This is a genomic window from Sporolactobacillus sp. THM19-2 (assembly GCF_004153195.1).
Taxonomy (GTDB): domain Bacteria; phylum Bacillota; class Bacilli; order Bacillales; family Sporolactobacillaceae; genus Sporolactobacillus.
On record NZ_SEMC01000002.1, the window covers coordinates 115344 to 173014 of the forward strand.

At 50.7% G+C, this 57671-nt stretch carries 56 protein-coding genes and 1 riboswitch (2 of these 57 cut by a window edge); of the genes, 21 read left to right on the forward strand and 35 right to left on the reverse strand.

Features of this window, described 5'->3' with window-relative positions; genetic code table 11:
* A protein-coding gene (argS, locus tag EWH91_RS02410; RefSeq protein WP_129928426.1) for an arginine--tRNA ligase crosses the window boundary here: on the reverse strand, positions 1 to 1180 show its 5' portion. 491 nt of this gene lie to the left of the window's left edge; 1180 of the gene's 1671 nt are visible here — the first part of the coding sequence; the start codon lies at positions 1178 to 1180; its stop codon lies off the left edge, out of view.
* 184 nt (positions 1181 to 1364) lie between these two features.
* Complete coding sequence (locus EWH91_RS02415) at positions 1365 to 1772, reverse strand: YwiB family protein (protein ID WP_129928427.1); 408 nt, start codon at positions 1770 to 1772, stop codon at positions 1365 to 1367.
* Positions 1773 to 2004: 232 nt separating this feature from the next.
* Between EWH91_RS02415 and EWH91_RS02420 the strand changes: the two genes are divergently transcribed.
* Complete coding sequence (locus tag EWH91_RS02420; RefSeq protein ID WP_129928428.1) at positions 2005 to 4050, forward strand: transglycosylase domain-containing protein; 2046 nt, start codon at positions 2005 to 2007, stop codon at positions 4048 to 4050.
* An 837-nt stretch (positions 4051 to 4887) separates the two neighbouring features.
* On the opposite strand, the gene EWH91_RS02425 is transcribed toward EWH91_RS02420, so the two are convergent.
* Positions 4888 to 5406: a YwhD family protein gene (locus tag EWH91_RS02425; RefSeq protein WP_483315814.1), complete on the reverse strand. Its 519-nt coding sequence runs from the start codon at positions 5404 to 5406 to the stop codon at positions 4888 to 4890.
* A 160-nt stretch (positions 5407 to 5566) separates the two neighbouring features.
* On the reverse strand, positions 5567 to 6145 hold the full coding sequence (locus tag EWH91_RS02430) for a DUF4878 domain-containing protein (protein WP_129928429.1): 579 nt from the start codon (positions 6143 to 6145) through the stop codon (positions 5567 to 5569).
* Between the two features lie 526 nt (positions 6146 to 6671).
* Here EWH91_RS02430 and EWH91_RS02435 point away from each other — a divergent pair.
* The 4 genes from EWH91_RS02435 (at position 6672) to EWH91_RS02450 (ending at position 8790) form a co-directional block, all read left to right on the forward strand.
* The gene (locus EWH91_RS02435) at positions 6672 to 6848 is read left to right on the forward strand and encodes a hypothetical protein (RefSeq protein ID WP_240697234.1); all 177 of its coding nucleotides are present in this window, start codon (positions 6672 to 6674) and stop codon (positions 6846 to 6848) included.
* Between the two features lie 36 nt (positions 6849 to 6884).
* Positions 6885 to 7115, forward strand: a complete 231-nt coding sequence (locus EWH91_RS02440; protein WP_129928431.1) for a YdbC family protein — start codon at positions 6885 to 6887, stop codon at positions 7113 to 7115.
* 159 nt (positions 7116 to 7274) lie between these two features.
* Complete coding sequence (locus EWH91_RS02445) at positions 7275 to 8471, forward strand: glutathione synthase (RefSeq protein WP_129928432.1); 1197 nt, start codon at positions 7275 to 7277, stop codon at positions 8469 to 8471.
* 13 nt (positions 8472 to 8484) lie between these two features.
* On the forward strand, positions 8485 to 8790 hold the full coding sequence (locus EWH91_RS02450; RefSeq protein ID WP_165364217.1) for a DUF3784 domain-containing protein: 306 nt from the start codon (positions 8485 to 8487) through the stop codon (positions 8788 to 8790).
* Positions 8791 to 8921: 131 nt separating this feature from the next.
* On the opposite strand, the gene EWH91_RS02455 is transcribed toward EWH91_RS02450, so the two are convergent.
* From EWH91_RS02455 to EWH91_RS02490, 8 genes are all read right to left on the reverse strand, one after another.
* Positions 8922 to 9455 (reverse strand): YwgA family protein, encoded by a 534-nt coding sequence (locus tag EWH91_RS02455; protein WP_129928434.1) that lies wholly within the window; start codon positions 9453 to 9455, stop codon positions 8922 to 8924.
* A 69-nt stretch (positions 9456 to 9524) separates the two neighbouring features.
* On the reverse strand, positions 9525 to 10811 hold the full coding sequence (locus tag EWH91_RS02460; protein ID WP_240697235.1) for an HD domain-containing protein: 1287 nt from the start codon (positions 10809 to 10811) through the stop codon (positions 9525 to 9527).
* A gap of 84 nt (positions 10812 to 10895) precedes the next feature.
* On the reverse strand, positions 10896 to 11678 hold the full coding sequence (locus tag EWH91_RS02465; RefSeq protein ID WP_129928436.1) for a PHP domain-containing protein: 783 nt from the start codon (positions 11676 to 11678) through the stop codon (positions 10896 to 10898).
* Positions 11679 to 12003: 325 nt separating this feature from the next.
* Complete coding sequence (locus tag EWH91_RS02470) at positions 12004 to 12447, reverse strand: OsmC family protein (RefSeq protein ID WP_129928437.1); 444 nt, start codon at positions 12445 to 12447, stop codon at positions 12004 to 12006.
* A 353-nt stretch (positions 12448 to 12800) separates the two neighbouring features.
* The gene (gene leuD, locus EWH91_RS02475; RefSeq protein WP_129928438.1) at positions 12801 to 13382 is read right to left on the reverse strand and encodes a 3-isopropylmalate dehydratase small subunit; all 582 of its coding nucleotides are present in this window, start codon (positions 13380 to 13382) and stop codon (positions 12801 to 12803) included.
* A 15-nt stretch (positions 13383 to 13397) separates the two neighbouring features.
* Positions 13398 to 14807: a 3-isopropylmalate dehydratase large subunit gene (leuC, locus tag EWH91_RS02480; protein ID WP_129928439.1), complete on the reverse strand. Its 1410-nt coding sequence runs from the start codon at positions 14805 to 14807 to the stop codon at positions 13398 to 13400.
* Entirely contained in the window at positions 14804 to 15907 is a 1104-nt protein-coding gene (gene leuB / locus EWH91_RS02485) for a 3-isopropylmalate dehydrogenase (protein ID WP_129928440.1), read from the reverse strand. Before leuB ends, leuC begins: the two co-directional genes overlap by 4 nt.
* Positions 15908 to 15927: 20 nt before the next feature.
* Positions 15928 to 17091, reverse strand: a complete 1164-nt coding sequence (locus EWH91_RS02490) for a 2-isopropylmalate synthase (RefSeq protein WP_129928441.1) — start codon at positions 17089 to 17091, stop codon at positions 15928 to 15930.
* 466 nt (positions 17092 to 17557) lie between these two features.
* On the opposite strand from EWH91_RS02490, the gene EWH91_RS02495 reads away from it, so the two are divergent.
* The 3 genes from EWH91_RS02495 to EWH91_RS02505 all read left to right on the forward strand — a co-directional run bounded on the left by EWH91_RS02495 (position 17558) and on the right by EWH91_RS02505 (position 20693).
* Positions 17558 to 17743: a hypothetical protein gene (locus EWH91_RS02495; protein ID WP_129928442.1), complete on the forward strand. Its 186-nt coding sequence runs from the start codon at positions 17558 to 17560 to the stop codon at positions 17741 to 17743.
* A 125-nt stretch (positions 17744 to 17868) separates the two neighbouring features.
* A complete protein-coding gene (gene ilvD, locus EWH91_RS02500) occupies positions 17869 to 19587 on the forward strand; it encodes a dihydroxy-acid dehydratase (protein ID WP_129928443.1) in 1719 nt (572 codons plus the stop codon).
* 128 nt (positions 19588 to 19715) lie between these two features.
* Positions 19716 to 20693: a bile acid:sodium symporter family protein gene (locus tag EWH91_RS02505; protein ID WP_129928444.1), complete on the forward strand. Its 978-nt coding sequence runs from the start codon at positions 19716 to 19718 to the stop codon at positions 20691 to 20693.
* 174 nt (positions 20694 to 20867) lie between these two features.
* Here EWH91_RS02505 and EWH91_RS02510 read toward each other — a convergent pair whose 3' ends face one another.
* The 7 genes from EWH91_RS02510 to EWH91_RS02540 all read right to left on the reverse strand — a co-directional run bounded on the left by EWH91_RS02510 (position 20868) and on the right by EWH91_RS02540 (position 28237).
* The gene (locus tag EWH91_RS02510) at positions 20868 to 22862 is read right to left on the reverse strand and encodes a beta-glucoside-specific PTS transporter subunit IIABC (protein WP_129928445.1); all 1995 of its coding nucleotides are present in this window, start codon (positions 22860 to 22862) and stop codon (positions 20868 to 20870) included.
* A 240-nt stretch (positions 22863 to 23102) separates the two neighbouring features.
* Positions 23103 to 23903, reverse strand: coding sequence for a GNAT family N-acetyltransferase (locus EWH91_RS02515; RefSeq protein WP_129928446.1), 801 nt, complete (start codon positions 23901 to 23903; stop codon positions 23103 to 23105).
* Positions 23904 to 24045: 142 nt separating this feature from the next.
* Positions 24046 to 24435 carry a tautomerase family protein gene (locus EWH91_RS02520; protein WP_129928447.1) on the reverse strand — a complete coding sequence of 130 codons (390 nt, stop codon included), beginning with the start codon at positions 24433 to 24435 and terminating at the stop codon, positions 24046 to 24048.
* A gap of 190 nt (positions 24436 to 24625) precedes the next feature.
* Positions 24626 to 25567 carry a siderophore ABC transporter substrate-binding protein gene (locus tag EWH91_RS02525; protein WP_129928448.1) on the reverse strand — a complete coding sequence of 314 codons (942 nt, stop codon included), beginning with the start codon at positions 25565 to 25567 and terminating at the stop codon, positions 24626 to 24628.
* A gap of 16 nt (positions 25568 to 25583) precedes the next feature.
* Positions 25584 to 26342 carry an iron ABC transporter ATP-binding protein gene (locus tag EWH91_RS02530; protein ID WP_129928449.1) on the reverse strand — a complete coding sequence of 253 codons (759 nt, stop codon included), beginning with the start codon at positions 26340 to 26342 and terminating at the stop codon, positions 25584 to 25586.
* On the reverse strand, positions 26335 to 27285 hold the full coding sequence (locus EWH91_RS02535) for an iron chelate uptake ABC transporter family permease subunit (RefSeq protein ID WP_129928618.1): 951 nt from the start codon (positions 27283 to 27285) through the stop codon (positions 26335 to 26337). Before EWH91_RS02535 ends, EWH91_RS02530 begins: the two co-directional genes overlap by 8 nt.
* Positions 27278 to 28237 (reverse strand): ABC transporter permease, encoded by a 960-nt coding sequence (locus tag EWH91_RS02540; protein ID WP_129928450.1) that lies wholly within the window; start codon positions 28235 to 28237, stop codon positions 27278 to 27280. Before EWH91_RS02540 ends, EWH91_RS02535 begins: the two co-directional genes overlap by 8 nt.
* Positions 28238 to 28641: 404 nt before the next feature.
* Here EWH91_RS02540 and EWH91_RS02545 point away from each other — a divergent pair, with 404 nt between their 5' ends.
* A complete protein-coding gene (locus EWH91_RS02545; RefSeq protein ID WP_129928451.1) occupies positions 28642 to 29475 on the forward strand; it encodes a lipoate--protein ligase family protein in 834 nt (277 codons plus the stop codon).
* 557 nt (positions 29476 to 30032) lie between these two features.
* Entirely contained in the window at positions 30033 to 31388 is a 1356-nt protein-coding gene (locus EWH91_RS02550; RefSeq protein ID WP_129928452.1) for an amino acid permease, read from the forward strand.
* 59 nt (positions 31389 to 31447) lie between these two features.
* Here EWH91_RS02550 and EWH91_RS02555 read toward each other — a convergent pair whose 3' ends face one another.
* From EWH91_RS02555 to EWH91_RS02580, 6 genes are all read right to left on the reverse strand, one after another.
* Positions 31448 to 32404, reverse strand: coding sequence for an ABC transporter permease (locus tag EWH91_RS02555; protein WP_129928453.1), 957 nt, complete (start codon positions 32402 to 32404; stop codon positions 31448 to 31450).
* A complete protein-coding gene (locus EWH91_RS02560; RefSeq protein WP_129928454.1) occupies positions 32401 to 33339 on the reverse strand; it encodes an ABC transporter ATP-binding protein in 939 nt (312 codons plus the stop codon). Before EWH91_RS02560 ends, EWH91_RS02555 begins: the two co-directional genes overlap by 4 nt.
* Positions 33329 to 34021, reverse strand: coding sequence for an ABC transporter ATP-binding protein (locus EWH91_RS02565; RefSeq protein ID WP_129928455.1), 693 nt, complete (start codon positions 34019 to 34021; stop codon positions 33329 to 33331). The genes EWH91_RS02560 and EWH91_RS02565 overlap by 11 nt, the downstream gene beginning before the upstream one ends.
* The gene (locus EWH91_RS02570) at positions 34018 to 34395 is read right to left on the reverse strand and encodes a GntR family transcriptional regulator (RefSeq protein ID WP_129928456.1); all 378 of its coding nucleotides are present in this window, start codon (positions 34393 to 34395) and stop codon (positions 34018 to 34020) included. Before EWH91_RS02570 ends, EWH91_RS02565 begins: the two co-directional genes overlap by 4 nt.
* Before the next feature lie 39 nt (positions 34396 to 34434).
* Entirely contained in the window at positions 34435 to 35211 is a 777-nt protein-coding gene (locus EWH91_RS02575; protein ID WP_129928457.1) for an ABC transporter permease subunit, read from the reverse strand.
* Positions 35212 to 35302: 91 nt separating this feature from the next.
* Positions 35303 to 36262, reverse strand: a complete 960-nt coding sequence (locus EWH91_RS02580; protein WP_129928458.1) for a CPBP family intramembrane glutamic endopeptidase — start codon at positions 36260 to 36262, stop codon at positions 35303 to 35305.
* Positions 36263 to 36908: 646 nt separating this feature from the next.
* On the opposite strand from EWH91_RS02580, the gene EWH91_RS02585 reads away from it, so the two are divergent.
* Complete coding sequence (locus EWH91_RS02585) at positions 36909 to 37385, forward strand: hypothetical protein (protein WP_129928619.1); 477 nt, start codon at positions 36909 to 36911, stop codon at positions 37383 to 37385.
* Between the two features lie 247 nt (positions 37386 to 37632).
* Here EWH91_RS02585 and pta read toward each other — a convergent pair whose 3' ends face one another.
* Entirely contained in the window at positions 37633 to 38625 is a 993-nt protein-coding gene (pta, locus tag EWH91_RS02590; protein ID WP_129928459.1) for a phosphate acetyltransferase, read from the reverse strand.
* Between the two features lie 230 nt (positions 38626 to 38855).
* Here pta and hemQ point away from each other — a divergent pair, with 230 nt between their 5' ends.
* The 3 genes from hemQ (at position 38856) to gerQ (ending at position 41039) form a co-directional block, all read left to right on the forward strand.
* Positions 38856 to 39602, forward strand: coding sequence for a hydrogen peroxide-dependent heme synthase (gene hemQ, locus EWH91_RS02595; protein WP_129928460.1), 747 nt, complete (start codon positions 38856 to 38858; stop codon positions 39600 to 39602).
* 432 nt (positions 39603 to 40034) lie between these two features.
* Positions 40035 to 40457 carry a cell wall hydrolase gene (locus EWH91_RS02600; RefSeq protein ID WP_129928461.1) on the forward strand — a complete coding sequence of 141 codons (423 nt, stop codon included), beginning with the start codon at positions 40035 to 40037 and terminating at the stop codon, positions 40455 to 40457.
* 42 nt (positions 40458 to 40499) lie between these two features.
* Entirely contained in the window at positions 40500 to 41039 is a 540-nt protein-coding gene (gerQ, locus tag EWH91_RS14695; RefSeq protein ID WP_129928462.1) for a spore coat protein GerQ, read from the forward strand.
* Positions 41040 to 41087: 48 nt separating this feature from the next.
* On the opposite strand, the gene EWH91_RS02610 is transcribed toward gerQ, so the two are convergent.
* The 3 genes from EWH91_RS02610 to EWH91_RS02620 form a co-directional block, all read right to left on the reverse strand.
* Positions 41088 to 41462: a DUF423 domain-containing protein gene (locus EWH91_RS02610; protein WP_129928463.1), complete on the reverse strand. Its 375-nt coding sequence runs from the start codon at positions 41460 to 41462 to the stop codon at positions 41088 to 41090.
* Between the two features lie 116 nt (positions 41463 to 41578).
* Positions 41579 to 42448 carry an NAD(P)-dependent oxidoreductase gene (locus EWH91_RS02615; protein ID WP_129928464.1) on the reverse strand — a complete coding sequence of 290 codons (870 nt, stop codon included), beginning with the start codon at positions 42446 to 42448 and terminating at the stop codon, positions 41579 to 41581.
* Between the two features lie 88 nt (positions 42449 to 42536).
* Entirely contained in the window at positions 42537 to 43796 is a 1260-nt protein-coding gene (locus EWH91_RS02620) for a glycosyl hydrolase family 18 protein (RefSeq protein ID WP_129928465.1), read from the reverse strand.
* Between the two features lie 225 nt (positions 43797 to 44021).
* On the opposite strand from EWH91_RS02620, the gene EWH91_RS02625 reads away from it, so the two are divergent.
* Positions 44022 to 45209, forward strand: coding sequence for an aminotransferase class I/II-fold pyridoxal phosphate-dependent enzyme (locus EWH91_RS02625; RefSeq protein ID WP_129928466.1), 1188 nt, complete (start codon positions 44022 to 44024; stop codon positions 45207 to 45209).
* A gap of 502 nt (positions 45210 to 45711) precedes the next feature.
* Here EWH91_RS02625 and EWH91_RS02630 read toward each other — a convergent pair.
* The 4 genes from EWH91_RS02630 to EWH91_RS02645 form a co-directional block, all read right to left on the reverse strand.
* Positions 45712 to 46041, reverse strand: coding sequence for a DUF1516 family protein (locus EWH91_RS02630; protein WP_129928467.1), 330 nt, complete (start codon positions 46039 to 46041; stop codon positions 45712 to 45714).
* A gap of 147 nt (positions 46042 to 46188) precedes the next feature.
* The gene (locus EWH91_RS02635; RefSeq protein ID WP_129928468.1) at positions 46189 to 47655 is read right to left on the reverse strand and encodes an amino acid permease; all 1467 of its coding nucleotides are present in this window, start codon (positions 47653 to 47655) and stop codon (positions 46189 to 46191) included.
* A gap of 159 nt (positions 47656 to 47814) precedes the next feature.
* Positions 47815 to 47998, reverse strand: a riboswitch (Lysine riboswitch).
* Positions 47999 to 48084: 86 nt separating this feature from the next.
* Entirely contained in the window at positions 48085 to 49878 is a 1794-nt protein-coding gene (recQ, locus tag EWH91_RS02640; RefSeq protein WP_129928469.1) for a DNA helicase RecQ, read from the reverse strand.
* A 77-nt stretch (positions 49879 to 49955) separates the two neighbouring features.
* Entirely contained in the window at positions 49956 to 50534 is a 579-nt protein-coding gene (locus tag EWH91_RS02645) for a cysteine hydrolase family protein (RefSeq protein WP_129928470.1), read from the reverse strand.
* A 181-nt stretch (positions 50535 to 50715) separates the two neighbouring features.
* On the opposite strand from EWH91_RS02645, the gene EWH91_RS02650 reads away from it, so the two are divergent.
* A complete protein-coding gene (locus EWH91_RS02650; protein ID WP_129928471.1) occupies positions 50716 to 51183 on the forward strand; it encodes an Hsp20/alpha crystallin family protein in 468 nt (155 codons plus the stop codon).
* Between the two features lie 61 nt (positions 51184 to 51244).
* Here EWH91_RS02650 and EWH91_RS02655 read toward each other — a convergent pair whose 3' ends face one another.
* Both EWH91_RS02655 and EWH91_RS02660 read right to left on the reverse strand, forming a co-directional pair.
* Positions 51245 to 52405 carry an aminotransferase A gene (locus tag EWH91_RS02655; protein ID WP_129928472.1) on the reverse strand — a complete coding sequence of 387 codons (1161 nt, stop codon included), beginning with the start codon at positions 52403 to 52405 and terminating at the stop codon, positions 51245 to 51247.
* Positions 52406 to 52460: 55 nt separating this feature from the next.
* Positions 52461 to 53585: a branched-chain amino acid aminotransferase gene (locus EWH91_RS02660; protein ID WP_129928473.1), complete on the reverse strand. Its 1125-nt coding sequence runs from the start codon at positions 53583 to 53585 to the stop codon at positions 52461 to 52463.
* 348 nt (positions 53586 to 53933) lie between these two features.
* Between EWH91_RS02660 and EWH91_RS02665 the strand changes: the two genes are divergently transcribed.
* The 5 genes from EWH91_RS02665 to EWH91_RS02685 all read left to right on the forward strand — a co-directional run.
* Positions 53934 to 55175: an MFS transporter gene (locus tag EWH91_RS02665; protein WP_129928474.1), complete on the forward strand. Its 1242-nt coding sequence runs from the start codon at positions 53934 to 53936 to the stop codon at positions 55173 to 55175.
* A gap of 222 nt (positions 55176 to 55397) precedes the next feature.
* Positions 55398 to 55877, forward strand: a complete 480-nt coding sequence (locus EWH91_RS02670) for a DUF2975 domain-containing protein (protein ID WP_129928475.1) — start codon at positions 55398 to 55400, stop codon at positions 55875 to 55877.
* A gap of 10 nt (positions 55878 to 55887) precedes the next feature.
* The gene (locus EWH91_RS02675; protein WP_129928476.1) at positions 55888 to 56142 is read left to right on the forward strand and encodes a helix-turn-helix domain-containing protein; all 255 of its coding nucleotides are present in this window, start codon (positions 55888 to 55890) and stop codon (positions 56140 to 56142) included.
* A 145-nt stretch (positions 56143 to 56287) separates the two neighbouring features.
* Positions 56288 to 56770, forward strand: coding sequence for a PH domain-containing protein (locus EWH91_RS02680; protein WP_129928477.1), 483 nt, complete (start codon positions 56288 to 56290; stop codon positions 56768 to 56770).
* Positions 56760 to 57671 carry the 5' portion of a PH domain-containing protein gene (locus EWH91_RS02685; protein WP_165364218.1) on the forward strand. It continues 528 nt past the right edge of the window, so the window shows 912 of its 1440 coding nt (coding positions 1-912); it begins with the start codon at positions 56760 to 56762; the stop codon falls past the right edge of the window. Before EWH91_RS02680 ends, EWH91_RS02685 begins: the two co-directional genes overlap by 11 nt.

Here is a 57671-nt window from a genome sequence, read left to right on the forward strand (position 1 = left end):
GCATCGTTACCGCTTTACCGGTTCGCTTGCTCATCTTAACCTTTTCCCCGTTCTTAAACAGGTTGACGAGCTGAATAATCTGTACATTCAGCTTATCGGGATCATAGCCAAGTTCGGCCAGCGCGGCCTTCATTCTCGGGACATACCCGTGGTGATCGGCACCGAGTACGTCGATCAGGCGGTCAAACCCGCGGTCAAACTTATCTTTATGATAGGAAATATCCGGGGTAAAGTAGGTATAGGTACCGTCTGATTTAATCAGCACGCGGTCTTTGTCGTCTCCGTGTTCCGAGGTCTTCAGCCAGACGGCGTTGTCCTTTTCAAATGTTTCCCCTTTATCCTTCAGCATGTCCAGTGCCGCTTCAACTTTGTGTGTTTCATACAGTGAACGCTCCGAATACCAGCGATCGAACGTCACCCGGAAGTCGGCCAGATCCTTCCTGATGCCCCGCATCAGATGATCCACACCAAAGTTGCGGAAGAAACGCAGGCGTTCTTCTTTCGGTTTTGCTTCAAGCGTGCCGCCATATTTCTCCACGAGCTGATCGGCGAGTTCGATTATATCCTTGCCATGGTAGCCGTTTTCAGGAATTTCGGCATTTTTCCCAAGCGCCTGCAGGTAGCGTGCCTCAAGAGAAACAGCGAGATTCGTGATCTGATTGCCACCATCATTAATATAGTATTCCGCACTGGCCCTGTAGCCGGCTTTGTTCAGCAGTTTACAGAGCGTATCACCGACCGCCGCGCCGCGCGCATGACCGAGATGCAGGCTGCCGGTCGGGTTCGCCGAAACAAACTCAACAAGCACTTTCTCACCGCCACCGCTGCCCGAAGCGCCGTAGGCATCCCCCGCTTTGATAATCGCCGGAATCAGATCCGTCAGATACTGATTATCAAGGAAAAAGTTGATAAAGCCCGGCCCTGCCACCTCAATTTTGCGGATATGACCCTTCTTCCTGTCAAAATGGGCGACCAGTTCTTCAGCTATTTTTCGTGGTGCCATCTTGGCGATCCGGGCCAGCTGCATCGCCATATTCGTCGCAAAATCGCCGTGTGCTTTATCCTTCGGCACTTCCAGCACAATGTCCGGAATCTGCTCTTCAGATGCAAGTCCTGCTTTCAGCACGGCCTGTTTTATTTCTTCTTTCAATTGTTCTTTGACCTGTTCGACAATTGCCATGTTTTACCCTCCAAAAAATACATACAGAACCACCTCAGACTGCGGGCTGTCTTTATCACTTCTGCTGCTTTTCATTGCCTATTTTCCGCGGAACGATTCGTAGGCTTCCAATATATGGATTCCAGAGCCCCGGCTCGCTGCCTGCAGGCGTCCCGCGCCCTTCCGCTCCAGTCAGCCTGAAACATTATAATCGCTTAAAGCTCCATGTGATCCGGAAGGTCCCGGCATCTTCTCCCTGAATGTTCAGCCGGTAGACCAGACCGGCTGCGCCGGATCCGGACTCCGGACTCCAGGTCGCCGTGATGCTTTCAGCAGCCGCTTCCGTAGCCAGGTTGCCAGACGGTGTCCCAAGCTCCCCGTGCAGGCTTTTCCCAAGTTTCAGCGGCTGCCTCAGCGGATACTGACCTCTGCGCCTGATCAGTGCTTCACCCTTCGTAAACTTAATGATATATTGTGAAGTGCCTTCTGCACGGTATGTCAGATAAAAGCCATCCGTTCCCTCTTTCAGCCGGCCACGAAGCGACATGCGAAGCGGGCTGCGGCTGCCGGGTATCCGGCTGACCCATTCAATTTCAATCTCTTGAGACGTCACGCTCTGGCCTCCTGCGAAATAAAACCGCACTTTTCCATACTCATATAACTATAAAATATTGGACAGCTCCGGGCAAGGCTAATCCGCCTTTTTTCGCATAAATCCGTTAAAAAGACCTGTGGCCGGCCGCCTTCATCATTTTTACCTGCTGATGCGTTTTCCAGACCATGTTTATAAAAAGGGGGACTGAACCATACTGGATAGCAGAATAGTCCATGAGGAGGTGCTGCCGATGCGTTTTATCTCCTGGGTACGGAAAAGAAGTCCGGCGTTTCGCCTGGCGCAGCTTGGCGGTGCAGTGATCTGCGCCACACTTGCTGCGGCCGGTCTCCTTGTTCTTGCTGCGAAACTGGCAGGGCCGATGGATTTTCCCGCCTCGGCTCCGGCGACATTTTATGACAATCGCGGCAAACTGATTGGCAAATGGGAGAGCGCTAACCGGCAATGGGTAGCAATCGACCGTATGTCGCCATCGGTGAAACTGGCGACTCTGGCCATTGAAGACCGGCACTTTTTTCACCATAACGGGTTCGATCTGAAGCGTATTGCCGCCTCGGCACTGATCGATCTGCGTACCCTGTCCAAGAAACAGGGAGCGAGCACCATTACGATGCAATATGCGAAGAACCTGTTCCTGACGAATGAAAAAACGTGGCTGCGCAAAGTCGCTGAAGTTTTTTACACCCTCCGTCTTGAAATGAATGAGCCGAAAAAGAAAATTCTCGAAGGGTACCTGAACACAATCTATTATGGGCACGGGGCCTATGGCATCGAAGCCGCTGCGAAAATCTATTTTAATAAAAAAGCGGGGGATCTCTCGCTTGCCGAATCCAGTATGATCGCCGGAATTCCGAACGGGCCGGGCGTCTTTTCCCCTTTTCTCAATTATCACAAAGCAAAAGAACGGCAGCGCGTAGTGCTGAAGACGATGGTCGACAGCGGATTCCTCTCTAAAGAACGGGCAGATGCCGCCTATCGGGCGGATCTGCATCTGGCGGATGGTGAACGGAAACCGGCTGATCGACCAGCCCCTTATTTCCAGGATGCCGTACGTAAAGAGTTGACTGAGAAACTGCATTTTACGACGAAAGAACTCGATTCAGGCGGGCTGAACGTCTATACGACGCTCGATGCAGAGACGCAGCAATCGGCCGAATACTGGGTTAAGAAAACCATTCCGGAGCAATCGGCGATCCAGACGGCACTCATTGCCATGGATCCGAAAACAGGCGGGGTCGTGGCCATGGTAGGAGGGCGTCACTATAAAGAGAGTCCATTTAACCGCGCGGTAACCGCCAGACGGACACCAGGGTCTGCAATGAAACCGTTTCTCTATTATGCGGCACTGCGGAACGGGTTTACTCCGGCTACACTGCTGAAGAGTGAGCCGACATCCTTTACATACGATGACGGGCGGAGAACGTATGCGCCGGACAACTTTGGCGGGTATTATGCGAATGGGCCGATCACGATGGCTCAGGCCCTCGCGCTGTCCGATAATGTTTTCGCTGTAAAAACGCACCTTGCGATCGGTATGGAAAAAATGATTGCCGCCGCCCGGCGTGCGGGTATCACCAGTCCGCTCGCCGCCATCCCGTCACTTGCACTCGGATCCCGGCCGGTCAGTGTCATCGAGATGGCACGGTCCTATGCCACTCTGGCAAATGAAGGAGCGCGGATCCGGCCGGCACTTGTGACCAAAGTGACCGACCGGGAAGGAAAGGTGCTCTATGCCTGGCTGCCGGAACACAGGCAGGTACTGAACCGTCAGACTTCTTTTGTTCTGTCACAGATGATGACCGGAATTTTCGATAAGCGGCTCAACGGCTATACGAAAGTGACCGGCGCGCAGGTGGCCGGGCAGCTGACACATAAAATCGCCGCAAAAACCGGGTCGACCTCTTCCGACAGCTGGATGGCCGGATTCACGCCGGAGCTGGTCAGTGCGGTCTGGGTCGGCTATGACAAGGGGAAAACGATCAGCACCTATCCGGAAACCGGTTATGCCAAAGACATCTGGTCGCATTTCATGCAGAGCGCGCTGGATGGCCAGCCGCGGAACAGTTTCGATCCGCCCAAGGGCGTCGTCAGCGTCAGCATCGATCCAAAAACCGGATTACGTGCCGGCGGGACATGCCCCGGCCGGCCTACCTGGTTTGTCAAAGGTACAGAACCGACAACCTATTGCGACGGCAAGGAGCGCCACAAAGAACAGGGAAAGAAGAAAAAAGTGGAGAAAAAAAGCTTATTTGAGCATCTGTTCCAGTGGTGGCGCTGAACAGGCATGCGCGATGCGCCGGAATAACAGAATACTGGCCCGGTGCAGAGGCGCGCTGCGTTTTGGGGCGTTGGGGCGTTGGGGCGTTGGGCGTTGGGGCGGTTGGGCGGGATTCAGCCGATTTGTCCGGTTTTTCAGCCGATATGCTCATGAATTCAGCCGGATCACGCGATGATTCAGCCGACTACCGTGGTTTTTCAGCCAGTACGCTAATGGATTCAGCCGGTCCTCACAGTTTTTCAGCCACGCAGGTTTTTAGCCGGTATACTCATGATGATTCAGCCAGTTCACACGGTTTTTCAGCCGATCCATGCAGTGATTCAGCCGGTGTGCTCATGAATTCAGCCGGTCCTCACAGTTTTTCAGCCGGTTCACCTGGCTTTTCAACCACGCACACACTGCGCGCCGCGGTCACCGGTTGAGGGGCATCCTAACTTGATTGAGGCTTTCCGAACAGGAAAGCCTCCTTTTTAGATCGATTAATGCGGTTAATCAGCCCGTATGCTCATGAATTCAGCCGACTACCGTAGCTTTTCAGCCGGTACGCTCATGAATTCAGCCGGATCACGCAGGTTTTTAGCCGGTATACTCATGATGATTCAGCCAGTTCACACGGTTTTTCAGCCAGTGTGCTGATGGATTCAGCCGGATCACGCACGTTTTCAGCCGATCCATGCAATGATTCAGCCAGTGTGCTCATGAATTCAGCCGGTCCTCACAGCTTTTCAGCCACGCACGCACACACTGCGCGCTGCGGTCACCAGATGGGGGGGCAACTACCTTTGATTGAGGCTTTCCGGACAGGAAAGCCTCTTTTTCAGGAAGAGTCCTGCATTTTTAATTGCCCAGATGCGCTTTCAGTTCGGGGTTGGCACGTGCCCATTGTCCGGGATCAATCTTCTCGAGGAAGGTTCGCAGTACTTTTTTTGAAGGGGTATCCATTTCATCCAGGACGACTTTTCCTTTCAACGCCTGGCCCATTTTGTTCACATGGTCAGCGAGGAGCTTATAGCCGCGTCTGATCTCGCGGTTAATGATCATTTCTGCTGCAGCGGCACCCTCGTAGTGCGGGCCGTCTTTTGTCACTTCTGTATTGACCCAGATCAGCCAGTATTTTTTCCCGCCGCCCTGCAGATCGGCCTTATCGCCCGTGAAACGGATTCTTCGCTCGACATCACTGCGGGCGTGCAGTGCGCCCATATCAACCTGCGCCGTCCCCGCTTCAACATCGATAATCACCGGCGACATATTATCGAGATTGACCAGTCCCGCACCGAACCCGCCATGACCCTTTGTCGCGTCGCCTTTTATAATATTAAATCCCGATTTTTTCGGATCCTGACTGAAAATATCCACTCCGTTCACCCTCTCAAAAGTGATATAGCTCACGCTTTAATCAGTCTCATTTTATCATATTTACCGGCTCAACCGCATTAGAGATACCCTCGAGATACTTTCGGGTAACAGCAAAAAAAGCCGGCACAGGCTGCCGGCAGCATGACGATCCTTCTTTTTCTCATCTGCTGATACTAAAATGATCGATCTTCCACTTTCCTTTTTCTTTTATCAATTCAAAGCCCAGCTGCCTTTTTGTCCCATCATCAAAGGTGAGGGCAGCCAGGACACCGGCATATTTCGTATCAGATGATTTCTGCTCGCGGACAATACGGATATTTTTGATCTCGGCTGTCCCCTCATGAACGAGTTCGTACAGTGTCGCAGTCATTTTTTCTCTACTGTATTGATTGTTATCCTTAAGATCAAGAATCGTTATTTCCGCAATCTGCTTTTCTGCATCATTATATTTACCGGCTCTGGCATATTCAAGAAATTGTCCGGTCACACCGGACGGACTGTTATCCGGCATCTGGCGGAAGAAGAAAAAGGCGACTACCGCAAGAATGACGCAGGGGATGATCCATTTCCGGTTTCTCTTCACAAATTCTGTAACAGAACGACTCTGATCTTCTGAGCGGGCAGCCCGACCGGTTGTCACTGTTTCAGCCGGTTCAGCGAGTCTTTGTCCGCAACGGGTACAGAACTTCTGACCCGGTTCACATTTTGAGCCGCAGTTACGGCAAAAATTTTCAGCCATTGTTCTTACCTCTTTTCTGTTTTAACGTACAATGATCAACGTACTTATTCAGCTGAGTCTTCTTTAATCAGCCTTCAGACTTTCCTGAATGATCCTCCAGAAATCGGCACCGCCATTTTCCATCAACCGGATCACCGCATTTTGGACAAAGAGAGATCACCTGCCTTCCCCTTGCGAATATCGATGGCCAGATATTCATTATGTATTTACCGGATATTCCTTTTATGTAAAAATAAACCATCACCAGCATTAATCATCATTATATCGATAATCCCGGTTCTTTTGAACCCTTTTCAGCAGATTCTGAGATTTATTCCTGGCGCGTGGCGTATGCCTGACCGGGGTCTGTTTTATGGCTGCCGGCAAACGGCCTGTCCGGTCACATTCGCAAAAAAGCCTGAACCATTGCCAAACAGCCCGTCAACGCTTATTCTTGTATTAGCAATCAATCTGTCTGGGGGATTCACTGAAGATGATTTTGATCCGATGCATTAAAAATGTTTACGGGGAAACAGGAAGCCCTGCCATGGATCTGCTCGAGGAAAGGCTCCTGTTCAGAAAAGATCATTTTTATATGGCAGATCAGGACGGCGAAGGGCATCTGCTGACTCAGGACGAGGAAGGCGAGCCGCACGTGATCGCCGACGGCACAGATATTCTGACCGGAGATTCCTGGTTCCATGAGCATTTCGTCGTCGCCTGAGCGGCACGCAGTCAGACATCAGCAGGAGGGAAATGTATGGCAGGTATTGACTATAACATTGTAAAAAATATCGGGACCGTATCTCAGTCACCGAAAGGCTGGGAAAAGCAGCTGAATGTGATCAGCTGGAACGGACGCCCGCCGAAATATGATCTTCGCGACTGGGCACCGGACGGGCAGAAGATGGGTAAAGGCATCACCCTGACGCTTGATGAACTGAAGGCGTTGAAGCGGCTCCTGAATCATATGGAAGAACTGGATCAATGAAAAGGATGAACGCTCTGTCATAAAGACGAAGCGTTCATTTTTTTGCCCGGGGCGCTGCTGTTCCGTGAAAACGAGCCAACCCGAATCACGATCATTGAATTCCGGCAGACATTCCGATACACTCAGATTAACAAACGATAAGTTAAGGGGTGATGACGCATGTCCGCTGATTGTCAGACCGATTGTATTGCGCCATGGCAGGGACATTTTGGACTGGAACGGGAAAATCTGAGGATCAATCCCGACGGAACACTGGCACTGACTCCGCATCCCCGTGCGTTTGGTAATAAACTGACCCATCCCCAAATTACGACCGATTTTTCCGAGAGCCAGCTGGAACTGGTGACACCCGTCACCTCTTCCCTGCATGAGGCCCAGTCGCAGCTGGACTGCCTCACGCAGAAGGTCTGTCGCGGTCTCGGCCCGGAACTGCTCTGGCCGCTCAGTAACCCGCCTGCCGAACTCCCACCGGAAAATCAGATTCCTGTGGCCAACTTCGGACCGGAAGGACGGGATAAAACCGACTACCGGTATTACCTGGCAAAAAAATACGGGCGCTACAAACAATTATACTGCGGTCTGCATTTTAACTGCTCCTTTGACGGACTTTCCGGTAAAACAGCCGGTGAGAAAAACCATTTCTATCTGCATCTGGCCGCGCAGGCGATGCGTTACCGGTTCTTTCTCATCCATCTGCTGGCGGCAAGTCCCGGGCGGAAGCCTGACGCGATGTACCGGTCTGTCCGCCTGAGCGTGCACGGGTATCGAAATACTGAAGTGATCCATCCCGATTACAGCGATGCCAAAGCTTATCTCGCCTCTCTTTTGGAGGCAATCAGAGAAGGAAAAATTGAGGGGCCGCGTGAACTGTATCATCAGGTTCGGATCAAGGGCAGAGGGTTCGAAAATCCGGATGAGGAACCTGAGGCCACACGAATCGAACTGCGCATCCCGGACCTGAATCCCTTTTACCCGTCCGGTATCAGTCTGGATGATCTCTATCTGATGCATCTTTTTCTCATATGGGCGGCCAATGCGGAGGACGAAGCTTTTGATCAGGATGCTCAGAAAAAAGCAGATGCACTGGCTGATCAGGCGGCACTGATGGACGTAAGTGAACCCTTGAAGAGCGAAATCGACCGGGTATTTGAGCGACTTGGCAGCTTTGCCCGAAGTCTGACGCTTCCTGAAGGTTATCTCCACGCTCTGGACGTAGCGAAAAAGCGGTGGCGTAATCCGCAAAAGCGCTATGCTGAGCGCCTGATCACACGTTTTCAGAGGGGAGAAACGGGGCTTAACCTGGCCCGCAGGCTGAAAAATACCTTTATTCATAAGATGGAAGATATATGTTCCTGAGGAGGCGCTTTCATTGTTTGTTGCCGGACTGTTCATCTGCACCCTTGCAGCCGCTTACCTGATTTTCTTCGGACTTGTGATCTGGAAGAAAGAAGAGCTGCAGCTGCTGACTTTTTTCAATGAAAAACAATTCCACGGCGATCGGCATAAACTCGCCCGGGCAGCCGGACGATTCTTTATTCTGACAGGCATCCTTGCCTTTCTTCTTCCCTTTTCCCTCCACTTTATCCACGTACTGACAGGTGTCGTTTTCGCTTTCGTTGTTATAGGCGGCATCGCCGTCCTGATTTTCTATTACCACAAATGGAACAGCGCGTGATGCAAAAAGTGAAGGATGTCCCCTTTTAGCAGGCGTCGTCAACTCGCCTGTGAGCCGCAGCAGGCGATGCACACCGTAACCAAAAAATCACGATGAAGCGCACCTGACCGACAGGGTCATCATGATTCCCGTCAGAATGAATGACCCGTCAGTCCCGATGCCTGAGAACTGACCTGGCATTCAGCATAGAGCTCTGAAATATACGTATAGGCGCAATTGACCTCTTCCGGTCCGGATGCCCCGATGACGGTACGCGCTTTTTCCGCCGCACGTTTCCGGGGCAGGTGGTCAAAATAAAGAAGTGTGGATACGAGTTCCAGAAAATCCGTACGCTCGGAAACCAGTTTTTCCACATCGTCTTTCACATCCGGAAGAATGTGCTTATAGTGATACAGAAAGCCTTTCCCTGCCTCAGACAGGCGATAGCCGGGCGTTGACTCGCTGCCTGATCGACCTTCCTCAAGGACGAATCCGAAGTCGCACAATTCCTCCAGCTGCATGGACAGCTCGTCCGAATAGGGGCCATAAAATTGAAAATGATAGGTTTCGTAAAATGGGAAACCCAGTTTCTGCAATATGTAAACGATTTTCTGCAATTTTTTACGACCGGGCATCACACCTGCCTGATCAATCAGGGCAGCAATTTTCGCATGATCTTCCAACATTGTTCATTCCCCCAAAATCACCTGTCTGATTCATTGATCCTGAAAGTCCAGGATACGTCTCCGGCGCTTTCAGATATGTAAAAGTCCGCAGATTTTCTTTTTCCAAGTGGAATCCGGCAGAGCGAGCACCCTGTCTTTCGGATAATACAGTTTATGATCCGTCCGCCTTTTCCCCGTGATTGCGCGTACGACTTCCGATTCACGGGAGAGCTCATGCAGGCTCCCGTCCGGCATCAGTAGCTGGATTGGAAGGCGTTCTTCTTCTTTTCCCGGGCGGTAAAAGTCATACGGACAGTCTGATGAAGAATCGACTTCGAGATAATATTCCGGATCAATACCTGCCGCCCGAAACGCCTCAGTCAGTTCTTCACCAGCGGACAAGCTGTCTTTGGACAGCTGGACATATTTGAACAGACGCCGGTTCATAAAACGGCTGCAGAGGTCGCTGAGTATCGGATCCGCCTCATCCTGCCAGACCTGAAAATAATACATCATCACCGACTCATCAAGTCTGAGATAATCACGGAGCGTCATGTGCCCTTCAAAAAGTGAAATCAGCGGAACGGGAACATGTTTGAACTGAAATCCCTTCTGATACAGTATTCTGGCCCGATGGAGAATCTTCGTCAGAATGACTTCCGCACTGCGCGTCACCGGGTGAAAGTAGACCTGCCAGTACATCTGATAGCGGCTCATGATATAATCCTCCACCGCGTGCATTCCGCTCGATTTAAAGACAATCTGACTGTCTCCCGGCCGCATGACCCGCCAGATCCGCTCCATATCAAAGTGTCCGTAGCTGACACCGGTAAAATAGGCATCCCGCAGGAGATAATCCATCCGGTCAGCATCAATCTGGCTGGAAATCAGACTGACGACCATCCGGTTTTTATACGTATGACCAATCACATCAGCCACCTTCTCCGGAAGGCCGCCTTCTGCCCCTTCGAGCAGGCGGTGAATTTCCGTGTCCCCGAGAATGATCGCCTGTGTGAACTGTTCATGGTTGGTTCCGAAGACCTTTTCAAAGGAATGGGAAAACGGGCCGTGGCCAACGTCGTGCAGAAGTGCGGCGCAGAGTGCGATCATGGTCTCGCCGTCATCCCAGTCGCCTCTATTTTTGAAAATACCAATCACGCGCCGGGCAATCTCATAAACACCAAGTGAATGGCCGAAACGGCTGTGTTCTGCTCCGTGAAAAGTCAGAAAGGTTGTGCCAAGCTGACGGATCCGCCGCAGTCGCTGAAACTCAGGCGTACCGATCAGATCCCAGATCAGCCGCTCCCGTACGTGGATATAGCGGTGGACCGGGTCTTTAAATACTTTCTCTTCATTGAGTTTTTCAAATTGGGTCAAAAGACCACATCCCGTTATTCTCCGGGCGATCCCGGGTGTTCTGTTCCTCATTATAACTTTTTTGCAACAAAATGAAAACGGTGTTCAGGCGTCAATGACCCTCTTCCGGTTTTTAAAGTAAACCGGCTGAAGCCCGCATGCGCGGGCCAGATCCCGGCCGAGCTTATATTTTTTCCCAATGGTTTCCGGCGTATGATTGTCCCCGCCGATGGTCACATACTTTCCTCCGAGTTCCTGATAACGGCGGGCGATTCCGGAAAGACCCGAGCGGAAAGCCTCCTGATCAAGCAGACGCAGATTGATTTCAAGACAAATGTCCCGGTGAATCAGAGCATACAGAAAGTTATCGATCAGAACAGGAAAATCCCCGTAACGCAGGACGTTGTCCGCATAGCTGAGATAGCGGCACGGATAATCGATATGCGCAAATGTGTCGATATAGGGATTTTTATGAATGGTGTGCTCGGCATAGATGAGATAATGGGCAAAAAAATCCGGCTTGGAGAGAAAATTTCTGCTCTCGTCGGAGCATATATCATAGTCGCGGATATTGTGGACCGATCCGATGACCATGTCGAACGGATGATGTTCAGTAATTTCCCGGTTGCGCTTAATATAACTGTCGCGATCATCCAGCCCGAGTTCGATCCCGAGCAGCAGGTGATCTCCCCGGTACGGAGCGTAGGTGCTGAAATAGTCCTCAATCGGAAAAGTGACGGGCGACCCGTCTTCCTGATGCTCATTCAGATCATAATGCTCCGTCAGAATCAGGTTCAGGCCCTGCTGAGCGGCTTTGTTCCGTGCTTCTTCAAGCTGCATATCCGCATCAAACGAGAACTGTGTATGATTATGCGTATCAAACGGCATGAGTGAGCTCCTTATACGTGATTTCCTTTATTGTATCATGGATCGGGCCGCTGTGAATCCTGATTGTGGAACGTCTGATATAAGGCGTGAAATAAAACGTATTCGATCTCTTTTAAAGAAGGGTGATTTTCATTATACTGATCCGCCGGGGTCCTGCCTTTCCTTGGACAGTTTGCGAACCGCTTTAAAAACCCGGAAAATTTAAGTGCGAGGTGAAGGCCGCCGGGCCCCCGCCTCACACTTCCCTCTTACCCTGTAAATTTATGTTTCATCAAATATGCCAGGCTATCGCAATGACTTTCTATCAGTGATCTTCATTGCTTTTTCATTTTTCAACTACTATTTTTGGGGGTTCTATTTTTACACCATGTCCAATGCTGTCAGCAACAGGGCAATGACTTTGGACGTAATCAATCAATTTGTTGACCTTATCCTCTGCGGTATCTGTCTTAAGGTATAGTTTAAGCCGGATGTCCTGAAAGCCGGGCCTGACATCAGCCTTGCCCAGGAATCCGTCTGTATCAAGATCCCCTTCCAGTTCTACTCGAATATGTTCAAGATGGACGCCATATTTTTTTGCGAATGTCGTAAGTGCTATGGTCTGGCATGCTCCTAAACTGTTCAACAGAAGTTCAACGGGGTTCATACCCGTATTTGTTCCTCCGAGTTCCTTAGGCTCATCAACATTAATTTTGAAATTTCTCGTGACAGCTTCTACGGCTAAACCATTCTTTCGATTAACTGTAGCTTTAAAAGTTTTCAGTACCATCAGAACGGAGACTTCCTTTCTCATAGATTAATGATTATTATAACACACTAAAAACATATTGTTACTCATGTATTACTGACCGGTTCATCAAGTGAATGCAGCCGCCCGCTGATTTGGTCGGTCTTTCTTTTAGTGCCTGCACCATTTTCGGATAACGGAGAGGGTTTCACCGATAGCCGGGGGAATTGTTCAATCTGAGCGGCCGCCTTCCGATCGGACGAACTGTTCGCGGCTTCCTCCAGAGCCCATTGTCCAAATGCCGGGCTGAAAGATTCGGTCCTGAAAAGGGGAGATGAGTTCTCCGAAAAAAAGGCCGGCGATCCCTGGACCGCCGGCCTTTTCCTTCACCCTCATCATATGCATTTTTTTTCATAAGCAGTAATCGCGTCTTCGTGTGTCAAAGTGACGGCGATCTCGTCCATCCCTTTGAGCAGCATCTCCTTCTGGTAAGGATCTATGCTGAAGTTCACGGCAAAGTCACCGCCCGTGATCGACTGCTGCCTGAGATTCACAGTCAAAAGTAAAGTGCGCTGCTCAGCGGCTTTAATCAGCCGATCGACCAGATCGGGCGCCAGGGTCACAGCAAGGATCCCGTTCTTCTGGCAGTTGTTGTAAAAGATATCGGCAAAACTCGGCGCGATAATCACTTTAAAACCGTAATCCTGTAAAGCCCACGGCGCATGTTCCCGTGACGAGCCGCAGCCAAAATTGTCGCGGGCAACGAGGATTGACGTATCGGCGTATTTCGGCTGATTCAGGATAAAATCAGGATTCTTCCGTCCCTCTTTATCAAAACGCCAGTTGTAAAACAGAAACTTGCCAAAGCCCTGGCGCTCCACCCGTTTCAGAAATTGCTTCGGAATAATCTGATCGGTATCGACATTCGGACGGTCCATCGGACAGACGAGCCCTTCAAAAGTCTGAAATGGTTCCATTATTTTTTCCTCCCGTTATCTGACTCCTGCAAATTCCCGGACATCGACAAAATGACCGGCGATTGCTGCCGCTGCGGCCATGGCCGGACTGACCAGATGAGTTCGCGAGCCGGCACCCTGGCGTCCTTCAAAGTTCCGGTTCGATGTTGACGCGCAGCGTTTCCCAGCCGGAACCACATCGTCGTTCATCGCCAGGCACATGCTGCATCCGGACTGGCGCCACTCGAATCCTGCGTCAATAAAGATCTGATCCAGCCCCGCCTCTTCGGCCTGCTTCCTGATTTCCTGAGATCCGGGAACGACAAGTGCACGCACGCCCTGATGCACGTGATGCCCGCGCACCACTTCCGCCGCCTGGCGGAGATCGCTGAAACGGGAGTTGGTGCACGAACCGATAAAAACGACATCAATCGGAATATCCCGGATCGGCGTACCCGGCTGAAGGCCCATGTAGGAAAGCGCCCTCCTGGCGGCATCCCTTTTTTCTTCGGTAGTAAATGTTGCCGGATCAGGCACGACGTCGTCAATCGAAGCCCCCATTGACGGATTGGTTCCCCAGGTGACCTGCGGCCTGATTTTACCTGCATCGATTTCTATGGTCCTGTCATATTCCGCGCCTTCATCCGTCGCCAGCGCGAGCCAGTCCTTCGCCGCTTTTTCAAAGGCTTCCCCTTTCGGCACAAAAGGCCGGTTCCGCAGATAGTCGACGGTGGTCTGATCAGGGCTGATCAGACCGGCACGTGCCCCGGCTTCGATCGACATGTTGCAGACGGTCATCCGCTCTTCCATAGACAGATGGTGAATCGCCTCCCCGGTATATTCCACAATGTAGCCGGTCCCGACATCGATCCCATATTTTGCGATAATGGCCAGAATCAAATCCTTCGCGCCGGCGCCGATTCCCAGCCGGCCATTGACTTTGATCTGCATGGTTTTCGGGCGACTCTGCCAGATCGTCTGTGTGGCAAGCACATGCTCCACTTCGCTCGTTCCAATGCCAAAAGCAAGGGCACCAAAAGCGCCATGTGTCGAGGTGTGGCTGTCACCGCAGACAATCGTTTTTCCCGGCTGAGTCAGTCCGAGCTGCGGACCGATGACATGGACAATCCCCTGATTTGGACTGTGAATGTCCGCCAGCTTAATGCCGAAATCGCGGCAGTTTTTCTCAAGCGTCCGGATCTGCGCGCCTGAGAACGGGTCTTTTGTTTCCCGGTTGCCGGTCGTCGGCACGTTATGGTCGACGGTGGCAAAAGTCAGCTTGGGACGTCGCGGGACCCGGTGATTGATCCGCAATCCTTCAAAGGCCTGAGGGGAGGTGACCTCGTGCAGCAGATGAAGGTCGATATACAGCAGATCAGGTGTTCCTTCCTCTCTATAGACCAGATGTTTTTCCCAGATTTTTGTGGCAAGCGTTTGCGGCTTCATGCTTTCATTTCCCCCTTTTCTTTCACGAATACCTCATCCAGCGCGGAGATGACCTGATCCGTCATCCCCGCGGTATCAAGCGCCTCACCGCTGATTTTCAGATCCGGTGTATGATAACCACGTGCCAGTACGGTATCCACCGCGCGTTCAATCTGACCGGCTTCATGCGCCCTGTCCAGTGAGTACCGCAGCAGGAAAGCAGCTGACAGGATGGTGGCGAGCGGGTTCGCCACCCCGCGCCCGGCGATGTCCGGAGCCGATCCGTGAACCGGTTCATAGAGTCCGAGCTGATCCGTACGCAGGCTGGCCGACGGCAGCATGCCCAGCGAACCGGTAATCATCGAAGCTTCATCACTTAAAATGTCGCCGAACATGTTCTCCGTAACGATGACATCAAACTGTGCGGGACAGGCAATCAGCTGCATCGCTGTGGAGTCGACAAGGGCATGGGTGACGGCGACATCCGGATGCCTCTTTGCGACCCGATTGACGATTTCCCGCCACATCCGGCTAGATTCGAGGACATTCGCCTTATCGACCGAAGTCAGTTTCCTTCGCCTTTTTTCCGCCATCTGAAACGCTGTTTCGACCACCCGTTCGATCTCATCTGCACTGTAGGCCAATGTATCAACCACCTGTTCATGGTTTGGGCCGCGGCGTTCGCTCGGTTTTCCGAAATACAATCCGCCCGTCAGTTCGCGGACAATCACAAAATCCACGCCGGCGACACGGGAAGCTTTCAAAGGGGATGCATCAATCAGCGGAGCAAAGGTTCTGGCCGGCCGGATATTGGCAAACAGCCCCAGTGCCTTGCGGATGCCGAGCAGGCCCTGTTCCGGGCGCATTTTCGCTGCCATGCCGGCCCATTTCGGTCCGCCGACCGCGCCAAGCAGGACGGCATTGCTCTTCCGGCACTGCGCGATGGTTTCCTGCGGCAGCGGGGTCCCGTCGGCCTCAATCGCTGCGCCGCCAATCCGCTTTTCCACAAAACGCACGTCCGTCCTGCTGTGATCAAAAATGTGTTTCAGCACCCGGACTGCTGCATCCGTAACTTCCGGACCGATCCCGTCACCGGGCAGAACGGTAATAGTTTTTGTCATGTTCATACTCCTTTCGATACTCACATGGAAGCGGTCGAACGTCCGCCCCGGAACAGGTCTATGAGATCGGTATCCGATACGGTTTTCTTCCTGTCCGCCAGTTTCTTAAATGCTTTGAAGCAGGTGTTGACCTGTTCCGCCGGAATGTGAATGCCAAGCTCCTCCGCCTTTTCCACAAGCGCATGCCGGCCCGAATGTTTGCCAAGAACAAGCCGCGTCCGGTCGAGACCAATCATTGAGGGTGACATAATCTCATAAGTTTTCGGATTTTTCAGTACCCCGTCCTGATGGATGCCGGCTTCATGGGCGAAGGCATTGGCGCCGACAATCGCCTTATTTGCCTGCACCGGACTGTGCATCAGCTTACTGACCAGGCGGCTCGTCCGCGTGATTTCTTTCAGATTCATCCGGGTATCTGTATGGAACACATCCTTGCGTACATGAAGCGCCACGCCGACTTCTTCCAGGGCCACATTGCCCGCACGCTCTCCCACACCATTCACCGTACATTCCACCTGACGGGCACCGGCTTCTACTGCTGCCAGCGTATTGGCTGTTGCCATGCCAAGATCGTTATGGCAGTGGCAGGAGAAGCGCACTCGGTCGCTTGCTGAAACATGGTCTCTGATATACCGGAACATCCCGCCGAATTCCTCAGGTGTGGCGTAGCCCACTGTATCCGGCAGATTAATCACCGTCGCACCGGCACGGATTGCCGCGTCCACTACTTTTGCGAGAAAGGCCGGATCACTCCGGGAGGCGTCCTCCGCCGAGAATTCAATCTGCGGGAAAAAGCGTCCGGCATATTTCACCGATTCAACGGCCATTTCAAGCACTTCTTCCGGCTTCTTTTTCAGTTTACTGGCCATATGAACCGGAGACGTCGCGACAAATACATGAATGCGCGGGTTCTCTGTGTTTTTCAGTGCTTCCCGGCATGCATCAATATCCCGCCTGACGCATCGGGCGAGGCCCGTTACCGTACTGTGCCTGACAGCACCTGCAATCGCCTGAACGGCTTTGAAATCGTCCGGAGATGAAGCCGGGAACCCGGCTTCAATCACATCGACACCAAGCCGTTCCAGCTGTTTTGCCACCTGCATTTTTTCATCGTGTGTCAGACTGCAGCCCGGTGACTGTTCCCCGTCACGGAGCGTCGTGTCGTAAATTTCAACCTTTTCCATTTTTCGTACTCCTCTCTCATTCTGATTTGTTTTCGTAAGGTCTCTTTCTGTAATTTATATATAAAAAAAAGCCCTTCACCCCGGACCGGATCCAACCGGTCATGCAGGGGCGAAAAGGCTTCTTTTCACGGTACCACCCAGCTTTCGGTACTTTTTTCAAAATACCGGCTCAGCAACATCACAGCGGATGTCTTTTTCTTAACGAGTGTCTGGAACACCCGGTCTGCCCTACCTCAAGTCTTTCAGACAGACGCTCGGAGGTGAGTTCATCAGCGGGAGAACGGCCGGCTTTCCACCCTCCGCCGGCTCTCTTGGCGCTTCTGCCTCGCTGATTTATTCCCCGTCATCGTTTTTTTCATCGGTCCATTGACTGACCTTTTTTCGTTGTGACTTAAATAATAATAGGCATTGAAAATTCCGTCAACCCCTTTGTCAGACTTTTTCTGCTTTTCTTGCGGGCCCTTTATTGAAAGAAAAGGAACCGATTGCCCCCAAAAAATATTCCTCGTTGACAAGTGATTTCAGTGGTGTTATATTGACGTTACAAAATTTTTTAAAAATTTTAAGTAAAGAGGTTATTCCGATGCTGTTTCCGTTCGACAGCCGCGAATTAAATATTTTGATTATTACCCAGGGCCCTGGCAATCGTTGAAAAATTTAACGATTGTTCGGGTCCTGGTTAGCATCGAACGGGATCCGGAAAGAGGCTCCTGTTCGTCACATCGGACAGGAGCCTCTTATTTATCCTCAAAAAAAAACAGAAGGGATGAAGAATCATTGAGGAGTGACGAAATCAAGAAGGGATTAGACAGAGCACCGGCCCGCAGCCTGCTGCGCGCAACCGGAGTGGTTAAAAATGCTGAAGATATGCAGAAACCGTTCATCGCCGTGTGCAATTCCTACGTCGATATTGTCCCCGGGCACGTCCATCTGCGTGAACTGGCAGACGTCGCCAAAAAGGCCATCCGTGAGGCGGGGGGTATTCCGTTTGAATTCAATACCATTGCTGTTGATGACGGCATCGCCATGGGGCACATCGGGATGCGCTATTCCCTGCCAAGCCGCGAGCTGATTGCCGATTCTGCAGAAACGATGATCAACGCCCACTGGTTTGACGGCGTCTTTTACATGCCAAACTGTGACAAAATCACACCGGGGATGCTGATGGCTTCCGTGCGAACCAATGTCCCCGCCATCTTCTGTTCCGGCGGACCGATGAAGGCCGGACTGTCGGCCGATGGTAAAGCCCTGACGCTGTCATCCGTATTTGAGGGACTCGGCGCTTTTAAAGAAGGGCAGATCACGAAAGAAAAATTCCTCGACATTGAATCCTCAGCCTGTCCGTCCTGCGGGTCCTGTTCCGGCATGTTTACCGCGAACTCGATGAACAGTCTGATGGAGATGCTTGGCGTCGCGCTTCCCGGTAACGGGACAACGCTTGCCACCTCTGAAGACCGACGCGATCTGGTCAGAAAGTCGGCTTTCAGGCTGATGGATCTGGTGAAAAACAACGTCCGGCCCCGCGACCTCATCACACGCCAGGCGCTGGATGACGCCTTTGCCCTTGACATGGCTATGGGCGGCTCGACCAACACCGTTCTCCACATGCTCGCCGTTGCCTCGGAAGCCGGCATTGATTATGATCTGAACCGGATCAATCAGATTGCTGAAAAGGTGCCTTATCTGGCGAAAATTGCCCCCAGCTCCGCCTTCTCGATGCACGATGTACACGAAGCCGGCGGCATCTCGGCCATTATCAAAACACTGGTTGATATGGGCGGCGTCGTCCATCCCGACAGGCTGACGGTCTCCGGTCATACAATCCGCGAAAATACAGCAGACGCTGAAATCAAAAACCAGAAAGTGATCCATCCGCTCTCAAATGCCTACAGAAAAACCGGGGGTCTTTCCGTATTGTCCGGTAATCTGGCACCAAAAGGCGCCGTCATCAAAGTCGGCGGGGTCGACCCTTCCGTAAAAGTATTTACCGGCAAAGCGATCTGCTTCAATTCACATGATGAGGCAGTCAAAGCCATTGACAATCATACCGTCCGAAAAGGTCATGTTGTAGTCATCAGATATGAAGGACCAAAAGGCGGACCGGGCATGCCGGAAATGCTTGCTCCGACTTCATCGATTGTCGGCCGCGGACTGGGCAAAGACGTGGCCCTGATCACGGATGGGCGCTTTTCCGGTGCAACCCGCGGGATATCTGTCGGTCATATCTCACCTGAAGCGGCATCAGGCGGCCCGATTGCCCTCGTTCATGACGGCGATACAGTAACCATTGATCTGGTCAACCGTACAATCCGGCTCGCTGTTTCCGATGATGAACTGGCTGAACGCCGGAAGCACGTGAAACCGTTTGTCCCGAAAGTGCGGACCGGCTATCTTGCCCGTTACGCCGCGCTTGTCACATCCGCACATACCGGCGGGGTGATGCGGCTGCCGGAAGCCTGGACAAAGGCGGAAGAAGCTGCTGAACCTGTTAAGTGAGGTCATTTGGATATCGTGAACCCGATTCACTGACCGGCTATCCGCCGATATTCAGAGTTCATCAATAGAGAAAAAGGATATACACAAAAGAGAAAAGGGATATACACAAACAGAAGGGATTGAAGTCATTGAGATGGGTTGTTTCTGCCGGACATTTTCTGGGACGATACTTTGCCTTGTTTGTTCTGGCTGCTGCTGTTGTCAGTTATTTTCAGCCCGGGCTGATTACCTGGGTCCTCCCTTATGTTTCTTATTTACTGGGTATCATTATGTTCGGGATGGGTATGACTCTGAAACGTTCTGACTTCGCCGCCGTTTTCAAACGGCCGAAAGATGTCATCGTCGGGGTCTGTGCCCACTACCTGATCATGCCGCTGGTCGCATTCGGATTATGCTACATTTTTCAACTGCCGGGTCCTGTCGCGGTCGGCGTGATTCTCGTCGGCTGCTGTCCAAGCGGTACCGCATCCAATGTCATGTGCTACCTGGCCAAAGGAGATGTTGCGCTCGGCGTTTCGATCGGCGCTGTCTCAACATTTATCGCACCGGTCATGCTGCCGCTTCTGCTCTGGCTGCTTGCCGGGCGCTGGGTCAGCATCCCGGCTGCATCGCTGTTCCTCAGTGTCGTGGAAATCGTTATCATTCCCATTGTCCTCGGAGTGCTGGTCAATACGTTCTTCGGCAATAAAGTTCAGCAGGTCACCAAAGCCCTGCCGCTGGTGTCAACCGTATCGATCATCCTGATTGCCGGCGGTGTCGTCGCTGCCAACAACACCCGACTTTTTGCCGTCGGCACGCTTGTTCTGATTCCGGTTATTATCCTGCATAATCTGCTGGGGTTTGGTCTGGGGTTTCTGTTCAGCCGACTGCTCGGCATGAATCATGCGAAAAGCCGTGCGATTACATTCGAAGTCGGCATGCAGAACTCGGCTCTGGGCGTCACCCTGGCGATGGCTTTCTTCACGCCGGTTGCGGCCATACCCGGAACTCTGTTCAGCGTCTGGCACAACATGTCCGGCTCGCTTCTTGCATCCTGGTGGGCAGGTAAGAAAACCGCCGATGGGAAAAAATCGGCGGTTCACACCACACCCACTGCAGCAAACTGATTCATCTTTTAAGGGTCTCATATTTCTGCGTATCGGTTTTTCCGGTACGCTGTTTTTTTCTGCATCGATTGCCGGGCCAGCCTGAAAAATTGGGCTCAGACGATGGACGCTTGACTTTCTGTTTTATACTGAAAAAAGCCGCGGCATGCATGCCGCGGCTTTTTTTTGCTTCTTTTATTTTTTATACAGTTTGATCGATTCATCACCGGCCGACGTGTTCCCGTATATCGGAGCCACTGCGGCATAGGTGTTTGTATTCGTGATGATAACCATCGTTGTGGTATCATATCCGGCTTCTTTAATTTTATCGGGTTCGAAAGTGACCAGAAGATCACCTTTATGCACTTTCGTGCCGTTCTTCACTTTCGGCTCGAAATATTTGCCATTCAGCTTCACGGTATTAATACCAATGTGAATCAGGGCTTCAGCGCCGTTATCCGATTTGATCCCCCAGGCATGGCCGGTCGGATAGGCGACGGTCACTTCTCCGTCAACCGGAGAGACTACTTTTCCCTCGGACGGGATGATGCCGACGCCCTTGCCCATCGCCTCAGAGCTGAATACCGGATCGCTCACACGCTTGAGCGGAACGGCCTGACCGCCCAGAGGACTGTAAACCGTATCTGCAAGCTGCAATCCGGTTGTGTCGACAGACGGTTCTTCCGTATCAGCAGCAGCTGCTTCACGATCTGCGTCGCCAAGCTTTGCGGCAACAGCAGCCGATTTTTTCTCGGTCAGGCTCTTTTTCCCGGAAGTCACTCCGGCAAAAAGCTTCTCTGAATTGCTTTCATTAAATCCAAACAAAACAGTGAGTAAAAACGAAACCAGCCAGGCTACACAAGCAGCCAGAAGACCGAGCCACATGCTGGAATTCGGACCAACGAAAAGCGGCAGCTCAAAGATATTCATAATTGGCGAATACTGAAAGACCCGGATTCCGGTAAGGCCAACAATCACGCCGCCGACTGCTCCGCCGATCAGGCCGAAAATAAAGGCTTTTTTATACTTCAGGTTGATCCCGTAGATGGCCGGTTCCGTAATCCCGAAGAACCCGCTGACGGCCGCGGAAAAAGCGATACCCTTGTTTTTCGCTTTTTTCGCCCGGAAAGCCGCTCCGGTAACGGCACCAAACTGGGCATAAACAGTGACGAACATCACGGCAAGCAGGGTATCAAATCCATAGGTATCAATATTCACGATGGACAGCGGCAGAATGCCCCAGTGCAGACCGAAAATGACAAAGATCTGCCAGGTCCCGCCGAGAATCCCGCCGGCAATCGCCGGGCTCAGGTCATACAGAAATCTGTAACCATTGGCCAGACCCTGACCGAGCAGGTTACCAAGCGGTCCAATGATCAGGAAAGTCAGAAGACCGGCAACGATCAACGTCAGAAACGGGACAAAGACCAGCTGGGTGACCGCCGGAAGATGTTTTTTAAACCAGCGCTCGACGTAGCTTTCAAGCCAGATTGCAAGGATTGTCGGGATGACAGCCCCGCCATAGGTTTTAAATTCAACTGCATAACTGCCGAGATGGGCCACCTCCGGAATCGCCCGGTCGGTCAGCGGATAGATCATCGCGCAGGCGAGTGCAACAGCAATATAGCGATTCGTGTTGAATTTATCTGCAGCCGTGATAGCAATGAAAATAGGCAGCAGCGTCAGAATCCCGCTGGCAAGTGTGTTAATGATGATGTAAATGGGCGAGCTGAGGGGCAGCCAGTGAAAGGTAGAAATGAGAATGGCAAGTCCCTTCATGACGCCCGCACCGGCCAGAACAGAAATAAATGGTGTAAAAATGCCGGATAAAACGGCAATAAACTTTTCAAACGGACTTTCTTTCTTCTGCGGTGTATCCGAACCAGAGCCGTTTTCACTTTCGGCGGTTGTTGCTGTATCACTGTCACTGGCCTTGAAATGGTACTTGTCCATAATGGCATCAAATACAGGAACCACCTTGTCTCCGATGACGACCTGGTACTGACCGCCGGCACTCACTGCCGACAGGACCAGCGGTAACTCTTCAAGTGCTTCCTTATTTGCTTTAGCATGATCCTTCAGTCTGAACCTGAGCCGTGTCGCACAGTGAACCAGAGAAGTCACATTATCTTTACCCCCGACATTGGCCACAATATCATCCGCAAGCCGGGCGTAATCTACTTTGCTCATGATTCATCCCCCTTAAAACGTTTGCAAATATATTTTATACCATGTAAGCGATTAAATCAAAATTATTTTTTTATAATATACTTAAAATCCCCATACATAAGTTTTTATGTTGATCAGCTTGCACCCGCAGGATGGTTTTTAAAGAATAATATTTTCTCTTTATATTATTTATTAAGATATTTTATTTCATATCATGTGAAAAAAAAAACCGCCCTGTCAGGCAGCAGACGACCCCACCCGTCAGAATCCGGCCATCATCCATTTTCCAATATCAATAAAACCAAGCTTTTTATAAATCCTTCCGGCCGCGGGATTCGTATAGAAAAGACAGGGTTCCTTGTGCTCAGCCTGCAGGACGCCGATCAGTTTCGTCAGACACTTTGTTGCAAGGCCGCGGTGTTCCCAGTCTTTTCGTGTACAGACGCCGATAATCATCGCAGCCTGTCCTGTTTCAGCCGTGGTCGACACCGCACTGACCGGCTCATCATTTTTTTCAATATAAAAGGTACGTGAAATGCCCTTTTCCATGTTCTCACGCAGTACTTCGGGGCGCTCGTCTGTTGTCCCGGTGAATTCAGCGATCTCCCTACGCAGTGCAATGATCCGGTCAGCCTCCTCAGGGAACAGCATCTTCACTTCCATGCCGGAAAGCTCCCGGTTGACCGGCCTGCCGAGAGGACGCCTGGCATAATAACAGACTTTCCTGCTTTTCACCGAACGTCCTGCAAACGGCAGAATTCCGGCAGCATATTCTTCGATACCGGAGACCATGTTCATCCGGCTGTCCTGCCGGAGGATCCTGCCCCAGGCTTCACCGTCCAGCCGCTCCGGATCTTCTGCATACGGGATATAGTTTTCACGGTACCGGAGCATGATGGATGCCAGTGCCCCATTCTGATCAAAATCACCCCATACCGTCACGACATCACTGTTAAAACCGAACGCCTCGATGTCCCCGATAATAAACAGGTTCTCTGCCGGGCGTTTACCTGCGTACGCTAAAACTGTTTCTCTGTCTTTTTCCGTGAGCCGCCGAATCATTTCCTGTCTGCCTCCCTGCTGTCTATTTAAGAATACAAGAAAGAATATATTTTTTATATTTTATTCGAAAACAGGGCTTAAGGGAATGACAGAGGACACAGACAAATTCATTTTTCCGTCAGATGACCGTGCATCCATTCCATCACAGTTTTCCTGTCAGAAACTGAGCTTCGCCGCGTCCGAAGCTCCAGTCACTGACACCGTTTTCAACAATCGATATGAACAAATCGTCCGCCCGGATGCCGCAGTGCTTCTCAAGCTCTTCAGCGAGATACTGAAAAAGAGTTTCTTTCTGGTGAATGGTTCTCCTCCGGCTGATGATGCTGATGATCACCAGATCTTTCGAACGGGAAAAGCCAAGGCCGCTATCCTCGATCACCAGCTCATGGGCCGGATGCTGATGAACGATCTGATAACGATCGCGCGCCGGCACGTCAAAAGCCCGGATGACCGCCCGGTGCGCCGCATCCAGCAACTGTTTCACTTCTTCCCTGCTGCGTCCTTCAATGAGATCAAAACGTAATAATGGCATTGAACCATCCCCCCTGCCTGACTGTTATCTTAAACATATGCAGGAGGGGGTCCGTATTTGAATCATCATTCCTGTTTCCACCGGGATGCGGCAGGCGTACGGATCCGTTTTGTGGCATCCATCCGCGCCACCGGACGCGCTCCCAAAGTAAAAGGCCGGGCATCCCCGGCCGCCTGTTACCGTCATTTTTTCACTTCACTGCACCCGCCACTTCATCAATCATGATGTTCAGCGATTCGATCCCGCCACCTGAAAAATACCAGACTTCCGGGTTCAGAAGAACAATATGTTTGTTTTTATAGGCAGAGGTCCGTTTCACCAGATCGTTTTCAATGACCTGCTTTGCAGAAGGTTTCTGAGTCACCACGGCACTCCGGTCAACCACGAAGAGGTAATCCGGATTCTTTTTGCTGATGTATTCTGTCGAGATGCTCTGACCGTGGGGTGAGGCTTCGATATGTGAATCAACAGAGGTAAATCCAAAGAGATCATTAATCAATCCGTAACGCGATCCGGAACCAAATGCGGATGCTTTTCCTTCATTGGCAATGATCGTCAGCGTCTTCTGATCTTCCGGTACTCTGGCTTTCAGATCGGCAATTTTCTGATCAATCTTTTTTATCTCTGCTTTTGCTTTAGACGTTTTTCCGACTATTTTGGCCAGTTCAAGGGTATTTTCTTTAAACGAATCGAGATAGTTTTTTTCGTCGACGGTCAGCTGAAGGGTGGGTGCGATCTTCTCAAATTTCTCATTCAGATCGGTCAGCCGGTTCGAACTGATGATCAGGTCAGGTTCGAGGCTGTTGATTTTCTCCAGGTCGACTTCCTTCAGGTTGCCCAGGTTTGCATATTTATCGCTGTCATACTGCTTCAGATAGGCCGGTACATTCTGTCGGGGGAGCCCGACGATGTGACCGGATGCTCCCAGTTTATCAAGTGAGTCCAGTACGCCATAATCAAGAACAACGATCCGTTTCGGATGTCTGGGAACAGAAACCGTCCCGTTTGTACCTTTAATCTTGATCGTCTCCTGCTCACCGGTGTTCCCGGCACCGGCACCGGCATCTGTGCCACAGGCGCTGACCGTCAGCAGAAGCAGAAGTGAAGCGAGAGCAGCTATGATTTTTTTCATCTTTCGAACTCCTCCATCATTTGAAATACAGGCAGTACCTGCAGTGATTGATCTCAGTGATGTGCAGCGGCATGTCATAAATCTGATTTAATGTGTTCTCCGTCATGATTTCCGCGGCCGGTCCCTGGGCGACAATTTTCCCTCCGCGCAGACCCACCATGTAGTCCGCATAACAGGAGGCAAAATTGATATCATGAAGGACGAGGACAATGGTTTTGCCAAAATCATCGACGAGTCTCCTCAATGTTTTCATCATTTGCACAGAGTGCTTCATATCAAGATTATTAAGCGGTTCGTCAAGCAGCACGTATTCGGTGTCCTGGGCGATAATCATGGCGATGTACGCCCGCTGCTGCTGGCCGCCTGACAGTGCGTCGATGTATCTGCTCCTGAGCGGTGTAAGGCCCATATAATCCAGCGCCTGGTCAACCGCTTCGCGATCTTCTTTCCTGAGTTTTCCTTGCGCGTACGGAAAGCGTCCGAACGAAACCAGGTCCTCAACAGAAAGCCGTGACGTGATATGATTGCTCTGACGCAGGATGGCCAGCTTCTGCGACAGGGCCCGGCTCTTCCATTTGCTGATATCTGTCCGGTCAATCAGGACGTTACCGCCATCCTTTTTCAGCAGCCGGCTGATGATGCTGAGCAAGGTGCTTTTCCCGGCGCCGTTTGCTCCGATAAATGCCGTGATTTTTCGCTGCGGCAGCTGCAGATTGATCGAGTCAAGAACCACTTTGTCATGATATTTTTTCGTTACTTGTCTGACTTCAAGCATGCGATCTCTCCTTCATGAGCAGATAGATAAAATAGATGCCGCCAATAAAATTGATCATCACACTGAGTGTCGTACTGAAAGTCAGAATCCGCTCCACTATCCACTGGCCGAAGACAAGCGCTGCAATACTGATCAGCGTACTTGCCGCAAACAGCTGGCTGTGGCGCCATGTTCCAAGGAGCTGCATGGCAAGATTGGCCACCAGCAGGCCGAGAAAAGTTACCGGCCCGACAAGTGCAGTCGCAACGGAGACCATCATCGAGACGATAATCAGAAGATGGCGTGCGAGGGTGTAATAAGGCACACCGAGATTAATGGCCTGATCACGGCCGAGAATCAGTACGTCGAGATATTTATAGAAAAAAGAAAGATAGATCAGAGACAGCACCAGGACGATGGCTGCCAGAAGCAGAACGCTGTCATTCACCGCATTGAAACTGGCAAACATTTTCCCCTGTACGATCAGAAACTCATTCGGGTTAATCAGCATCTGCATAAATGAAGCCCCGCTCTGGAACAGTGTACCGAACACGATGCCGATCAGCAGGATAAAATAGATGGATACACCTTCCCGGGCAAACAGAATACCATACAGAACGAAGGAAAAGGCGATCATCAAGAGCAGTGACGCCATAAAATTGATATTTTTGTCGGCAATCAGAGCATTTCCTGACCCGGCGAAAAAGATAATGATCGTCTGAAAAAGCATATACAGCGAGTCAAGTCCCATAATCCCCGGGGTCAGAATCCGGTTTTGCGATAAAGTCTGAAAAATAACCGTGGATATGGCAATCGCCGTGCCCGTCAGGACCATCGCGGCGAGCTTAACACCCCGCTCTTCCAGCACAAACGCCCAGCTCCCGCGAATCTGATAAAAAAGAAACAGCAGGCAGGCAAGAGCAGCCAGAACAGCCAGAATCGTGATTTTCCATTTATTATTGATCCGGTGCATCTTTTTGCCTCCTCACCAGCAGGCAGATAAACAGAATACTGCCGATGATGCCGACCATCAGACTGATGGATATCTCATAGGGATAGATGATCAGCCGTCCAGCAATATCGCAGATGAGAACGAAGGAGGCACCGAAAAGCACGGTTAGAGGAATCACCCGCCGCAGATGATCGCCGGCATAAATGGAGACAATATTCGGCACAATCAACCCGAGAAACGGGATGGCGCCGACAGTCAGCAGAACCGTCGCCGTCATTAAAGCGGCGATGGACAGACCGACTGTCACGGTTGCCCGGTAGTTTAAACCAATATTCGTTGCAAAGCTTTCACCCAGCCCTGCCGCCGTAAACCGGTCGGCATACAGCCAGGCGATGATGAACAGCGGGATGGACAGATACAGCAATTCATATCTTCCGCGCAGGATAGAAGAGAAATCACCCTGCAGCCACGTACCGATGTTCTGAACCAGATTATTTTTATAAGCAAAAAAGGTCGTGATACTGCCGAGAATGTTACCAAACATCAGTCCGACAAGCGGAATAAAAATGGGATCTTTGATCCGAATCCGCTGCAGAATCGCAATAAAAAGAAAGGTGCCTGCAAGAGCGAAGACAAACGCGACCAGCATTTTACTCAGCGTACCTGCAGCAGGAAAAACCATTAAAGCAACGAGGACGCCCAGTCTGGCCGCATCCATCGTCCCTGCCGTCGTCGGAGAGACAAAACGGTTATGCGTGATTTGCTGCATGATCAGACCGCAAAGACTCATGCCGGCGCCGGCAATGATGATGCTGATCGTCCGCGGCACGCGTGAAATCAGCAGCACATCTTTCTGTTCACTTGTCAGATGAAGAAAATCGTCAATCGGGACATCTTCTACACCGACAAAAAGTGAGACGATGGCCAGAACAGCTGTCACAATAATCCATAAAACTCGGCTCATATCGTCCATTCTCCCAAATGATAAATATTCTCATTTGTCAACTACAGTTTAGATGAGTTGAAAATCAATGTCAATTATATTTGTCTAATATATGATAAATGATAATAGAAACCCTTGATGAGCAGATGGTCTGGCGGAGCTCCCGGGCTGGCTGAATTATCGGGGGATCCGGCTGAATAATTTGGAAATCGGCTGAATTCCCTGCGGACCCGGCTGAATTATCAGGGGATCTGGCTGAATTCCCTGCGGATCCGGCTGAATTCTCACTCTGCCCGATCCGGAGATTGTGACCGGCTTCCACTGTACCTTTTTTCCAGCCGATACAATGCAGAGGACCGATTACCACTTTTCACCCGGGCAGACCTGTTATAATAAAAGAAGGACGATGAAGGGTGTGGTCAGGTATGTCTCTTCTTGATCAGAAAGTCTGGCGTGTGATTGATCAGTCGGCACTTGGGGATGGGTTTGACGGACGGCAGTCCTTTGCCATGGATGATACCCTGTGCGAATCGGTGGGTTCGGGAAATTCTCCCTGTACTGCCCGCCTCTGGGTTCATCAGAACACGGTGATGCTGGGTACACAGGATACGCGCCTTCCTCATCTGAGCGAGGCACTCGATGTGCTGCGCCGGGCGGGCTACCGTTATCTCACGAGAAACTCGGGCGGACTGGCTGTGGTTCTCGACAGCGGCATACTTAATTTATCACTGATTTTCTCTGAAAACAGGCACCCGCTCACGATTGATGAAACCTTCCAGGCAATGGTCGATTTTATCAGCAAAGTCCTTCACCCGTTCCACATTCCGTTCAGGACCGGGGAAATTTCAGAATCCTATTGCCCCGGCCGTTATGATCTCAGTACGGATGGGCGTAAATTTGCCGGCATTTCGCAGCGGCGGGTCAAACGCGGCATTGCCGTGCAGATTTATCTGTGTATCACTGAAAGCGGTTCCAGCCGGGCGCGATTGATCCAGTCCTTCTACCGGAAAGGACTGAAGGGTGAAAAGACAAAATTCACCTATCCGAATGTGGTCCCTGAATCAATGGCCTCCCTTGAAGAAATCAGCGGACAGGCTTTAACCGTCCCGCAGCTGAGTGGCGCCATCCTGCATACCCTGCAGACCTTTGGGAAAGTCATCATGGCACCGCTTTCCGGGCCGGAAAGTCTTCTGTTTGGAAAATATTATGAACGGATGATCCAGCGGAATGAAAGGGCTTTCGGAACGCATCAGTCATAGTTTCGGAAACTTTTCCCCGAAGATATTTTATACCTTCTCAGGCAGCAGAAAAAAGTGGCCTGCAGAATTCTCTGATTCGGAATGTTTGACATAATCAGGACGAAAACGGACACGGGCAAGCGAGAACAGCGCGCCTGCTGACCCGGATCAGCTCGATAAAGCGATGCATTTCTGCTGAAAAATGGTTTATCTGCTGTCATGAACGACCTGACCTGCCGTAAGGACCCCGCTCGCTCGATACGTTCCGGAATACTCGATGCGTTCAATATTACACCCGTCACTAATGATTATGTCCTACCCTCCGACTGCGACTCGCCCATCACTTTCAGATTTTTCCGCCTTTCATTCACTCTCCTTACCCCTCCGGCGGATGCATCAATCTGTACGTCCAACGCTCCATGACATCAAAAGGTGCATCCGTCAATAGCAGAGCCTCTCATACTCGATGTAATCGTGCTGTCTTAACATAACACTGTTCCGTCGTAAAAAGATTTTTTCGTTCACATCTGCTATCATTGAAAAACGAGCTTCTTTAAACAACCAGGGAGGAAAATGAAGTGGCCAAGCAGACTTTAGAAAGGAAGCTGAAAAGCAGACATATTCAGCTGATTGCGATCGGCGGTGCGATAGGAACAGGACTGTTTCTCGGATCCGGTAAAGCGATTCATCTGGCCGGCCCGTCCATCCTTTTTGCTTATCTGATTATCGGGTCCGCCCTGTTTTTTGTGATGCGGGCACTGGGTGAACTGCTCCTGTCCCACTCCGGTAACACGACATTTACGGATATTGCCGTGACATATCTTGGACCATGGGCCGGCTTTATCACTGGATGGACCTACTGGTTTTGCTGGATCATGACCGCCATCGCCGACATCACGGCCGTAGGCAAATACATACAGTTCTGGTTTAACGTTCCCCAGTGGATTCCCGCTTTTCTGTGTCTGATCATTTTAACGATTCTGAACCTGCTCACGGTCAGGCTCTTCGGTGAAATTGAATTCTGGTTTGCCCTGATAAAAGTGATCACGATTATTGCTCTGATCCTGCTTGGACTGCTGATGCTGCTCCTCGGATTCCAGTCAGATACCGGTCAGGCGTCCGTTCAGAATCTATGGATACACGGGGGCCTGTTTCCCAACGGCATTCACGGATTCTTTCTCGGGTTCCAGATGGCCGTCTTCTCCTTTGTCGGCATCGAGCTGGTCGGGGTCACCGCGGCGGAGACTGCTGATCCGGAAAAAAATCTGCCGCGGGCCATTAACAGTCTACCCGTCCGCGTTCTGCTCTTCTACATCGGCGCTCTTTTCGTCATCCTCTGCATCATTCCATGGACTGACCTGAGCGCAGACAGCAGTCCTTTTGTCCGCGTCTTTTCACTGGTCGGGATCCCGGCAGCCGCCGGAATCATTAACTTTGTTGTTCTGACTGCGGCTGCTTCTGCCTGCAACAGCGGGCTCTTTTCGACGAGCCGGATGCTTTATGCGCTCGGCCGTGAAGGTCAGGCACCGAAGCGCTTCACCCGGCTGGAGAAAAGTTCCGTTCCCGGTACAGCACTGATCAGCTCCTCGCTGGCCCTGTCCGCAGGCGTTGTACTCAACTATTTTCTGCCGGATTCTGTCTTCACACTCGTAACGAGTATCAGTGCCATCTGCTTCATCTGGGTCTGGGGCGTGATCCTTGTCTCACATCTTATCTATTTAAAAAGGAGACCGGATCTGGCCGCTGCATCTAAATTTAAGGCACCGCTGAGCCCGTGGATCAACTGGGTGATCCTTGCGTTCTTTATTTTTCTTCTGGTGCTGATCGGACTTGCTGCCGATACGCGTGTCGCCCTTTTTGTGACGCCGGTCTGGTTCCTGATTCTCGCCCTGGCTTACCTGATCAGGGTCCGGAAACTTCAGACAAATGAATAGACGGGACTTGCAGAAAAAGCGTCCGGGGTCCCCGGACGCTTTTGTCAATCCTTTATTCTTTAAGCTTTTACATCGCGTTTGGTAAAGAACAGCCAGCCGGCTATAACAAACAGGACATAGTACACAGCGAGCACCGTCAGCGAAAAGCCGAGCGTCATATCGTCACGGACCGGCGTTCCGGTTGTGTATATCGACAGATCCATGTTGGCAAACAGGACATATTTAACCCAGTCGTAACCACTGAGCAGAGTCACAATGATCGATGAAGCCATCATCATGAAGATCGACAGTCCGATCGCAAGGCCGCTGTTACGGAAGGCAGCAGCAATCAGTCCGGCTACCGTCACCATCATAATGAGCGACACGCCGTTCAGCAGATAGCTTTTCAAGATGGCAAGTGTCCAGCTCGTCTGATGGACGACGCCGTCCGCATAGGTCAGATGGGCTTCGGTCGCTCCGCCAAACCCGAACAGGATTCCGCCCAGCAGCCAGGAAAAAATAAAGAGGACAATCAGACAGAAGATCGCAAATAATATAGATGCAATGTATTTTGACAGCAGAATTTCCGTTCGGTATATCGGCCGGATCAGCAGCAATTTAATTGTTCCGGTATCAAATTCGCTGGCAATTGAAGTGGACACGACGATAATAGTAAAAATACTGATAAGGATGACGGCATTTGTTGCCGTACTCTCAACGAATTTCCAGAGCGTTTCGCCCTGCGCCGGTTCGAGATTATGATCGATCCGGTACTCGTTGATGGCAATCTGTTTTTTCAGATAATCGGTTGCCTGTTTATTGCCGCCGACCTGCGACTGCTGTTCGGCAAGACTTTTGTTTTCCTGAATCAGTTCCTGCTTCCATTGATTATTTTCTTTCGGTTCGGGTTGATTGAATTTAATGATCAGGCCTGCAGCCAGAATGATTCCAAGAAGAATAATGATCATCACTTTTGTTGCATTTCTGCGGTAGATTTTCATATTTTCATTTCGTATCAGTCCGAAAAAATCAGTCAATTTTCTTCCCCTCCCGTCACTTCAAGGAACCGATCTTCAAGAGATCTGGTCACAGAGACAACGCCGTAAATCTTCACTTTAGCCGTGACAAATGTATCGATGACGACCGGAATTTTCTCGTGCGCCACCGTCAGCTCGACGGCATTGGCTTCAACGGCAGAGGCATCAATGGACAATTTGTCTTTGGCGATCTGTGCCGCCATCCGGCCGTCATCTACCGTGAATCGAACGCTGCTTCCGCCCTCTTCAACAAAATCATGGACGTTTTCGACACCGATCAGTTTTCCCTTTTTGATAATGCCGATGCGGTCGCACATCAGCTGCATCTCAGACAGCAGGTGACTGGATACGACGATCGCAACGCCCTCTTTACGGGAAAGATCATGGAGATACTTGCGCAGGTCGTGAATCCCCTGCGGATCCAGACCATTCGTCGGTTCATCAAGAATCAGGACAGAAGGGTGATGGAGCAGGGCCTGTGCGAGGCCAAGACGCTGGCGCATACCGAGCGAGTATTTTTTTACCCTATCGTGAATAGCGTCTTCGAGGTCGACTACTTTAACAACTTCCTGAATCCGTTCCCGTGTAATCCCGGGGACCATCCGGGCATAATGAACCAGATTCTGATATCCGGTCAGAAACCGGTACATTTCCGGATTTTCAACAATCGCCCCGATCTGGCGTATCGCCTCTTTAAAATCCCCTCTGATGCTGTGACCCTGAATATAAATATTACCTTTGGTCATCCGCATCAGACCGACGATCATCCGGATGGTTGTCGTTTTCCCGGCGCCATTCGGTCCGAGAAAACCGAATACCTCACCGCCATAAATTTCAAAACTGAGATCGTCAATAATCGTTTTACTGCCAAACTTCTTTGTGACATGTTCAAGTTTCACTGCAGGCTTCTTCTGAAGGGCCGCATTACTGTTCATACGCTTTCACCATCCAATCTGTAAGACTGATATTTTCCCTGCTTCTAATGTCCTCAACACGCCGCGTGTCCAGTATTTCCCCATTTCTGATCAGAATCACGGTATCCAGAAGCGGTTCGATTTCCTGTAATTCATGCGTTGTCAGGATAACCGTCTGTTTTTCCAGATCAATGAATGAAATCAGACTCCTGACGATCGACTGACGGACCAGCGGATCGAGGCCGGAGAGCGGTTCGTCCATCAGGATGTACGGTGCATTGCGGGCCAGCGTCACCACAATTTTCAGCCGGCCACGGTTTCCCTTGGAGAGGTTTTTTACTTTCTGATCTCGATCCAGTTTCAGAAAGTCGAGCATATCTTCCGCTTTTTCCCGGTTGAAGTCGCTGAAAGTCTGATTGTAAAAATCGACCGTCTGTTTCACGGTAAAAAAGGAGTAATAACTGTCCAGCTCGGACAGATAAGCCACTTTCGTGCAAATCCTTCGATCCGCGATCTGTCCATCGACCAGCACCAGCCCCTTTGTTGGCCGGATCAGGCCGGAAATCAGTTTCAGCGTCGTTGATTTTCCACTGCCGTTCGAGCCGATCAGACCGATAATATGTCCGGGTTCAATCTGGAAACTGATGTCTTTCAGCGCCTTTTTTGTCAGATAACGCTTTGAAACATGTTCGAGCTGAATCACAATTTCTCCTCCTTTTCTGCAAAATAATGCCGCAGCCCTTCCAGCATTTCTGATTCCGTACAGCCCATATCCTTCATTTCACGGACGAAACGGGAAATGCTTTTCACTTTCAGATGATCCCGCATCTGCCGCAGCACCTCCTGATCCTCTGTAACAAACGTCCCCTGCCCTCTTCTCTTCTCCACAATCCCCATATCCTCCAGCTCCCGGTAGGTTCTTTGAACGGTATTCGGATTTACACCCGAATCAATTGCCATTTCGCGGACAGAGGGCAGGCGCCCGCCGATGCCGATTTCCCCGCGTATGATCTGATTCTCAATCCTCTCGCATAGCTGGAGATAAATAGGAACTGCCGGGTTGAACGGCTCAGCCATCTGTAAACCCTCCCCTGACAGAATTATGGTTCATGTGTTTTACCCCACTTCCATTTTGCGATCCAGCAGCCAGGAAGACAGTCCGTAAAAAATCAGCATGATGACGAGGTCGACCACAAAATTGCCCAGATAAACTGGCATGGACGACAGGTCCAGCTCCCTTGCTAAAGAGGCGGAGACAAAGAAGCGATACGCCGGTTCAGGAAGCGGCCCCCAGTCCATAAGTGCTGTCGTCACACCAGCCTGCGTCAGTTTTCCAATCAGGAAAACAGCCAGACCCAGAATGAAAATCATAAGCAGCCAGGCGGCTCTGCCGACACGTGTTCGCATGCAGCGGAACGCCAGCCAGATCAGAAGGAAGGTGATCCCTCCATAAATGGCGACCCAGTACAGAAAAAAGATCGCAGCCGCTGCAATCCGGTAAATGTGCAACCCTTCCGGTACGTTGTTCATCTGGCCGGAGATCATAAATCCCGTCCAGGTGTAGATGCAGGCGATAAACAGTGAAACGGTCATGCCGACGACTCCGCCGGCCAGCTTGGCAGCCAGCAGTGACCAGCCGGGCAGCGGGTGATTCAGCCAGAGATGCAGCGTCTTTTTTTCGATAATAACATTAATCATCAGATAGCCAAAAAGGTAGAAAAAGTGACACCCGATCAGAAAAACACCTGTTACGGAAACAGCCAGTTTCTGCTGTCCGCGAATCTGAAGATAGAGCCCGAGTATGATGACAGCCAGTTCGATGCCCAATATCATGATGAATCCGAGGCTGCCTACCCGTAGTTCCTTTCTGAATAATGCTTTCCAGGCCGTCATGGTTAAACCTCCAGCATATTTATTGGTATTACTGTACTAGTAGTATAATACACTGGTTGTAAAAATGTGTCAACACTGACGACAAAAAATTTTACAGCCGCTCGATGCCGAGAACTGTGGTCAGAATATTGGACAGAAGTAAAAGAATAAATGGAATGGAAGTAAAAAAGTAAAGCCACAGATATTTTTGCGGACGCCTGTTTTTCCAGGCGGACAGTCCTGCTTTTATGGCCTGCCGTTTTTTATATATAACGGTGCCCATAATCACCAGGAACAGAACAAAGAGGCCGTAATAAAGCAGAGCCGACCAGGGCTGCTCCGGAAGACGCATGAACAATTCGGCCGCCAGATTGTTGGCGATGTGGATCAGGATCGTCAGACGAATCGAGTACTTCCACGCAAGGAAACCGAGAATCAGCCCGACGCCAATCCCCATCGGAATCTGAATGACATTGCCATGCATCATCCCGAACAAAAGCGCCGATACCGAAATCGCGAAAACGGCGCCGAACCGCTCCAGACTTCTGAGTACCGCACCGCGGTAAAGAAATTCTTCAAATACCGGACCGATCAGACAGGTGTACAGGAACATACTCAGCGTTTTCGAACCTTCAAGAATTTCCTGAGACGGCTTCGTGGTCAGACCGAAGAGGTTAAGCAGCCATTCGACGGGGACCATAACCGGTGTCAGAATCATGTTGAGCCCAAGCACAAAAACAAAGCCAAGCAGGACCGCTCTGACGGTCATCTTCTGCCCGGTCGCCAGCAGATCCCGGCGGAAAAATTGTTTATTCCGATAAATCAAAATCGGGATGAATGCGATCATTACAGCGATAATCATCGGGATCCCGATGTTCTCCATGGTGTCGGACAGCGAAATAAGAACCGCCTCATTGAGCACGCCCCTGTTTCTGATCAATGCTCCGATCATCTGGATGATGAAATAAAGAATAACCACCAGAAACATCAGCGCTTCCTGAAAAATAAGGGAAACACCAAGCCCTCTGAACCGCCGCTTAATCAGTTTTCGCCGCCTTTTTACCAAAGTCATGCCCTGTCTCCCCCCGCCGCAATAGATCAATCGGAAAAAATTATATACTTTCTACATTGGAACATTATGGGCGCGCCGCTGTCAACTCTCAGCCTATTTTTATTTAAATGTTTTGTCCTGAGAGCAAAAAGTAAAATAAGCGGAGATTTTCCTGCTCCCGGAATTCGGATCAACTTTTCTGTGATTTGGACCGGCTTTTCTTGAATTTGGACCGACTTTTCCGGGATTCGGATCAACTTTTTCCGGGTTTGGACCGACTTTTCCGGGATTCGGATCAACTTTTTTGGACCGACTTTTTCCGAATTTGGACCGACTTTTCACGGATTCGGACCGACTTTTTCCGAATTTGGACCAACTTTTCTGTGATTTGGTCCGACTTTTTTCGGATTTGGTCCGACTTTTCAGGGATTCGGATCAACTTTTTTGGACCAACTTTTTTCGGATTCGGACCAACTTTTCTTGAATTCGGACCGACTTTCCACGGATTCGGACCAACTTTTCTTGAATTCGGACCAACTTTTCATAGATTCGGACCGAAACATTAAACCCATAGTCCTCGCATCGCAATGGGCTCGTTTTAAAGAAAGAGTGCCGTTATGCTATAATGAACCGAAATCGAATAAAGTGATGGAGTTGAACGTTATTGATGCTTGATTACCGGAAAAAACTGTCGATCATTGAGTCATTCCCGGAACTGGAGAAAAAAGAAGTCTCACTCGGACGGGTTAATTTTCAATATACCGGAAGTGCTGCGGAGAAGAAAAATGTCGTCTATCATCTGCATCCAAACGGCAATGGTTACGTCTACGCAAAAGGTCTTGAAGATTATGAACCGGACAGGAAAGGCATGGTTAATATCCGTGATTTTTCCGAAGAAGAACTTCGCGCGATTATCCGGAAATCGATCCACATGCTGTCTCCGGAGGGGGTCTATGAATCCCACACAGCAGGGGGCGTCGATCACGAGATCTGGATCAACGACAGGCGGCAGACTCTTGAAATCGTATTTGAACATGACCTGTGGAATGTCTACGCCGGCGATCTGCTCGACGGGACGTTCCGCACGTATAAAGAAGCAAAAGAATATCTGATTGAAGAAGGATTTCACCCCGGACACAGCTAATTCTGCAAATTCAGGGGGCTGTTTCCCCATGAAAAAGCAATCATCGGTGCCCGGCTGCCTTTCCTGCAGCAGAGGCAGGGGACGATGGACGTGGTCAGCCAGCTTTCCCCGCCCCTGGTGTCCCTGAGATCCGGCTGCGCGTTTTCCAGCCGTTTCGTATGGGGATCCGGCGCCGCGCTGCAAAAAAGCTGACTCAGCGTCGACACATCAACATCGACGCTGAGTCAGCTTTTATTTTTTTACGTATTCAGGCATTCTGACTCTGACGGACAATCAGGCCCTGTTTTGCTGTGATTACGGCCAGTTTATAGACGTCATCGGCGCTGCATCCCCGTGACAGGTCATTAACCGGTTTGTTCAGTCCCTGAAGGATCGGGCCGACCGCGGTATAACCGCCAAGCCGCTGAACCATTTTATAACCGATGTTTCCGGAGTCAATGTTTGGGAAGACGAATACATTAGCCTGACCCTTGATCGGCGATTCCGGTGCCTTCCGGGCAGCAACCTCCGGGACATAAGCCGCGTCAAACTGCAGTTCGCCGTCGATAAGGAGGTCAGGAGCTTTTGCTTTTGCCAGTCGAACCGCTTCAGTGACTTTATCAATACTCGGGTCCTTGGCCGACCCCTTTGTTGAAAAACTGAGCATGGCAATGCGTGGATCAATACCGAAGAGTTTCGCTGTCTCCGCTGATTCCAGGGCGATCTCCGCCAGCGTTTCACTGTCCGGCGAGATGTTGATTCCGCAGTCGGCAAAGATAAATTTTTTCCCTTCACTGACCATGATAAATGCACCGGAAATTCTGTGTTTGCCCGGCTGTGCCTTAATAATCTGCAAGGCCGGACGGACGGTGGCGGCGGTTGAATGCGCGGCTCCGCTGACCAGTCCGTCCGCCTCACCCATATAAACGAGCATCGTGCCGTAATAGCCGGGATCACTGAGCCATTCTTTCGCCTGTGCCTCATCGGTCTTCCCTTTTCTTCGGGCAACCAGTGCGGCAACCAGGCGGTTCATATCGGGTTCTGTCTCCGGATGTCTGAACTGGATTTTTCCTGATTCCGCCAGTGCCCGGATATCCTGAGCAGCTTCCTCTTTCCTGCCGATAAGAACAGGCAGGATAAGTTCTTCCTGTGCCAGTTTCCGGACTGCCGTTACAATCCGATCATCGTCACTCTCCGGAAAAACGATCGCCGGTTTCCCTGCTTTCACTTCGGTTTTCAGCTTGTCAAATAATTGAACCATCGTGCCGTCCGCCTCCTGTTATTGTTTTGTTCCTACTATATTTAAGCCAATCCGGCTCCTTAAATAAATCATTCCTTTCTTTTTAGTATAAACCAATTTCAGAGGGTACAGAGATGAAAATAAAATTTCTGACAAATCCTGCTTCAGATGAAAAAACGATTCAGTCGCAGTCAGGCGGCAGGCTGTGCTATAGTGGTAACAGAACGAGTATATAGGCGAGGTGTTGAAGGATGGCGGAAGCAGCTGAGACGCTGGATGGCTGGTACTGTCTGCATGATTTTCGGACGATAGACTGGTCAAAATGGAAGGCGCTTACTATTAATGAACAGCAGGATGCCGTTCAGGAATTCAATCATTATCTCTCTCAGTGGGACGAAAACGAGCAGGATCATAAAGGAAGCTATGCCTTTTATTCCATTGTCGGGCAGAAGGCAGATATTGCACTGATGCTGCTCAGACCGACACTGGACGAGCTCAGCGACCTGGAAATAGAGTTTAATAAAACCAAACTGGCGGAAGTCACAAAGCCGGCTTATTCCTTTGTGTCTGTTGTCGAATTAAGTAACTACCTTGGCAAGGACGGCGGGGATCCATACGCTGACCCGCGGGTTCAGAAGAGATTGTATCCTGTATTACCCAAAACGTCCTATTTCTGCTTTTATCCAATGGACAAAAAGAGGACGCATGGAGATAACTGGTATATGCTCCCGATGGAAGAGCGTAAAGTGCTGATGCGCAGTCATGGCAAAATTGGTCGGAGTTATGCCGGAAAAATTCATCAGATTATTACCGGTTCGACAGGACTTGATGACTGGGAATGGGGCGTGACGCTGTTCTCCGATGATGCGCTTCAGTTTAAGAAGATTGTCTACGAGATGCGATTTGATGAGGCGAGCGCGCGTTACGGCGTATTCGGATCATTCTATGTCGGAACGCGTCTTGACAAGGATCGATTCTACAGAATGCTTGTTTTTTAACATCCTGTCCCTTCGAAAGACTCACCAATTACTTTCTCCTTAAAATCAATGGCACACCTGGCCATTGTCAAACCCCCTGAAGTTGAATGTTGTTGTCCAACTTCAGGGGGTTAGTTCACTTTTTGAATCCGATGGCTCATCTGACTGACTGAATTCCATATTTGGACTTCATGCCCCTATTCGTCAGTTGAAGCCGTATCATTTTGTAAAAAGGGCTAACTGATTAAGAGAGCGGGGTGCGTCTTCTCTGCTCATTTTTTTCATGCATACCGTGGCGCCGGGCTGTCGTCCATGCCCGGCGTACTGAAAAGTCGGCGTGTCCGGTCGGGCACGTCGACTTTTTTGTCATGATAGGTTTTATCGTGCATACGGTTTAATGTATTGCTATGTTTTTTTCGGGGAGAGAACCAGAAAAAAGGAGGCGGCTTAATTATGCCCGCCATTCAATATGCATCCAGTGATATCTCACTTCTTGCCCGACTGATGCGGGCGGAAGCCGAAGGAGACGGGCAGCTCGGCATGCTGATGGTCGGCAATGTCGGGGTTAACCGTGTACTTGGAAACTGTCTGGATTTTGAAAATATCCGGACAATCCAGCAGATGGTATTTCAGAGCCCCGGAGGATTTGAAGCAACACAGAAGGGTTACTTTTACCAGGCTGCCCGGACGCAGGATCGGCGTCTGGCACAGCGTGTGCTGAATGGTGAACGATTTAATCCCGCAACAAACAGTCTCTGGTTCTTTCAGCCTCCAGGTGCATGCCCTGCTCAATGGTTTAACCAGTGGAACACAGGTCGTTTCAAATCCCACTGCTTTTTTTCTCCTTCACAGGCCGACTGTCCGCAGGTTTACTGAGCACGCGGGGTATTTTCATCATATTTTTGAGGAGTGATCCATTTGAGTACACCTTATCAGCCAGAAAGCTGGCCATACGGCGTCTTCAATAATCCGGAAAATGGTCAGGCACCCGGATGGGAAGCCTTCCGTCAGCAGACGGGAACCGGGTCGTTCCCTTTCCAGGGACAGTCCGTTCCGCCCACAGGCGCGCCGGCCCAGCCGCAGACGCTTCCTTATCCATTCCCTTCTTACACCATCCCTGTCCCGCCTGCCGGGCAGCCGCAGTCACCACAGCAGATGCCACAGACACCCCCCGGGCAGGCCGGCTTTCCACCGGGCTTTGTGGAGCAGTCGTATATTGAAAATATCCTGCGGCTGAATCTTGGAAAACAGGTGACGGTCTACGCCACCTTTGAAGGAAATCCCGAATGGACAGCGAGAACATTTACCGGTACGCTGGAGGCAGCAGGACGTGATCACGTCATTATTGAGGATGAGGAAACAACCGTCCGCTCTCTGATTCCAATGGTTTTCGTCAACTATATCACCTTTACAGGGCCGATCGATTACAGCTATCCGTTTGGCCCGCAGGACAGGTGAAGAAATAAGAGCCGGATCGGATAACCTCCCGTTCCGGCTCTTTTCGTTTCAGCTCTTCACAGCAGCAATAACAACAAGAAGCCATCCGACCAGAAAAGCAACACCGCCGAATGGTGTGATCATACCAAGAACCCTGATCCCGCTGAGACTGAGCACGTAGAGACTCCCGGAAAACAGCACGACACCGAGTGTGAGCATCCAGCCCGCCCACTGCAGCAGACCTGCTGATCCCTGCAGGACGGTCATTGCCAGAATAGCGATCAGGATCAGGCCGAGACTGTGATACATCTGATATTGGACGCCTGTCTGGAAAACCGATAAATCATACTCGCTCAGCCTGTCCTTCAAGACATGGGCACCGAAGGCACCAAGGGCAACAGACAGGAAAGCAAGCGCTGAGCCGAGCGCAATAAAGAACTTCATTTTTTCCACTCCTGTTTTTTCAATGTTATATTTCATTAAGCCAGGTGAACTTTGTCCTCATGGTCTCAATAAACCGGCAGCAGCTCCGCCCTTTTGCGTCCTGCTGCCAGAATACGTTATTCACTCAGATATTTTTTATAAATCGCCTGAGTGCCGCTGCTTTCCTCGCCCTTTTCAGCCAGTTCATTGTAGATTTTTTCAGACAAAGCCAGTCCCGGAGTGTCAAGTCCCATGGCCTTTGCTGATTTGAGAGCAATCCGTTCGTCCTTGATCAGATGTTTAATATAAAAGCCGGGAGCAAAATCTCCCTTCAGCATCCGCCGCCCGAGATGGGACAGCGACCAGCTGCCGGCCGCTCCTGTCTCAATGCTCTCCATCACTTTGTCTGTGTCGAGGCCCGCATGTTTCGCGTAGCTGAGCGCTTCAGCGACGCCGATCATGTTTGAGGCAATAGCAATCTGGTTCGCCATTTTCGTATGCTGACCCGAACCGGCCTTTCCCTGATAGACGATTTTCTGCCCCATGACTTGAAAGACGGGGGCCAGAGTCTCAGTAACTTCCGGATCACCACCGATCATGATCGACAGGCTGCCGTTCTTTGCACCGACATCACCGCCGGAAACCGGTGCGTCCAGTGCGTGCAGACCTTTTTCCGCGGCTGCCTGATAAATTTTTTCCGCAAGCTGAGGGGATGAAGTGGTCATATCAATTAAGTAAGCCCCCGGTTCGGCATGATCAATGATCCCGTTATCAAAATAAATGGAAGCGACATCCTTAGGATACCCGACCATCGTAATGACCACATCGGCTCCCTCAGCAGCTTCCGCCGGGCTCGATTTCCAGGCAGCACCTTCTGCGATGAGATCGTCCGCCTTGCTTTTCGTTCGATTAAATACCTGAAGAGTATAACCCGCCTTCATCAGATTGCGGATCATGCCCTTGCCCATTACTCCGGTTCCGACAAAGCCAATCGTCTGCACTGCCATCGCTACCACTCGCTTTCCTGTTCTTGTTATCGTTCCAAAATTAACGATAGCATGAACGGCTCACGTTTTCACGTCATATGCAGGCAGCTTAGACTTTCCGGATCTGCAGAAGGTGTGTAAATACCCACGGATACTGCGGCATGGCAAAATTGATCTGCCAGGTACCAATTCCGCCAAGCCGGCGATCTGCAACAATCTGTACTTTTGCAAACAGACTGCGTGTATCTTCAAACCAGACCACATGGTTCCTGCCACTGTCGTCTGTATAGTAAAAATAGGCCGCCTGGTCGGCTTCTGAGAAATGAATGGGCACCTGCTCACTTATAGCCAGATTAATCGCTGCCTGATTGGTAATGGCCCGGCCGGGGGTTTCGCCCGAGAATGGAATCACCCAGTCATAACCGTAAAAAGGCGTGCCCATAATGATCTTGCTGCGGTCCATCAAACCGGCCGCGAAGTCGACCGTCGCCCGGACATCGGCAATCGGGGCTGTTGCGCCCGGCTCACTGCCGGCATGGTGCCAGTCGTAAGCCATAATAAAAAGCTGATCCACAATAGCGCCGATCGCCGCATAATCATAGCCGCGTACCCAGGGCACCTCGTCGCTGGTTTTCGCCGGCACCGCGATGCTCAGATTGAGTCCGGCCGCGTCTGTCCGCGTTTTCAGCGCCTGAAGGAATGAGACAAAAGCTGCTCTGTCCGCAGCCAGTACACCTTCGAAATCGATATTGATTCCACCGTATCCCCGCGATGTCGCCCTGGCTATCATGTTGTCAATCAGCCGCTGCTGGACAGAAGGCGTGTTCAGTACGCGCTGAACAAGCGCCGAATTAAACCCGGCGGCGGTGAGATTGGTCACGGTCAGGACGGGAGTCACGCGCCCGCGCCATGCTGCCAGCACTGCGGCATTATCATTCAGCGGACTGAGATCACCGTTCCAGTTAAAATGCGTTTCGAAAAGGCCGATATACGTTAAATAAGGAGCATTGTCTGAGATAACTCCCTGGTCAAGTGAAGGAGTCCTCAGCTGACTGTAGCTGAAATGTGTGGCGATACGCCGCTCAACAGCCGGCAGATTCAGACGCATGCCCGGTCGCAGATTCTCCGGACGAATTCCGGGGTTTGCTTCCATTAATGCATTGAGCGGTACAAAAGCTGCCCGTGAAATCGTCCAGAAACTGTCTCCCGACTGAACGGTATAAATATCACTTGGTATGAGCAGTGCCTGACCGATCACCACATTGGCGGCGGTCAGCCCATTGACCGCCCGCAGCGTATCCACAGGCACATCAAACTGCTGGCTGATGCCGAATAAGGAATCCCCCGATTTTACAACATAGACAAACATAGTCCCACCCTTTCCGCCCGGATCCTGCCCGGACGCTGACGTTTCACCTGAAACCAGGCGTCTTCCCCATCTTATTCTCCGGAATGCCGTTGGGTGAATGTGTCGCTCTTCATTGACGAAGTCCTGTCTTCCAGGCAAAATGACGACAGGTGTTAAAAATGCAATCGCTTTTTTCCGGGTGAGGCATACGATGTGAAGAGAAAGGTTTGAACAGGAGGGGGCAGGATGACTGAATTTCCATCTTCCAGGCTGCTTGATAAGATGCCCGGAAATTATTTTGCGGATTTAGACCGGCGAATTGAGCAAGTTAGCCAAAGCGGCATTGACCTGATTCATTTGGAGAAGGGCAGTCCGGATCAGCTCACGCCTGATCCCGTTATTCGCGAAATGGACCGTGCCCTGCGTCTTCCGGAGAATCAGGGATACCCGCCGTACGGAGGGAAAAGAAATCTTAAAGAAGCCATCGCCACATTCTATGCCGGGGCATACGGCGTGGCGCTGGACCCTGAAACAGAGATTACGGTTTTCGCCGGGGCAACGGTTGCGATTGCTGCTCTCCCGCAGGCCCTATTAAATCCCGGCGATCTGATGCTGACTACAGATCCGGGGTACCCCATGTACTTCATCTGCCCGTCGCTGGCTGGTGCCGGGGTCTATGGCATACCTGTGCGTGCCGAGGATGATTTTCTGCCGGATTACAGAAAAATTCCAGAAGCTTTTCTGAGCCGTGCGAAACTGTTAATGCTCAACTATCCCAACAACCCGACCGGAGCAATCGCAACAAAAGCTTTTTTTGCCGATACCGTTGCTTTTTCAAAAGAGCATCAGATTCCCGTCGTGCATGACTTCGCCTACGCAGCATTCGGATTTGACGGGCAGCGGCCGCTCAGCTTTCTCCAGACTCCCGGAGCAAAGGAACAGGGGATTGAAATTTACACCTTTTCCAAAACCTGGAACATGGCCGGCTGGCGACTGGGTTTCGCCGCCGGCAATGCGTCCCTGATCCGGTCGCTGGGAAAATTTCATGACCTCGCACACAGCGATGTATTCGGTGCGGTTCAGGATGCCGGTGCAGCAGCTCTGCTCGGACCGCAGACATCTGTCCGGGAAATGAGAGCACTTTATGAAAAAAGACGCAACGTCCTTGTCGAAAGTCTGCGTGAAATCGGGTGGGACGTCGCTTCCCCGGAAGGTTCATTTTTCTGCTGGTTCAAAGTCCCTGAAGGTTATACATCCGAAACGTTCACCAAAGCCCTGATTGAAGAGGCGCATGTTGCGATGGCGCCCGGGATAGGCTTTGGCAGAGGCGGGAATTTCTATGTGCGCGCCGGTCTCCTCGAACCGGAAGACCGGCTTCGCGAAGCCGCAGAACGAATCAGGGATTCAGGAATTCTGACGCCTGTCAGGGAGTAAGCTGAAAAAAAGCCTTCCACCCGTTTTCCAGTCAAGCCCTTTTTTCTGTATCCATTCATCTCAGCTGGTGGCTCGATAAATGAGACGGAAAAATTCCGCTTAACTTAGCAAAAAGGAAAACAGCGAGCTTCAATAGACGGAGGAATTCCGGCTATTGACTCAGAAAAGATGAAAATGGGGGCTCTTTCATTGCCTGATCGGAAAAATTCCGCTTATGATACGCTGAAACCCGTTCGATTCTGCATTTAAGCGGAAATTCTCCGCTTATTAAGCAAAAAAATAACGTTCCTGTCAAAGGGTCGGAGGGCGTTTCTAAAACATCCTGAAATAAGGCGTTCCGGGGCGAACACTTGCGGTCACCTGGTTATGACAGGGTACCCCTGGCAATATGAGTAAAGACGTGGTCGAGAAATACATTAACGAACAAAAAAAAGCCCTCCAGGCTTAACGGAAGGCTTTTATCCCATCTCTAAGGGCACGAGATTTCTGCCGAAAATTTTCATTAAATAATTTCATAGCCGATCAGAAGGATGAAAATCAGATCAATCACAAACAAGATCATCAGCCATACAGCCGACTGATGCCTGTTTCTTTTTGCGAGTGCCATTTCCATCAGGCCGATCAGAATAAGTGCCAGCACGCCCTTGATCACAAAAAGAATGGGGAAGTGGATCAGAACAAGCATCCAGACACCGGTGACAAGCATAATCAGATAAGTCAGACGAAGGGCCATACTCCATCCCTTCTGACGATTAAATGCGAAACTGAGGATGAACAGAAGGATCATAATTCCCCAGACACCGCTGTGTATATGTAACAGTATCTCCTGCATTCAGCTAACCTCCCATTGGCTGTTTCATTCGGTGCAACCCGTTCTTTTCTATTCTAACATGAAACAGACAGAGCTGTCCGACCAGACGCGTGCACGGAACGACAAAGTCCTGAAGCGGCCTCGCTTCAGGACTTTTCTTTCAGCTGTTTATTCTCTGCCCGCATCCTCATGTCTGGAAACATCGCAGGCCGTGAGCGGGATCAGTCTGTCCTTCATCTTCCATTTAGCCACCAGCCAGATGGTAAGAAAAATCGGGATACCGATATAAGCAGAGATGACACTGCCCCAGTCTATCTTCCCTCCGGTAAATGCACCGAAGCTCTGTCCGATAATCACGATCAGACAAACAGCAAAGGCAAAGAGCGGACCGAACGGGAACCATTTTGCCCGATACGGAAGATCACTGAGTTTTCCGCCCTGTGCCACATAGGCCCGCCTGAAGCGGAAGTGACTGACAGCGATTCCGAGCCAGGCAATGAAGCCGCACATCCCGGAAGCGCTGAGAAGCCAGTTATAAACTATACCGTCACCGAAGCCTGAGGCGAGAAAGGCAAGCATGCCGAATGCCGTGGTCACGACCAGTGCCCAGATTGGAATGCCGCGCGGTGTGACATAAGCCAGAAATTTCGGAGCTTCGCCCTTCCTTGCCAGAGCATACAAAATACGTGTCGATGCATACAACCCGGAATTTCCCGCAGACAGAACAGCAGTCAAAATCACGGCGTTCATCACCGAAGCCGCAACTGCGAGGCCCGCTTTCTGGAAGACCAGTGTAAACGGACTGACCATCACCGTATCTGTAATCGACAAATTAGGGCTGGTATAGGGGATAACCATCGCGATGACAAAAATAGCCAGGATGTAAAAAAGCAAAATACGCCAGAAAATGGTGCGCATGGCTTTCGGCACATTCTTCTCCGGATGTTCACTCTCACCGGCGGTGACACCGAGCAGTTCTGTTCCCTGAAAAGAATAGCCGGCGGCAAGAAAAACGCCGAACGCCGCCAGAAAGCCACCGTGAAACGGCGCATCACCGACAGTAAAATTAGCGAATCCCGGTACACCGCCACCCAAAATCCGGAAAATCATCAATAAACCGACAATAATAAAAATAATGACCGTTGCCACTTTTATAAAGGCAAACCAGTATTCCGACTCGCCGTAGCCCTTCACAGTCAATGCATTAAGCAGGAAAATGAGGATCAGAAACAGCCCGCTCCACAGATAGGAGGGCGAGTTTGGAAACCAGAACTTCATGATCAGCGTCGCTGCCGAGAGCTCGCTTGCGATCGTTACGGCCCAGTTGTACCAGTAATTCCAGCCGATAGCAAAACCGAAAGATGGTTCGACAAAACGCGCCGCATAGGTACGAAATGATCCGCTTGTCGGCACATACGCTGCGAGTTCTCCGAGACTCGTCATCAGAAAATAGACCATGATGCCGGTCAGCCCATAGGCGAGAAGTGCTCCGCCCGGGCCGGCCGTATATATGGCATTGCCGCTTGCAAGAAATAAGCCTGTTCCGATTGCGCCGCCAAGCGCGATCATCGTCAGGTGGCGGGACTTGAGTTTTCTCTGTAGTTTGTGTGTCCCTTCTGCTGCATGTTGTTGCATGAATTTCTTCCTCCCAGAATTTACAGGCGACATGATCGAAAGCGGATCCCCATTAAAAAGCCCGCCGGTACACGTGCTACCGGCGGACGGTTATGATCACTGAAACAGTATCAAAACGATTTTTTTACCATGAAATCTGCACTGCTTCGGTCCATGTCATCTGCTGATAGCTCATCACACGTGCTTTGGGCGTGTGACAGTTCCGGCCCTGTTCGGAACCGGACCCAGTCCGCCCGGAAAAGGAGCCGGGCAAACTTCGGCGGTATTTCCTTTCGCGCTCCATCATCAGTGTCCTGCCACCTCTGAAGCACTACTCATAAATACCGCAACCTCTACCTCACATGACACGTGAGGCGTACAGACAAAAATGTCAACAGGCTTCATTTTAACGTTTCAGAAAAATATTTTCAAGCAAAAAAATGGCACCCCTCAGATCCCTTTTTTCGCCGGAGTGGCCGTTTTCGCTTCAAAATCCGCAATGGCTTCCATAAATATGCGTCCATACTTCTCCAGCTTCTGCTGGCCGACGCCCCTGATCATCAAAAAGTCATGATCTGTTGCCGGAAGACGGGCACTCATTTCACGCAGTGACTGATCGGAGAAGATGATGTAGGGAGGGACGTATTCTTTCCCGGCGAGCCTCTTACGAACCTGTTTCAGCTGATCAAACAGGGCATCATCGACCACCAGCTGTTCGGCGCGAACCCGAGCTTTCTTATACACCTTTCTTTCGCCTTTCAGGACGGGTACCGCGCGCGGCGTAAGACAAAGCGTCGGGTAAGCCCCGCCCCGCAAAGCGAGATACTGCTCACCCGTCAGATAATCGATGAAATCACTGATCTGTCTCTGCGTCTGATCTTTCATGAGGCCATAAGTTGGCAGCCGGTCGAGCCGGAACCGGGTCAGCTTCTGATCGGAAGCGCCGGCAAGGACTTTGGCGACCATCGTTTTTCCATAGCGTTCGCGCATCCTTTTCACGCAGGAAAGCACCTTTTGTGCTGTCACCGTCACATCAGCCTTCTCGCGTGTATCGAGACAATTCCCGCAATGGTGACAGGGCGCCGGATTCTTTTCTCCGAAATAGCGAAGGATATAAGCCTGAAGACAGGATTCAGCATGGCAGTAGCCGATCATCTGATCCAGTTTACGGAACTCTTTGGCTTTCAGGACATCATCCATATCCGACTGTTCAATGAAAAAGCGCTGCAGGCGGATGTCCTGTGGGGAAAAGAGCAGGATGCAGTCGCTTTTCTCGCCATCACGCCCGGCGCGGCCGGCCTCCTGATAATAGGCTTCAATATTGCGTGGCATGTTATAGTGGATGATATAACGGACGTTACTTTTATTCACACCCATCCCAAAAGCGTTTGTCGCAACCAGAACGCTGATATCATCATACAAAAAACGCTCCTGGTTTTCTGCCCGCGTCTTCTCGGAAAGTCCGGCGTGATACCTTCCTGCTGCTACACCACGCCTGTGCAGCTGTCCATACAGCCTGTCCACTTCCCGGCGTGTTGCCGCATAAATGATGCCGGGCTGACCCGAATTCTTACGCAGATAGTCCATTAAAAAAGCATCCCGGTTCTGACCGCGGACCACCCTGAATAAAAGATTGTCACGGGCGAACCCTGTCGCAACAACCTGACTTTCGGGAATATGCAGCAGGTGACAGATGTCGGCCGTGACTTCCGGCGTCGCTGTGGCGGTCAGAGCGGCAACGACCGGCTTCGGCTGAAGTCCGTCCAGCAGATCGGCAATTCTGCGGTAACTCGGGCGAAAGTCATGCCCCCATTGCGAGATGCAGTGGGCCTCATCAACGGCAACAAGGGACAGGTTCATTCGCTTGAGCATTCGGACAAATACAGGCTGCTCCAGACGCTCCGGCGCAATATAGAGCAGCTTGTATCGTCCCGCCGCTGCCGCTGCCATTCTCTCGTCTGTTTCGCTGTGGGACAGTGAACTGTTGATATAGCCCGCCGGAATGCCGATATCCTTTAAAGCGTCTACCTGATCCTTCATCAGTGAAATCAACGGCGAAATGACCAGAACTGCTCCGGGCATCAGCATGGCCGGAATCTGGTAGCAGACCGACTTTCCGCCGCCGGTCGGCATGATGGCAACGGTGTCCCTGCCCGCCAGCAGATCTGAAATGATTTTTTCCTGTCCCTTACGGAAACTGTCGTATCCAAAGTACCGTTTCAGCACATTAAGCGCCGCATCCATCCGTTCTCACCTCTCAGGTCCTGTTATGCAGTATTATCATAACATAACAGGACCGGCGATCCAGGGCACTTAACAAGCTATGTCACCGGATTCCGGCCGGTTTTTTTCGATAAGAGGTCAGCCGGATCTATTTGCGCCTGTCCGCGAATATCGGCTTTCAGGACATTTTTCATCATCTTCAGTGCAAAATCATTGTCCTCCTGAACGTTTGACGCGCAGCAATCGGCCGGAATAAACAACTGGTAACCGCGCATATAGGCGTCATTAGCCGTGAACAGCACACAGATATTTCCGGCAACGCCGGTGAGGATCAGCGTGCGCGTGCCAAGTTCAGTCAGCAGTGCCTGAAGAGGCGTTGCATAAAAGCCGGAGTGTCTGGGTTTGATAATGAAGAAATCTTCCGGATCCGGTAAGATTTGCTGCACCAGATTCCAGGCCGCCCCATCCTGTGCACGTTGAATAAGGTGACTTTTTTCTGACTGCCACCTGCCCTCATTGTCATTGATATAGATAACAGGCAGTCCCGCTGCTCTGGCTCTTCGTTTTAATGAGGCAATCTGCGGCGTAATACGACACATGCCCTCAAGTAAAAGAGGACCCGCCTGAAACTGGAGCGGATTGATCATATCGATAATCAGCAGTGCTGTTTTCTTCATTCCTGGTCACCTCAGGGTTTCTCATCCTTTACACGCAGGGTGTTTTTGCGGAAAAAAGGCAGGTTTTCTTTTTAGGTTACCCTGGGCCTCTGAAGGACATGTACGGGCTGAGCCATCCGCCCGGTCCGAACGCATCACTTTACATATACTGAAGGCATAGAGTGAAAAGGGAGGGAAATCCATGGAGGAAGAATCACATAAAGAAAAGCATCCGATAAAAAAACGTCCGATGGAAGAACTCGAATCCTTTTTCCAGCGGAATCCTTTTGGCGGTGTTCTGAAATCAATTGATGAATTTTTTGAGAACCATACGCTCTTTCAGGCCGGATTCCCGGTACGACTGTACGATACGCCGGACGACTGGATTGTGGAAGCGGAGCTGCCCGGCGTAAAACGTGAAAACATTCATATCGAGCTGCATGGAAGCCGCATCCGGCTGATCGTCCGGGATGATGTTGAGATGGAGGCCCGCCATAAAGAAAAGAGCACGTATGCATTCGAAAGGCAGTTCAGCCATACTGAACGTATGATCCATTTACCTTACACCATTGATAAAACCCGGACGCATGCCTCATTTACCAATGGTATTCTGAAAATACGGGGGCCTAAATTTCCAAAGACAGGTCATACATTAACGATTGAACCCTAAATGGCCGGGAGACTGTCTCCCGGCCATCGTCTGTCTGCATGCAAATGTCCGTACCCTTCACTCAGCCTGTTAACCTCGTGACAAATCGTTCCAGCCGGTCCAGTCCTTCACGAAGGATATCCATCGAATACGCATAGGACAGGCGCAGATAGCCTTCCCCATATGATGAAAAGGCACTCCCGGGAACGGCCGCCAGGTGTTCCTGTTCCAGCAATTTCAGAGCAAAATCTTCTGAAGACAGGCCGAATTTCTTTATGGATGGGAAAACATAAAAAGCCCCCGACGGACGGACCACTTCCATCCCCATTCGCCTCAGTCGTCCCACGACATAATCCAGACGGCGCTGATACTCCTGTCTCATTGGCTCCGCGTCATTTTTCCCGGCAGTAAGTGCCTCAATCGCGGCATATTGCGTAATACTTGTAATGCAGGAAATCCCATACTGATGAACTTTGATCAACTGTTCAGCGATCGGATGGTCGGCAAGCACATAGCCCATACGCCATCCGGTCATCGCATGTGACTTGGACAGTCCGTTGATCACCAGCGTCTTAGGCTTCATTCCCGGAAATGAGGCGATGGAGACATGTTTCTGACCATAAATCAGTTCACTGTATATTTCATCGGAAATGACAAAGACGGGTCTTTCTCTCAGCACATCGGCAATAGCTGACAACTCGCGCTCCGTCAGCACGCAGCCGGTCGGGTTGGACGGGTAAGGCAGCACAACGGCCTTCGTACGCTCTGTCAGTTTCTCCCTGATCTGTTCGGCTGTCATTTTAAAGTCCGTCCCGCGTGTATCGACATAGACCGGAACGCCGCCTGCGAGCGTAATCGGAGCAGCGTAACCCGGATACGCCGGTCCCGGCAGAATCACTTCATCCCCCTCCTCCAGAAGGGTACGGAAGGACAAATCAAGCGCCTCGCTCGCGCCAACCGTGGTAATGATTTCATTCTCCGGATGGTAATGCAGATCATATTTTTCCGCAACATAACCGGCAATAGCCTGACGGAGTTCCGGCAGACCGGCATTTGCCGTATAAACGGTATGATTCTGGTCGATCGCCGCCTTGCCTGCCTCCCGGACATGTTCCGGTGTCGGGAAATCCGGCTGCCCGATCGTCAGCGATACCGCACCGGGATAGTCTTTCACTTTGTTGAAAAAGCGCCTGATCCCGCTGATCTGTATGGCACGGACACGCCCGTTTACTCTCTCTTCCATCCTGGTCATCCTCTCACATCAGCTGTCTTACATAACAGTTCATCCCGGTCCCCGGTTATTCAGTAACCGGCTCTTTAGTCTCTTCTGGCTCTTTTTTCTCTTCTTCTCTGATTTTCACTTCCTGAGTCCATCCGAACTTATCCTTGAGGCGGCCGGTCTGGATGCCGGTAAGGGCATCATATAACTTTTTCGACAGTTTTCCGGTCTTTCCGTCACTGACCTTGATCACGCGGTCTTCCCATTTCAGAAATCCGACCGGCGAGATGACGGCAGCCGTTCCTGTACCGAATACTTCTTTCAGCTGCTGCTTCTCCGCTTTTTTAAACAGTTTCTTTACTGAAATTTTCCGCTCTCTGACAGGGATATCCCATTCCTTTAACAGCCGGAGGACCGAGTCACGGGTCACGCCCGGGAGAATGCTGCCATTTAATTCAGGCGTCCATACTTCTCCGCCTATTCTGAAAAAGATATTCATACTGCCGACTTCTTCAATATATTTATGTTCTACGCCATCCAGCCACAGAACCTGGTCAAAGCCCAGTTCTTCAGCTTTTGACTGTGCCTTAAGACTGGCCGCGTAATTCCCGCTGGTTTTGGCAAACCCTACGCCGCCTCTGACAGCACGTACATATTCATCTTCTACGTATATTCTGACGGGATCAATGGAATGGTTAAAGTAGGAACCAACAGGAGAAAGGATGATGAATAATTTGTAGGTGCCCGAGGGATGGACACCCAGGAAGGGTTCTGTACCGATAATAAACGGCCGGATGTACAACGATTGTCCGGGTTTAACCGGAATCCAGTCAGCTTCAAGGGCAACGAGTTTTTTGATCGCCTGAATCACAAATTTTTCGTCAATCTCGGGTATATCGAGCCGCGCGCAGGATTGATTCATCCGCTTCATGTTCCTGTCCGGCCGGAAAAGAAGGACCCGGCCGTCCTCCGCTCTGTACGCCTTCAGCCCTTCAAACACTTCCTGTCCGTAGTGGAAAATAGTGGCTGCCGGATCCAGTTTAACCGGTCCGTACGGCACAATCCGCGGATTATACCAGCCTTTGTCCGCCGCATAATCCATTTCAAACATATAATCTGTAAAATACTGCCCGAATCCAAGATTGTCCGGTTCAGGCTTGACTTTCAGCTGATCCGCCTTCTGAAAAGTGATCTGCTGCCCCATGTTCTGAAGCCTCCTGAAATACTGTTTTCCTTCATTATATCAATCCATCTGACCGGATGCTATATGTGCCCGAATATTTGAAAACGCATCGCATTTTTCCCTTTGATACCGGGTTTTCCGGCATCTGAATTTTTCTTAAAAAAATTGGTGCAATCCCCTTTTATCACCCGCGCAATCCTGTTACAATATTCTAGCTGTGAAAAGAGACGAGACACAGCATGTCTTCTTTTTATACTTTAAGGATAAGTTTTTGAGATCAGAAAAACAAATCCCCTGGCGGCCTGCAACTTGCCAGTCGGCAAGTTTTTCTTCATCATGAACTGATATTTTCGAGAGGGGTGTTTCACCGTGCGACAATTCACCATTGCTTCATGTGCGCTGTATTTTCTAACTGGTCTGACTGCTATTTCTATTGGATCTGTGATGCCGCAGTTACTGACTTACTATCATGTCTCTTTCACGGTAGGCGGTCAGCTGATTTTTGTCGGGGCCATGGGTTGTCTCGCCGGTGTTCTGGTATCCTCCTGGCTGAATAATCATTTTCCGCCCAGGCCGCTATTAATCTTTTCTACACTGCTTATTGCTGCAGCACAGTTCAGTATCCTGCTGCTTCCGCCCCTTCCGGTATTCATGACGCTTTACTTTTTGAACAGTGCCGGATCATCCATGATTAGTATTGTCGTTGCTACGCTGTTTATTGAGGTTTTTTCCGGCAGACAGGCCGTTGCGATGAGTTATCTGGAAGTCTCGTTCGGACTGGGTGCTTTGACCATGCCTGTCCTGGCCTCACTTTTTATTGCACTTGACATCTGGCGTTATCTTTTTATTATAACGGTCCTTTTCGCCCTGATTCTGGCCGGTATCTGGACGCACATTCAGATTTCGAACAACGCGCAGGATCCGGGGACTTCCGGACCACAGGATGCATCCGGAGCACCGGACACCCGGCCGTTATCCTCCGGCCGGAAGTGGGCCATCCTTGGCCTGTTTGCCTTTATCGTTTTTGTGTACGGTGGACTTGAGGGCAGTCTGAATAACTTTATGTCTTCGATTTTTATTGATTATCTCGGAGCCGTTGCCTATACCGCTTCAATCAGTGTCGGTATTTTCTGGTGCGCGATGGTCATCGGCCGGGCACTGACCGGTGTAATCATCCGCAAGGTGACGTACAATCGTTATCTACTGATGAATATCTGCGGGGCCATTATCTCGCTTGTTCTCTTTATCCTGATGAAAAATCTGATTTTCGGTTTCATCTTTGTTGCCACACTGGGACTGATGCTTTCGGGTATCTATTCAATCACCCTGGTCTATGCCAATTATTCCATCCCGAACAGTGTCCATCTCGTGACGCCCATTATCTCCGGTCTTTCCGGACTGGGCGCGGCCGTCTTCCCGGCTGTCACCGGATTCTCCATTGATCACTCGGGAATGATGACAACGCTGTGGTATCTCGTGGGTATGGCCATCAGCTATCTGACCATGCTGCTGGTGATCGATCAGATTCGTCGCCGCAGGACGTTTAAAGTGTTCTTTCCGCACCATCTGCTGCGTCCGGCATTCGCCTCGCGCAGGATGCGTATGAAATAAGAAATAAAATGATCAGTCACTCTCCTGTTTGTGACAAAAAGAGGGAAATCATTAAATAATAAAAGGAGCCGGAAAACAGGCTCCTTTTTTATTTGGCTCTGTCAGGGCCGGCAGCTCGATTCAATCGGCATGGAACGGCAGCCATGTATAACGATAAATATTTATTGATTTACGATAATTCAGCTATTATAATATAAGGGTTAAAAAAGTGAGGTGCCTGATATGAGACGGGAAACTGTTTTTTTGCGATTTTCAGTCCTTTTTATGGGGCTTCCTGTTCTGGCTCTGTGTATCTTTGTGTTGCCTGATATCGCCGGATTTTTTGCAGAATTGAATCCGGATTTTGCTTATTTTCAATATCCTTTTTTAATCGGCTTATATATCACGGCAATTGTTTTTTTCGCTGCCCTGTACGAGACGCTGAAGCTTTTACGTTATATTGATAAAAATCAGGCGTTTTCTCAGTTATCTGTTACATCACTCAAACATATTAAATACTGTGCCCTGATCATCGGCGGCTTATATGTGTTATTTATGCCGCTCATTTATCTCATGGCGGAAGCAGACGACGCACCGGGCATGATCCTCATCGGCACGGGCATCATTTTCGGCTGCCTGGTGGTTTCTGTCTTTGCTGCCGTCCTGCAGAAGCTCTTAAAGAGTGCCATAGATATGAAAAATGAAATCGATCTAACGGTCTGAGGTGAACCACATGGCTATTATCATTCATATTGACGTCATGCTGGCTAAAAGAAAAATGAGTGTTACAGAACTTTCAGAAAAAGTCGGGGTCACCATGGCTAATCTTTCCATATTAAAAAATGGAAGAGCAAAAGCCATCCGCTTCTCTACTTTAGAGGGCATTTGTGAGGCATTAGACTGTCAGCCCGGAGATATACTGGAATATACCCGTGACAAAGCAGAAGAAGATGGCAGGCATGTACAGCATCACGAAAGTCAGAAATAGATATTCAGCTCTTCTCCGGATCCATCATGCAACTCCCGACTGCGCCGCCGCAATCACCGGCCGGGGGATTTTTTTGCTTTCTCCCTGCCCGTCCCTCATGGTATAATGACCTAAGCATTTCTAGAAAAAGGGAATGAGACAGACATTGAGAATAAAACATCTCGATCGTAAAGTCATCCATATCTGGCGCCAGCGCGCCGAAATCACCAATCTTATTTTCTGGGTGCTTATTGCCGGACTGATCTTCGCCACGTTCTTCTTCCACTGGCCTTATTTTATTCATTTCATCAGCGGTGGACTTGTCCTGCTGACCCTGCTGCATCTGATCATCTTTGTCTATGTGGTTCCGCCGATCCGTTACCGTACATATTTCTATGCCATCCGGCAGCAGGACCTTTTGATTCAGGAGGGCGTTTTCATCATCAGTCAGACCGTGATCCCCTTATCCCGCGTGCAGAATGTTGAAACCGAACAGGGACCGTTGTTGCGCAAACACGGTCTGACCGCTGTTTCGATTACAACAGCGGCTGATACGCACGGGATTCCTGCACTGAATGAAGCCGAGGCTGTTTCGCTGCGTGATCAGATATCTGAACTGATCAAGGAGAATGCTGCCTATGAAGTCTGAAAAGAAACATCTTCATATCGTCTCCGTACTCACCGAATTTATCGCGACCCTGCGCAATGTCATCCTGCCCGCCGGACTCGGCTTCATTGCCGGTTTACGCCATTTCTCTGATTATCTCGGCTATATCCTCCTGATTCCGCTCGTTCTTGCTGTCTTTGATTTCCTTAAATGGCTGCGCCTGACTTATGAGATTACAGATGAACATTTTCACCTGCAATCGGGCGTTCTCGTGCGTAACGACCGCTACATCCGCATCAATCGTATCCAATCCGTCCAGATCAGGACGAACATTCTGCTGCGCCTGTTCGGGCTCGTTCAGCTGAAACTGGACACGGCAGATCCGGCGAGCAGGGGAGATATTACACTTTCCGTTCTGACAAAAAAGGAAGCCGGACGGATCCAGAGAGCCATCGGCCATGGTAAAGAGCAGTTAGCGGCAGAGGATAGCCTTGAAGCTGTTCCGGCCGAACAGCCGGCCGCACCGGTCAAACGCTTTGTCTTATCAGGAAAAGATCTGTGGATGGCGGCACTGACCTCCTCCAACATCGGCATCATCGGGGTCCTGCTCGCCCTGTTCTCGCAGGTTGACGATGTGATTCCGGACTCGGTCTGGGGATCCTCGGTGGATTATTTCAGCCATCTGCCGATCACTCTGCTCGTATTTCTGGTTGCTGCACTCGTTCTCCTTCTCTGGCTGATCTCTCTTTTTGTGACAATGTTACGCTGGGGTGGCTTCAGGCTGACCGTGACAGGCGGTCAGTGGTTTATCCATAAGGGCATTCTCCAGACAAAAGATGAAACGTATAAAACCGATCGGGTGCAGGCGATCCGGATCAGGCAGCAGCTGCTCCAGCAACTGTTCGGTTATTGTACGGTTTACGCGGAATTAAGCGGCAGTGTC

What these genes read in the sequence shown, in the direction of transcription:
- EWH91_RS02420 (WP_129928428.1), top strand. Translation starts at nt 2,005, where the DNA reads ATGCGTTTTATCTCCTGGGTACGGAAAAGAAGTCCGGCGTTTCGCCTG.
- EWH91_RS02430 (WP_129928429.1), bottom strand. Translation starts at nt 6,145, where the DNA reads ATGGCTGAAAATTTTTGCCGTAACTGCGGCTCAAAATGTGAACCGGGT.
- EWH91_RS02435 (WP_240697234.1), top strand. Translation starts at nt 6,672, where the DNA reads ATGGATCTGCTCGAGGAAAGGCTCCTGTTCAGAAAAGATCATTTTTAT.
- EWH91_RS02440 (WP_129928431.1), top strand. Translation starts at nt 6,885, where the DNA reads ATGGCAGGTATTGACTATAACATTGTAAAAAATATCGGGACCGTATCT.
- EWH91_RS02445 (WP_129928432.1), top strand. Translation starts at nt 7,275, where the DNA reads ATGTCCGCTGATTGTCAGACCGATTGTATTGCGCCATGGCAGGGACAT.
- EWH91_RS02455 (WP_129928434.1), bottom strand. Translation starts at nt 9,455, where the DNA reads ATGTTGGAAGATCATGCGAAAATTGCTGCCCTGATTGATCAGGCAGGT.
- EWH91_RS02465 (WP_129928436.1), bottom strand. Translation starts at nt 11,678, where the DNA reads ATGCCGTTTGATACGCATAATCATACACAGTTCTCGTTTGATGCGGAT.
- EWH91_RS02470 (WP_129928437.1), bottom strand. Translation starts at nt 12,447, where the DNA reads ATGGTACTGAAAACTTTTAAAGCTACAGTTAATCGAAAGAATGGTTTA.
- leuD (WP_129928438.1), bottom strand. Translation starts at nt 13,382, where the DNA reads ATGGAACCATTTCAGACTTTTGAAGGGCTCGTCTGTCCGATGGACCGT.
- leuC (WP_129928439.1), bottom strand. Translation starts at nt 14,807, where the DNA reads ATGAAGCCGCAAACGCTTGCCACAAAAATCTGGGAAAAACATCTGGTC.
- leuB (WP_129928440.1), bottom strand. Translation starts at nt 15,907, where the DNA reads ATGACAAAAACTATTACCGTTCTGCCCGGTGACGGGATCGGTCCGGAA.
- EWH91_RS02490 (WP_129928441.1), bottom strand. Translation starts at nt 17,091, where the DNA reads ATGGAAAAGGTTGAAATTTACGACACGACGCTCCGTGACGGGGAACAG.
- EWH91_RS02510 (WP_129928445.1), bottom strand. Translation starts at nt 22,862, where the DNA reads ATGAGCAAAGTAGATTACGCCCGGCTTGCGGATGATATTGTGGCCAAT.
- EWH91_RS02515 (WP_129928446.1), bottom strand. Translation starts at nt 23,903, where the DNA reads ATGATTCGGCGGCTCACGGAAAAAGACAGAGAAACAGTTTTAGCGTAC.
- EWH91_RS02520 (WP_129928447.1), bottom strand. Translation starts at nt 24,435, where the DNA reads ATGCCATTATTACGTTTTGATCTCATTGAAGGACGCAGCAGGGAAGAA.
- EWH91_RS02525 (WP_129928448.1), bottom strand. Translation starts at nt 25,567, where the DNA reads ATGAAAAAAATCATAGCTGCTCTCGCTTCACTTCTGCTTCTGCTGACG.
- EWH91_RS02530 (WP_129928449.1), bottom strand. Translation starts at nt 26,342, where the DNA reads ATGCTTGAAGTCAGACAAGTAACGAAAAAATATCATGACAAAGTGGTT.
- EWH91_RS02540 (WP_129928450.1), bottom strand. Translation starts at nt 28,237, where the DNA reads ATGAGCCGAGTTTTATGGATTATTGTGACAGCTGTTCTGGCCATCGTC.
- EWH91_RS02545 (WP_129928451.1), top strand. Translation starts at nt 28,642, where the DNA reads ATGTCTCTTCTTGATCAGAAAGTCTGGCGTGTGATTGATCAGTCGGCA.
- EWH91_RS02560 (WP_129928454.1), bottom strand. Translation starts at nt 33,339, where the DNA reads ATGAACAGTAATGCGGCCCTTCAGAAGAAGCCTGCAGTGAAACTTGAA.
- EWH91_RS02570 (WP_129928456.1), bottom strand. Translation starts at nt 34,395, where the DNA reads ATGGCTGAGCCGTTCAACCCGGCAGTTCCTATTTATCTCCAGCTATGC.
- EWH91_RS02575 (WP_129928457.1), bottom strand. Translation starts at nt 35,211, where the DNA reads ATGACGGCCTGGAAAGCATTATTCAGAAAGGAACTACGGGTAGGCAGC.
- EWH91_RS02580 (WP_129928458.1), bottom strand. Translation starts at nt 36,262, where the DNA reads ATGACTTTGGTAAAAAGGCGGCGAAAACTGATTAAGCGGCGGTTCAGA.
- EWH91_RS02585 (WP_129928619.1), top strand. Translation starts at nt 36,909, where the DNA reads ATGCTTGATTACCGGAAAAAACTGTCGATCATTGAGTCATTCCCGGAA.
- pta (WP_129928459.1), bottom strand. Translation starts at nt 38,625, where the DNA reads ATGGTTCAATTATTTGACAAGCTGAAAACCGAAGTGAAAGCAGGGAAA.
- hemQ (WP_129928460.1), top strand. Translation starts at nt 38,856, where the DNA reads ATGGCGGAAGCAGCTGAGACGCTGGATGGCTGGTACTGTCTGCATGAT.
- EWH91_RS02600 (WP_129928461.1), top strand. Translation starts at nt 40,035, where the DNA reads ATGCCCGCCATTCAATATGCATCCAGTGATATCTCACTTCTTGCCCGA.
- EWH91_RS02610 (WP_129928463.1), bottom strand. Translation starts at nt 41,462, where the DNA reads ATGAAGTTCTTTATTGCGCTCGGCTCAGCGCTTGCTTTCCTGTCTGTT.
- EWH91_RS02615 (WP_129928464.1), bottom strand. Translation starts at nt 42,448, where the DNA reads ATGGCAGTGCAGACGATTGGCTTTGTCGGAACCGGAGTAATGGGCAAG.
- EWH91_RS02620 (WP_129928465.1), bottom strand. Translation starts at nt 43,796, where the DNA reads ATGTTTGTCTATGTTGTAAAATCGGGGGATTCCTTATTCGGCATCAGC.
- EWH91_RS02625 (WP_129928466.1), top strand. Translation starts at nt 44,022, where the DNA reads ATGACTGAATTTCCATCTTCCAGGCTGCTTGATAAGATGCCCGGAAAT.
- EWH91_RS02630 (WP_129928467.1), bottom strand. Translation starts at nt 46,041, where the DNA reads ATGCAGGAGATACTGTTACATATACACAGCGGTGTCTGGGGAATTATG.
- EWH91_RS02635 (WP_129928468.1), bottom strand. Translation starts at nt 47,655, where the DNA reads ATGCAACAACATGCAGCAGAAGGGACACACAAACTACAGAGAAAACTC.
- recQ (WP_129928469.1), bottom strand. Translation starts at nt 49,878, where the DNA reads ATGGATGCGGCGCTTAATGTGCTGAAACGGTACTTTGGATACGACAGT.
- EWH91_RS02645 (WP_129928470.1), bottom strand. Translation starts at nt 50,534, where the DNA reads ATGAAGAAAACAGCACTGCTGATTATCGATATGATCAATCCGCTCCAG.
- EWH91_RS02650 (WP_129928471.1), top strand. Translation starts at nt 50,716, where the DNA reads ATGGAGGAAGAATCACATAAAGAAAAGCATCCGATAAAAAAACGTCCG.
- EWH91_RS02655 (WP_129928472.1), bottom strand. Translation starts at nt 52,405, where the DNA reads ATGGAAGAGAGAGTAAACGGGCGTGTCCGTGCCATACAGATCAGCGGG.
- EWH91_RS02660 (WP_129928473.1), bottom strand. Translation starts at nt 53,585, where the DNA reads ATGGGGCAGCAGATCACTTTTCAGAAGGCGGATCAGCTGAAAGTCAAG.
- EWH91_RS02670 (WP_129928475.1), top strand. Translation starts at nt 55,398, where the DNA reads ATGAGACGGGAAACTGTTTTTTTGCGATTTTCAGTCCTTTTTATGGGG.
- EWH91_RS02675 (WP_129928476.1), top strand. Translation starts at nt 55,888, where the DNA reads ATGGCTATTATCATTCATATTGACGTCATGCTGGCTAAAAGAAAAATG.